Here is a 44,247-nt window from a genome sequence, read left to right as displayed (position 1 = left end):
AATTCACTATGCCACTTCACTGCCCGTCTTTCCACAGGCTATTCTTAGCCCTCGGTTTTCTCCAGTATCAGACAAGACACCTTTCTTAGCCGTTAGCGCCTCAATTGTCTTATTCGTTATAGATTTGATATTCTTCTTATCAGCCATTTATCGGGGTCCCTTATCGCAATATTGTGCGGCGATTGTATTATCTAGTATAGGAAATAAAAAAACTACACTTTTACCTACACTAATGATCGCGCTGTAGTGAAATCCTTTGATACTTAGTGGGACTTGTTGAAGATCCCAAAAATTCATAACCCATTGATTTAAAGTAACTTAATGCAAAAAGAAACCACTAAAAACAAAGACATAAAAGCAGCACATACACCTATGATGCAGCAGTACCTAAAACTAAAAGCAGAAAATCCAGAAATTTTGCTGTTCTACCGCATGGGAGATTTCTACGAGCTTTTCTACGATGATGCTAAAAAAGCCTCTCAACTCCTCGATATTTCGCTAACCAAGCGTGGCTCTTCAAATGGTGAGCCTATTCCTATGGCTGGCGTTCCATACCACGCTGTTGAAGGTTACCTGGCGAAGTTAGTGCAGTTGGGCGAGTCCGTAGCGATTTGTGAGCAGATTGGTAATCCAGCAACTTCAAAGGGCCCGGTAGATCGCGCTGTCGTAAGAATTGTGACACCGGGAACTGTAACCGATGAAGCATTGCTTTCTGAGCGTGTTGATAACCTGATTGCCTCCATTTACCACCACAATGGTAAATTTGGCTACGCAACGCTTGATATTACTTCTGGCCGATTCCAGCTATGTGAGCCGGAAACCGAAGAAGCAATGGCGGCAGAGCTACAAAGAACATCACCACGTGAACTGCTATTCCCTGAAGATTTCGAACCCGTAAATTTGATGGCAAGTCGTAATGGCAATCGCCGTCGTCCAGTATGGGAATTTGAATTAGATACAGCGAAGCAACAACTCAATCAACAATTTGGTACTCGTGACCTAGTTGGCTTTGGCGTTGAAAGCGCAAAACTAGGTTTATGCGCTGCGGGCTGTTTGATTCAATATGTAAAAGACACGCAACGTACTGCTCTTCCACACATCCGTTCACTCACAATGGATAAGCAAGATCACTCGGTGATCCTTGATGCGGCTACTCGCCGTAATTTGGAGATCACCCAAAATCTCAGTGGCGGCACAGACAACACCCTAGCCGAAGTACTCGATCATACTGCGACTGCTATGGGTAGCCGTATGCTTAAGCGTTGGTTACATCAACCCATGCGTAACATTTCGGCTCTTGATCAACGCCTAGATGCGATTGGTGAGATGAAAGATCTAGCTCTGTTTACTGAGTTACAACCAACGCTGAAACAGATCGGTGATATCGAACGTATTCTTGCGCGTCTTGCACTTCGTTCAGCTCGTCCACGTGATATGGCACGACTTCGCCAAGCAATGGAATACTTGCCAGAGCTTGCAGAAACGCTGACGCAACTTAAGCACCCATACCTCACTCAGCTTGCTCAATATGCATCCCCTGTAGATGAAGTATCAGAGCTGCTTGAGCGTGCGATCAAAGAAAACCCACCGGTGGTTATCCGCGACGGCGGTGTGATTGCAGAAGGCTACAACGCCGAGCTAGATGAATGGCGTGACCTTGCTGCAGGTGCAACCGAGTTTTTGGATAAGCTTGAGCAAGAAGAGCGTGAACGTCACGGTATCGACACGCTTAAAGTGGGCTACAACAACGTACACGGTTTCTTCATTCAAGTTAGCCGCGGACAAAGCCACCTTGTGCCGCCACATTATGTTCGCCGCCAAACACTGAAAAATGCAGAACGCTACATTATTCCTGAGCTGAAAGAGCACGAAGACAAAGTTCTTAGCTCTAAATCAAAAGCCCTAGCTATCGAGAAGAAGTTGTGGGAAGAGCTGTTTGATTTGTTACTGCCTTATCTAGAGCGATTACAAAACATCGCTTCTTCAGTGTCTCAACTGGATGTTCTACAAAACTTAGCTGAACGTGCAGACACCCTTGATTACTGTCGTCCAACCATGACAGAGTCTGCTGGTGTACAAATTCAGGCGGGCCGTCACCCTGTTGTTGAACAAGTGATGGACGAACCGTTTATTGCGAACCCTATCGACCTCAATGATCAACGTAAGATGCTGATCATCACAGGTCCAAACATGGGTGGTAAGTCGACCTACATGCGTCAGACCGCACTCATTGCGCTAATGGCTCATATCGGTTGTTATGTTCCAGCAGAAAGCGCGACGATTGGTTCTATCGACCGTATCTTTACGCGTATTGGCGCATCGGATGATTTGGCTTCGGGTCGTTCAACATTCATGGTTGAGATGACAGAAACCGCGAATATTCTGCACAACGCAACACCAAATAGCCTCGTGCTAATGGATGAAATCGGTCGTGGTACCAGTACTTACGATGGTCTATCTCTAGCTTGGGCAAGTGCTGAATGGCTAGCCAATCAAATCAATGCGATGACACTATTTGCAACGCACTACTTTGAGCTAACTGAGCTACCGAACCAAATTCCAACCTTAGCGAACGTACATTTAGATGCGGTTGAACATGGCGACAGTATTGCCTTTATGCACGCGGTTCAAGAAGGTGCAGCAAGTAAATCTTACGGCCTTGCGGTTGCTGGATTAGCTGGTGTACCTAAAGCGGTGATCAAAAACGCACGTGCAAAGCTGACTCAGCTAGAAGCATTGAGTATCGACTCTCCGACATCAAAGCCAAGTGGCGTTGATATCGCGAACCAACTGAGCCTGATACCTGAACCAAGTGAAGTAGAGCAAGCACTCGCAAATGTTGATCCAGATGATCTAACCCCTCGCCAAGCATTAGAAGAACTCTACCGCTTGAAGAAGTTGCTTTAGTCTCTTGTTATTGTCGCTTTGTACTGTCGTTTGAGTAGACAGCATCAAAGACAAAAGCCACAAACAAAAAAACGCTGACTTATAGTCAGCGTTTTTATTTGTCTTCTATTCAAAGAAACATCATCAGTTCATTTAGTCGTTTTCTACGTTGAACAGATTTTCCATGTTCAAACCTTGCTTGATTAGAATCTCACGTAGACGACGAAGGCCTTCAACTTGAATTTGACGAACACGTTCACGAGTCAGGCTGATTTCACGACCTACTTCTTCTAATGTTGACGGTTCATAGCCAAGTAATCCAAAGCGACGCGCAAGCACCTCTTTCTGCTTAGGATTCAGCTCATCAAGCCAGAAAATCAACGAGTTTTTGATATCGCTATCTTGAGTTGAAACCTCAGGATCCGAGTTGTTGATGTCCGGAATAATATCCAGTAGCGCTTTCTCACCATCACCACCAATCGGCGTATCAACGGAGCTCACTCTTTCGTTTAGACGAAGCATCTTACTCACATCACCAACTGGTTTATCTAGCTTAGAAGCGATCTCTTCAGCCGTTGGTTCGTGGTCAAGTTTTTGTGATAGCTCTCGCGCAGTACGCAGGTAGATGTTCAGCTCTTTCACAACATGAATTGGCAAACGGATAGTGCGAGTCTGATTCATTAGCGCACGTTCAATGGTTTGACGAATCCACCATGTCGCGTAAGTTGAGAAGCGGAAGCCACGCTCTGGGTCAAACTTCTCTACGGCGCGAATCAAACCTAAGTTGCCTTCTTCAATAAGATCGAGAAGTGCAAGACCACGGTTGCTATAACGACGAGAAATTTTTACCACCAAACGCAAGTTACTTTCGATCATGCGTTTGCGTGCTGCTTCATCACCGCGTAGAGCTCGACGTGCATAAAGCACTTCTTCTTCAGCGGTTAATAGTGGTGAGAAACCGATTTCGCCTAAGTAGAGTTGAGTAGCATCTAAACTCTTAGATGTAACTTCAGTCTCTTCTTTCGTTTCGGCTTTCTTTTTGACTGTTCGTTTTGCTTTTCCAAGAGCTTCCGGTTCCGTGGTTGCTTGGTTAAGATCGAACTCTTCTTTGGTTACTGCATTGCTTATACTCATAACGCCTCCCCCTGGCGAAATTAGCATGACATTACAACTTCATATGTCGCTAAATGACTGTGTCACTCCATACAATACGTAATTTTGCATACTGTATTTAAGGTAAATATCGTTTTGGATTTACGGATTTACCTTGGTAACGAATCTCAAAGTGCAGCCTAACACTGCTGGCTCCAGAGCTTCCCATTGTTGCAATCTTCTGCCCTGGTTTCACACTTTGCCCTTCAGATACTAATAGTCGATCGTTATGCGCGTATGCACTTAAGTAATTATCATTGTGCTTCACAATCACTAGATTGCCGTAGCCTCGTAGTGCATTACCCGAATAAACAACCGTTCCCCCTGCAGTAGATACTATTGGCTGACCTCGCTGTCCTGCTATGTCTATGCCTTTATTTCCTTGTTCGCCTACAGAGAAATTCTTGATTACTCTCCCTTTAGTTGGCCATAACCATTTGGATACTTTATCACTTGTTGGTTTGGTGGACGGTGTAACATTCTGTTTACCTTTAGACCCAACATACTCCTTTGATTTGGATTGTTCAACCTTCTTTGGTGGATCTTTTTTCACCGGTTTGGCGGAAGTTTGCGCAGGCTTGGAATTAGAGTTTTTACTCTTTGGTGGCGTGGTTTTTGGCTTACTGCTCGCAGACGCTGTCGTGGCCGCGGCTGCAGGAGCAACCACAGCTGCCGCAACGACCGTTGATTTACCATACGCTGGCGCGCTATAGCTAGGACGCCACAACTTAAGCTTCTGTCCGGGATGAATAGTGTAAGGTGCTGCGAGGTTGTTATAACTCACAAGGTCTTTGACGTCTTTATTGGTGACATAAGCAATGAAATAAAGGGTATCGCCTTTTTTGACTTCATAGTAACTGCCACGATAACTACCACGATCGATCGATGAGTAATTTTTGTTTAGGCTAGAAACTGGCGCAGGCGAGTTAGCCGCACACCCAACAAGTGCACAGCTAAGTAACAAAGTACTTCCTTTAAAAACCTTCGAACGCATCGACTCTCTATCCACCTACACCATTAGTCTTGTTATTAAGCTAGCTCACCAGGAACAAGAGGTACAAACCTTACCATTTCAATCACGCTGGATAAGAACTCATCACCATGGCGAACGATTTTCAGCAACTGTTGTTCATCATCACCAACAGGAATCAACAAGCGACCACCATCTTTTAGCTGCTGCAGAAGTGCTTGAGGGATCGACTCCGCTGCTGCTGTTACAATAATGGCATCAAAAGGCGCTTTTGCTGCCCAGCCTTGCCAACCATCACCATGTTTAGTTGATATGTTGTAGAAATCGAGCTGTTTGAGACGACGCTTAGCATCCCATTGCAATGATTTAATTCTTTCAACCGAATACACATGATCAACCAGCTGAGCTAAGACAGCCGTTTGATAGCCAGAACCCGTACCGATTTCTAAAACACGGCTATTTTGCTGTAATTCTAGCAACTCTGTCATCTTAGCGACAATGTACGGCTGAGAAATCGTCTGGCCCTGCCCGATAGGAAGCGCATTATTCTCATAGGCTTGATGATACATCGCCTGTGATAAAAAACTCTCTCTCGGCAGTTGATAAATAGCATCAAGAACCTTTTGATCCTGAATACCATTTTCAATCAGAAAAGTAATTAAGCGCTCTGCTTGAGGATTACTCACTTACTTCTCCCCTAACCATGTTGTCATCGCACCTAGTGACTCATGCGCTGTCAGGTCAACTTGTAACGGTGTTACTGATACAAAGCCATGCTCGATAGCATAAAAATCAGTGCCTTCACCCGCGTCTTGCTCTTTACCCGGAGGACCAAGCCAATAGATATCATGACCGCGTGGGTCTTTTTGCTTAATCATATCTTCAGCATGATGACGAGCACCTAGGCGTGTCACCTGAGTGCCAGACAACTGTTCTAAAGCTAAATCAGGGATATTGACGTTTAACAGGCGATTGGTTGGGATTGGGTTTACTAAGTGTTGTTCGACGATACGACGAGCAATGGCCGCCGCTGTCTTAAAATGTTTTTTACCCACCAGAGAAAACGCCACCGATTGAACGCCTAAAAAATGCCCTTCCATGGCTGCAGCCACTGTGCCTGAATAAAGCACATCATCGCCCAAGTTGGCACCATGATTAATACCCGTTAATACCAGATCAGGCATATCATTCTTTAGCAGTTCATTTAACGCAAAATGCACACAGTCGGTCGGTGTTCCTTGTACCGAATATGTATTTTCGGTAATTTCTTGAACACGTAAAGGCTGTTCTAAAGTTAATGAATTTGAAGCGCCCGAGCGATTACGATCAGGTGCCACAATGATAATTTCAGCAAGATCACGTAATTCATTGGCCAGCTCATGAATACCCTGAGCATGCACACCATCATCGTTGCTGAGTAAAATCTTCATCTTGTATCCTTTCTTTTGTTCCAATGCCAAGTCACTTAATTTCCGATATCAAGTGACTTCGCTCCAAGCAGAATCGTTATTGCTCGTAGCTTCTCTCTACGTGAACTTCTTCAACCAATTCACGAACAATAGCGGTTGCGAAACAACCCGCATCAAGAGAGAACTTAAGAATGACATTGTCTTCGTTCACTTCCCACGTCAAACCCATCGGCTTCAGCGAAGCTTCACGACGATCATGGCGCATACGGTTGCCACAAATAAGAGCCATTAGATCTGGTTCAGCATCAAGGTGTTTCTGCTCTAGAGCTTGAGACTCATCGGTCGTTGGTAACGCATTATCTCCAGCTAAAGCAACGGTAATAAACGCAGAACCGCTCGCGATATCTTGATTTACCGTTTCGATGTTGTCTGCCGTCACAGCTAATTGAGCGCCGTCTTTAACGACGATATCGCCAACCAATGCCGACGCAAACGCATCTTGCTCAATACGCTCAGAAAGGATTAAGTTGTAGATCCAAGAACGAGCGGCAGAGAGATACAAGCTGCGCTTATTTTGATTACGCGTACGAACGTTTTCACGACCCCAACGACGAGCTTCAGATAAGTTGTTACCTTCATTACCAAAGCGCTGAGCACCAAAGTAATTTGGCACACCGACTTGAGCAACTTTTTCTAAACGCTTGACCACATCATCACAGTCCGTTACTTCAGACAAAGTCAGCTCGAATTGGTTGCCAACTAAATCGCCTGGACGTAACTTTTTGTTGTGACGTGCTGTCGCCAAGATCTCAATGCTTGGGTATTGTGCAAGAAAAGCAGAAAAATCAGGTTCACCTTTTGGTAGATGCACGCTCAACCACTGTTCTGTCACAGCATGACGGTCTTTCAAACCAGCCCAGCTCACGTCCTTCGACTTAACACCACACGCTTTAGCCAGCTCGTTTGCTACGAAGCTCGTGTTCTCACCAGTTTTACGAATACGCACCATTAGGTGCTCGCCTTCACCAGTAAACTCAAAACCCAAGTCTTCATTAACGACAAAGTGTTCGGCTTTTGCTTTTAGTTTTGCTTTCGCAGTTGGTTTACCGTTTAGGTAAGCCAATGAAGATAAAATATCTGACATGCTGTTCTTTTCGTGTTGGTGCTTACGCACTTTTAGTAATTAGGACAACCGCTTCACATGCGATGCCCTCTTTGCGGCCTGTAAAACCTAAACGCTCGGTAGTCGTGGCTTTTACATTCACATTGCTAATGCTTGTTTCTAAATCTTGAGCAATGGCTTGGCACATAGAGTCTATATGAGGAGCCATCTTTGGAGCTTGCGCCATGATAGTAATATCCGCATTACCAATCACATAACCTTGCTCTTTTACTCGACGGTAAACATCTTTGAGTAATTCGCGGCTATCTGCGCCTTTCCATTCATCATCCGTATCAGGGAAATGACGACCAATATCACCCGCTGCAATTGAACCCAGTAAAGCATCGCATAATGCGTGCAGGGCAACATCACCGTCGGAGTGCGCGATAAGACCCTGTTCATAAGGGACGCTCACACCACCAATAATTACCGGGCCTTCACCACCAAATTTGTGTACATCAAAGCCATGGCCAATACGAATCATCATTATTCCTTATTCTGACTTAAATAGAACTCAGCCAAAGCCAAATCTTCAGGCTGAGTAATCTTAAAATTATCTGAACGCCCAGCAATCAGTGCTGGTGATAAACCTTTCCACTCAAACGCAGACGCTTCATCGGTAATTGAAACACCTTGTTGCAAGGCCTCACTTAATACCTTCCGTAAAGGCTTAGATCGGAACATCTGAGGAGTAAGCGCATGCCAAAGATCCACGCGATCGACCGTGTGTTCAATTTGTCCTTGCACACCACGTTTCATTGTATCGCGAACAGGCGCAGCTAAAATCGCACCAACATCATGGGTCATAGCACCAGAGATCAGTTTGTCGATATCGCTCAATTGGATACAAGGCCTAGCGGCATCATGCACCATCACCCAGTCACTGAGTTGCTGTTGGGCAATATAGTCCAGAGCAGAAAGTACCGAGTCGGCTCTTTCCGTTCCGCCGGAAACTCTGATCACCTGTGGATTAAGGTTAAGCGGTAATTCAGGGTAGTAAGGGTCATCGTCGCTGACCGCTACCACAATTTTAGACACCTGAGGGTGAGACAACAGTTTCTCAACGGTGTGCTCTAAAATCGTTTTACCGTGAATTTGAAGATATTGCTTGGGACGGTCTGCCTTCATTCGGCTGCCGACGCCCGCAGCGGGGACCACTGCAATAACGCTTTGAAGTTGGTTCGACATTAATGAGATTCCTCACCAATAATACGATAAAACGTTTCGCCTTCTTTCACCATTCCCAGCTCATGACGTGCGCGCTCTTCTATCGCGTCTAAGCCTTGGCGTAGATCGTCGATTTCCGCAAACATCTCAGCATTACGAAGATGAAGCTTTTCATTTACTTGCTGCTGAACTTGGATTTCGTTGTTCACACCGTAGTAATCAGAAATACCATTTTTACCGAGCCACAGTGTGTGTTGTAGCCAGCCAAACACTATGAGCAGTACTAAAGCAAAAATTCTCATAACACCTTTCGCCGGTTGAAAAAGAAGGAACTAGAATAAGGCACATATATACCATAATGAGCTTATTGGTGCGAGATATGTGGTGTCAGGGAATCAATAAGTCGGGGAATTATTGGACAGAATAGTAAGTGGTAACAATGAAGTTCCCTACTCCTTTCTTCGTTAATCTAGGGAATGACGAATTTGAGGTAAAAAAACGCCCTACCGAGGTAGAGCATTTTCAAAAGCTTTAAGTTAATAATCCGCTAGGCTTCAAGTATTGAAAAGAGACCTGACCTTTAACTTCTTTAAGACCGCTTCTGTTGTAAAAAGGGGAGCTTTAGAACCTAGATCTCCTTTCCATCATTTTCTACAGCCAAAAAAAACGCCCTACCGAAGTAGAGCGTTTTCAAAAGCTTTAAGCTAATAATTCAGAGTGAATTATTGACCTTTAACTTCTTTAAGACCGTTGAAAGGAGCTTTAGAACCTAGAGCTTCTTCGATACGGATAAGTTGGTTGTACTTAGCAACACGGTCAGAACGGCTCATAGAACCAGTTTTGATTTGACCTGCAGCTGTACCTACCGCTAGATCAGCGATAGTTGCATCTTCAGTTTCGCCAGAACGGTGAGAGATTACTGCAGTGTAGCCAGCGTCTTTAGCCATCTTGATAGCAGCTAGAGTCTCTGTTAGAGAACCGATTTGGTTGAACTTGATAAGGATTGAGTTAGCTACGCCTTTCTCGATACCTTCAGCAAGAATCTTAGTGTTTGTAACGAAAAGATCGTCACCAACGATTTGAAGCTTGTCGCCTAGAAGTTCAGTTTGGTGCTTGAAGCCATCCCAATCTGACTCGTCAAGACCGTCTTCGATAGAAACGATTGGGAAGTTGTTCGCTAGTTCAGCTAGGTAGTGGTTGAACTCTTCAGAAGTGAAAGTTTTACCTTCGCCCTTCATGTTGTAGATGCCAGCTTCTTTGTCGAAGAACTCAGATGCTGCACAGTCCATAGCAAGAGTAACGTCTTTACCTAATTCGTAACCAGCAGCTGCAACAGCTTCTGCGATAACTTCTAGAGCTTCAGCGTTAGATTTAAGGTTAGGAGCGAAACCACCTTCATCACCAACTGCAGTGCTGTAGCCTTTAGACTTAAGAACTTTAGCTAGGTTGTGGAATACTTCAGCGCCGATACGCAGACCTTCTTTAAGAGTTTTAGCGCCAACTGGTTGGATCATGAACTCTTGGATGTCAACGTTGTTATCAGCGTGCTCGCCACCGTTGATGATGTTCATCATTGGTAGAGGCATAGAGAACTGACCAGCAGTACCGTTTAGCTCAGCAATGTGCTCGTATAGAGGCATGCCTTTAGCAGCAGCAGCAGCTTTTGCGTTAGCTAGAGAAACAGCAAGGATAGCGTTAGCGCCAAACTTAGACTTGTTCTCAGTACCGTCTAGATCAAGCATAACTTGGTCAACGTCAGCTTGTGCTTTAGCGTCTTTACCAACTAGAGCGTCAGCGATTGGGCCGTTTACAGCTTCAATTGCTTTAAGAACACCTTTACCTAGGAAACGTGATTTGTCGCCGTCACGTAGCTCAAGAGCTTCGCGAGAACCAGTAGATGCGCCAGATGGAGCAGCAGCCATACCTACGAAACCGCCTTCTAGGTGTACTTCAGCTTCTACAGTTGGGTTACCACGTGAATCGATGATTTCACGACCTAGAACTTTAACGATCTTAGACATTGAATGTTTCCTTCTCGTTGAATATATAAATGTCAAATTTAAAGGTAGCAGCACAACTTACGCAGCTACCTGTATTCCTTTTTACTTTTCTAATTCGCCGCGCTGGAATTCGCCAGCCGCTTTAACGAAACCTGCAAACAATGGGTGACCATCGCGAGGTGTTGAAGTGAACTCTGGGTGGAACTGAGCAGCAACAAACCATGGGTGGTTCGGGTTCTCAATAACTTCAACCAGTTTCTTGTCCGCAGATAGGCCCGATACTTTTAGGCCCGCTTTTTCGATTTGTGGACGAAGATTGTTGTTCACTTCGTAACGGTGACGGTGACGTTCATGGATCGTCGCGCTACCGTATAATTCGTAAGCTTTCGTCCCTTTCGCTAGGTGACAAAGCTGTGAACCAAGACGCATTGTGCCGCCAAGGTCAGATTTTTCAGTACGCTCTTCAACTTTACCTTCGCCGTCAATCCACTCAGTGATTAGGCCAACAACAGGGTATTTAGTTTCTTTGCAGAATTCAGAAGAATGTGCACCTTCCATTTTCGCAACGTTACGAGCGTACTCAATAAGAGCAACTTGCATACCTAGACAGATACCTAAGTAAGGTACTTTGTTTTCACGAGCGTATTGTGCAGCAAGGATCTTACCTTCAACACCACGATCGCCAAAGCCACCAGGAACTAGGATTGCATCTAGATCTTGTAGAATTTCTGTGCCTTTAGATTCAACATCTTGTGAATCTACATATTTAATTGTGACACTTAGGCGATTTTTCAAGCCTGCGTGTTTCAGCGCTTCATTTACTGATTTGTATGCGTCAGGCAGTTCAATGTACTTACCAACCATACCAATCGTCACTTCACCCGTTGGGTTAGCTTCTTCGTAAATTACTTGTTCCCACTCAGACAGATCAGCTTCTGGTGCATTGATACCGAAACGCGTACATACAAGATCATCAATGCCTTGTGCACGGATTAATTGTGGGATCTTGTAGATTGAATCTACGTCTTTCATAGAGATAACGGCTTTTTCTTGTACATTACAGAAAAGAGCAATTTTCTTACGTTCGTTTGCTGGGATAACACGATCTGAACGACAAACTAGGATGTCAGGCTGGATACCGATAGACAGCAGCTCTTTTACAGAGTGTTGCGTTGGCTTAGTTTTCACTTCGCCCGCAGCTGCTAGGTATGGCACTAGAGTAAGGTGCATGAACATTGCGCGTTCACGGCCTAGTTCTACTGCTAGCTGACGAATCGCTTCCATGAATGGTAGAGATTCGATATCACCTACAGTACCACCAACTTCAACAAGCGCGATATCGTGGCCTTTAGCACCAGAGATTACGCGTTCTTTGATAGAGTTAGTGATGTGAGGGATAACCTGGATTGTTGCACCTAGGTAGTCACCACGACGTTCATTACGTAGAACGTCAGCATAAACACGACCTGCTGTGAAGTTGTTACGCTTAGTCATCTTGGTGCGAATGAATCGCTCATAGTGACCAAGGTCAAGGTCTGTTTCAGCGCCATCTTCCGTAACGAACACTTCACCGTGTTGAGTCGGGCTCATAGTGCCTGGATCAACGTTGATGTAAGGGTCAAGCTTCATCATAGTCACTTTAAGACCACGAGCTTCTAAAATAGCCGCAAGAGATGCTGCTGCAATACCTTTACCTAGAGAGGATACAACCCCGCCAGTAACAAAAATGTAATTTGTCGTCATGTTTAACCTGAAATTGGTTGAATGAGGGAAATGGATTACTTCTGGACGGGATGAAAATATACCAGAAGCCCCTTATCGCCACAACGTGAAATCTATCACACTGCAATTTTTTATTTTTTGCTTCAAATCAATTCATGATAAAAGCTTTGATGATCTTTTCTCCGCCACTTTGACTTCATCCCACATGGAATCAAGCTGTTGTAGAGAAAAGTCGGTCAAAATTTTATCTTGCTGACGAACTTTTTGTTCCACACCTTTAAAGCGGCGTGAGAATTTCAGATTGGCTTTATTGAGAGCCGTTTCTGGATTTTTACCCAAATGTCGCACTAAATTGACCGTCGCAAACAATAAATCACCCAGTTCTTCTTCAACTAAATCTTCGTTTGGCGTTACTTGAAGCGCTTCTTCTAACACCTCATCAACTTCCTCTAAAACCTTATCGGCGACTGGGCCAATAGTGTCCCAATCAAAGCCAAATTTCGCGACTTGCTTTTGAATTTTTGTAGCACGCGAAAGTGCAGGTAGAGAGTTTGGTATTGAGTCTAGAATACTTTCTTGAGTTTTGCCTGCCTGTGCTTTTTCTTTGGCTTTTTCAGCTTCCCAGTTGGCATTAATTTCTTCATCACTGGCAAACTCTGTATCAGAAAACACGTGTGGATGACGACGCGTCAGCTTCTCATTAATACCGTCGACCACATCAGAGAACTCAAACAAGCCCTGCTCTTTCGCCAATTGGCTGTAGAAGATCACCTGAAACAACAGGTCGCCTAACTCTTCTTGTAGATTCGGCCAATCTTTATTATGAATCGCATCGACCACCTCATACGTCTCTTCGATAGTATGCGGCACAATTGTTTCAAAATTTTGTTTCAAATCCCAAGGACAGCCACCTTCTGGATCGCGCAGCTTAGTCATGATCTGTTCAAGTTGTTCAATCGGGTGATTCATCTTTTCTTCCTATTCACTGTCTTTGATTTTTAAATTTAAAGCTTTTGCGAAAACTAAAAAAGGTGAGCAGCCAAAACCACTCACCTTTGTATTTTTCTTGTTATACCAACGCGTCATTCAATGCATTGTTCGGTTTTTACTAAGTAATTGGTTCTTCTAACAAGGCAGCAAACTTACGAGACTTCTGAGCATAGCTTGCCTATGTGATGAAGCGAGTATAGTGCAGTTAACACGGTTAGAAAGCCAAGTACGACGTAAAAACTAGCCTAGTCTTTTGACGCTCATTACATCTTTGATTTGCTCGACTCGGCTGGTCACTCGGCTCAGAATCTCAATGTTGGTCACTTCCAAATCGAAATCCATCACCGACAGCTGACGTTTATAGTCGATACGGCTCTTCATTGTCGTCACACTGACTTTTTCGTTCAAGAACAAGGATGTGATATCTTTCAACAAGCCGGTACGCTCTAGCGCCTCTACACGCAGCGTTAAGATATACGAGCCTACAAAACCATCGCCCCACACAGTATCGATGATACGTTCGGGAGCATGCAGGTTAAGCTCACTCAACTGTTCGCAATCGCTGCGGTGTACTGAAATACCACGCCCTTGAGTAATGTACCCTTTGATCACATCGCCAGGGATAGGCTGGCAACAACGAGCCAAGTGGGTCATTAGGTTATCAACACCTTCAACAACAACGGCATCCTTTTTCGGACGACTTTGATGCGCTGGCTTATTGTCAGATTCAAGCAACTTCTCGAGCGCTTTCTTATCTTCTTCTTCCGCCGTTGGCTTGTTGACTAAAGCATTGATGTGATTAACGACTTGGTTGATACGTAAATCGCCACTACCAATACCCGCATACAATTCATCGGGAGTGTTGACGTTGAATCGTTTCAGCGCGTATTGCTCTGCATCTTTTAGTGTTGCGCCGACTCTGCCTAGCTCGACTTCTAAGATATCTCGTCCAGCTTCAAGGTTTTTCTCTCGACTCTGAGCACGGAACCAAGCGTTAATTTTGGCACGAGCTCGACTTGAATGAACAAAGCCTGTGGTCGGATTTAGCCAATCACGTGATGGATTCGGTTCTTTTTGAGTGATGATTTCAACTTGATCACCCATCGCCAACTTATGAGTAAACGGAACGATTCGACCCGCTACTTTGGCACCAATACAACGGTGTCCAACCATCGAGTGGATGTGGTAGGCAAAATCCAACGGTGTTGCACCCATTGGTAAATCGACCACATCACCGCGTGGTGTAAAGGCATAGACACGGTCATCAAAGACTTGGCTACGTACTTCATCCAGCATTTCGCCAGAATCCGACATCTCTTCTTGCCAGTCGATAAGCTTACGCAACCAAGTGATTTTCTCATCGTAGCCACTGCGTACGCCGCTAGATGCACCTTCTTTGTATTTCCAGTGCGCAGCAACGCCCAATTCAGAGTCTTCATGCATCTGCTTGGTTCGAATCTGAATTTCAATGGTCTTGCCTTCAGGGCCAAGAACTACGGTATGAATCGACTGATAACCATTTGGCTTAGGATTCGCCACGTAGTCATCAAATTCACTGGGTAGGTGTTTATATTTGGTGTGAACCACACCTAATCCGGCATAACAGTCTTGTAGTTGGTCTGCGATAATACGCACCGCTCGCACGTCAAAAAGCTCATCAAACTCTAAGCCTTTTTTCTGCATTTTGCGCCAGATACTGTAGATGTGTTTTGGTCGACCGCTGACTTCAGCATTGATGCTTGAACGGTTCATTTCTGACGTGAGATCGTCAACAAAGTCGGTGATGTATTGTTCGCGCACGATACGGCGCTCAGACAGCTGTTTAGCAATCTGCTTATAGGTATCGGGTTGTTGGTAGCGGAAAGCGTAATCTTCAATTTCCCACTTTAGCTGACCAATACCGAGACGGTTTGCTAGAGGCGCATAGATGTTGGCACACTCTTTTGCTGCCGCACGGCGCACAGCATCAGGGGCCTTTTTCACTTCTATGAGGTTACAAATTCGCTCTGCTAGTTTGATGACTACGCAGCGGAAATCATCCACCATTGCCAATAGCATTCGTCGAACATTATCGACTTGACCCGAGGCAGCACTGCCTTCAAGGGTCACATTTAGCTGGCCCAAAGCCGCCATTTCTTCCACGCCATCAATCAGCTTTACGGTTTCCTTGCCGTAACTTTCTTCAAACGCTTCACGCTCAAAAACACCGCTTGATACGACTGGGAAGAGTTGTGCCGCTACTAAAGTAGCGCGATCCATCGACAAGGTGACCAAGATTTCGATCATCTCGCGACCACGCCAAAGCAAAAGTTCACCTTGCTCGTGATCTTTTAATAGCTCTTCACAGTGACGATAAACTTTGGTCAGTTTATTCGAGGTTTTTGCGTCTTGATTCAGTGACGCAATCCAATTATCTAGCTCAAACTGTTCGCTTGGGTTTAAATGTGCGCTTCGTACCGCAACCATCATGCCTTCCTAGTTATTATGTTTTATACCCAATTCAATATGACTAACTGGTTCCACGTTAGTTCGACTCATATTGATATCGGTGCAGGCAGTCCCGCACCTTTGTAATACATTTTTAAGCCTTATTTAAGGACTTCTAAGCCTTGATAAAGAGAGCCATCGATTCGAGATGACTGGTATGAGGGAACATGTCCAACATGCCTAGCTTAGCCAATTGGTAGCCTTGTTTTTCTAAGCTCTCTGAATCTCTAGCTAGAGTAGCAGGATTACACGAAACATAAACCACACGCTTCGCTCCTAACCCTGAAATTTGATCAACGATCCCACTCGCTCCTGAACGTGCTGGATCAAGTAAGATTTTATCAAATCTTTCTTTTGCCCAAGGTTGTGAAGACAGTTCTTCTTCAAGGTTCGCTTGGTAGAATTCTGTATTACTTAATTGATTCAGAGTTGCGTTAGACGTTGCCTGCTGAACCATTTCATCGACTCCTTCAACACCCACAACAAACGCAGATTGCTGTGCGATGGGGAGGCTGAAGTTTCCTAAGCCACAAAACAGGTCGAGCACTCGCTCATCGGCTTGAGGCTCCAACCATTCAATCGCTTGAGTTACCATCTGTTGATTGACCTTTTGATTCACTTGAATGAAGTGGTTTGGCTCAAAAGGTAACGTTACGCCAGTTTCGTTATAGCTTGGCGTATCACCCACCAAACGAATCAACTTGTCTGTTTCTGGCATAGAATACAGCGTAGCGCCTTCTGCCTGAGCTAGCTCAATCAAAGATTGCTCATCTTTTTCAACCAAAGGCTTAAGGTGGCGTAGCACCATGACTGGACCAGTATCCCCGATCACTAATTCAACGTGTCCTAAAGAAGTAAGGTTGCTGAAAGTATTCAGTAAACTCTTCAGCTTTGGCAGCAAAGTATTAAGGCGAGGGTCAAGCACCGCACAATCGGTAATATTTTCAATCTGCTTGCTTTGTTTTTTACGGAAACCAAATTGAAGCTTCTGTGTCTTTTTATCGACAAATAGGCTGATGCGCGCACGGCGGCGATAACCTGTTTCATCACCAATAATCGGTTCAACAACGTCTGTTTTATCCGTTTGATATTGGCTCATCAGATGGCTCAAAGACTGCGCTTTATGCTCTACTTGAGAAGAGTAGCCTAGATGCTGAAGATGGCAGCCACCACACTGATTAAAATGTTTACAGAAAGGCTTCAAACGCAGTTCGCTTGGCTCCAGTAATTTAATCAGTTTTGCTCGTGCAAATTTACTCTTACTCTCGACGAGTTGAATTACAACCTGCTCACCCGGCAATGCACCATCAATGAAAACGGGCTTATTTTTCTGATAAGCAATCCCTGCCCCATTGTGATCCATTCGTTCAACCAAAACCGATTGGTGCTTGGTCTCGAATTGAGTTCTCTTTTTTGGTTGAAAAAAACGTGCCATTGCTTGTGCCTAATGTATCTTTTAATAAGTAATTTGTATCCAGGACTCACTATTATGTCTTGGAATCATTGTCGAACGTCACGGCTTTGATTAAGCTTACCGTTCACTTAACCGCCATTGTGCGCGTTATTTTCCCATATCCAGACCTCGATGTAATTAAAGAACATGACCAGATATGGCTTAAGAGCCCGTGTAATTACCTTAACTCTAGCTCCAACCCTAATTATTGGGCTGCTATTGAGTGCATTTTTCTCATTTAACCGCTATCAAGACCTTGAAGGTCAGGTGGTTAACACTGGTACTAGCATTATAGAACCGCTTGCGATTGCGAGCGCATCTGGCATGCAACTCGAAAGCCGAGAGTCTGTTCGCCAGCTCATCAGCTATGCACATCGAAAAAACTCTAACCTTGTGCGCAGTATCGCGGTGTTTGATGAACGCCACGAGCTGTTCGTAACCTCAAACTTCCACCCCGACTTTGAAAGCCTCACTTATCCCAAAGATAAGCCGATACCGCATTTGAGCTCGTCGAACCTGCTCGATAACACGCTGATTCTCAGGACGCCCATCATCGCTGAAGGGCAATACATCAACTCAGCCAACGGGCAGTCACAAGCGAACCAAGCGATCGGCTATATCGCGATTGAGCTCGACTTATCTTCATTGCGATTACAGCAGTATCAAGAGGTGTTCTCTGCTTTCTTGGTGTTGATTCTGGGACTTGGTTTATCGGGCGTGTTTGCGTTCCGCTTAATGCACGATGTAACTCAACCGATCACGCACATGAAAAACATGGTTGACCGGATTCGACGTGGCCACCTCGATGTACGTATCGAAGGCAAGATGCATGGTGAGCTAGATTCACTGAAAAATGGTATCAACGCGATGGCGGTATCGCTGTCAGAATATCACGTCGAGATGCAACACAGCATCGACCAAGCTACTTCTGACTTGCGCGAAACCCTAGAACAATTAGAGATTCAAAACGTTGAGTTAGACATTGCGAAAAAACGCGCTCAAGAAGCAGCACGTGTTAAGTCTGAGTTCTTGGCTAACATGTCTCACGAATTGAGAACGCCGCTCAACGGTGTGATTGGCTTTACTCGTCAGATGCTTAAAACCCACCTATCGACCAGCCAAACAGATTACTTGCAGACCATTGAACGCTCAGCCAATAACCTACTCAGCATCATCAACGATATTCTCGATTTCTCGAAGTTGGAAGCTGGTAAATTAGCACTCGAGAACATCCCGTTTGAATTCCAAGCCAGCCTTGAAGAGGTTGTGAACCTTCAAGCGACCAATGCTCATGAGAAAGGCCTAGAGCTAACACTTAAGATTGATCCGAAAGTGCCACCAGGCGTAGTTGGCGACCCGCTGCGTATTCAACAGATCCTAACTAACCTTGTCGGTAACTCAATCAAATTTACCGAGCGTGGCAATATCGATATCAGTGTTGAACTTCGTTCTCAGACCGAAGACAACATCGAGCTTCAATTCATGGTTCGAGACACCGGCATTGGTATCTCGGAACGTCAACAAGCTCAGCTATTCCAAGCCTTCAGCCAAGCGGATGCGAGTATCTCTCGTCGTTATGGTGGTACTGGCCTTGGTCTCGTTATCACACAGAAATTGGTAAGCCAGATGGGCGGTGAGATCAGCCTCACCAGTCGCCTGCACCAAGGTTCAACCTTCTGGTTTACTTTAAGGTTATCAACGACCGATATGCCAATGACCGAGCTTATCGAAACTCAATGTCTACAAGACAAACAGTTGTTGTTGATCGAGCCAAACATGCAAGCAGCCTCGATTACTCAGCAGATCTTGACCCAAGAAGGGCTGGTCGTCACTTACCGTTCGGTGATGCCTGACGAAAGCACCTCTTATGACTACGTATTGCTAAACCTTGCCGCGAACCAAGAGTACCAACTTGATACCGTCAGTGGCTGGGCAATTGGTGCGAAGAAGATTGCCCAAAACGTAATTATTGGCACCCCAAGTACCGAACTTGCATTAGGTGAGCAATTGATGAAAGAGGTCGATGTTCAATGCATTACCAAGCCTCTCTCTCGTAAGAAGCTGCTGCAAACTCTGATCTCTAATCAAGCGCCTACCTTAATTGCCCCTGCGATTGAAACGCACTCAGAAGAGAAACTGCCGTTGACGGTACTGGCGGTAGACGATAACCCAGCCAACCTTAAGTTGATTACTGCGTTATTGAAAGAGCGAGTGGAAACCGTGATCAGCTGTACTAACGGTCAGCAGGCGATCGACAAAGCGACCACCACACCGTTTGATATCATCTTCATGGATATCCAAATGCCACAAATGGATGGCGTGACTGCTTGTCAGCACATTAAGAAACTCGCTAACAACGCCAACACCCCGATTATCGCAGTAACCGCTCACGCCATGACAGGTGAGCGAGACCGATTGCTAGCAGCGGGTATGGATGACTACCTGACCAAGCCTATCGAAGAGCATGTATTACAGCAGGTTCTACTCCACTGGAGTCCGGCTTCAGAGGTTGAACATATCGATAAGATAGACCCAGAACATCCTGCCGTCGCAGTTGAGATCGATAGTAGTCAGCCGCAAGAAACTGAAGCGAACGTGCACAAAAACATCATCATTGATTGGCAGGCCGCAATGAAGCAGGCCGCTAACAAAGAGGACCTCGCACGCGATATGCTGCGGATGTTAGTGGACTTTATTCCTGAGGTTTATGAAGCAGCAGAGAAAGCGATAGAAGACAATGACTTCCCTGTTGAAGAACTGATACATATCATCCACAAGATGCACGGCAGCAGCTCATACAGCGGCGTACCAAGGCTAAAATCGGTATGTGCGACGATAGAAAAAGAGTTGCGTTCAGGTACTTCCATTGAGGCGATTGAGCCAGAGCTATTTGAATTACAGGATGAATTAGACAAAGTTCAGGCAACAGCGATCCATTACTTGCAGCCGATTAGTAGTTAAAAGTTGGCAGTTGGCAGTTGGCAGTTGGCAGAAAACTGTAACGTGTTCAGATAATAAAAAAGCAGAGCCATGAGCTCTGCTTTTTTTAACTGGAATATTTGGTCAGTGTTAATCGATTCGTTCAGTACCTAAACACGTTCGTAATTAGACATGCTCGTAGTCTAAACACACGGCTCAATTCAAAGCTTACGACTCAAGTAATACCGTCGCCACCGCGTAATGGCGTTCATCGGAAATCGTCAGATGAATCGACTTTGTTCCATTCGCCAATGCGATTTCCTGAGCTTTTTTATGCAAGTTCAAAACTGGCTTGCCATGCTCATCGTTCGATATTTCAAAATCGTGAAAGGTCACACCAAGCGCGATACCGGTGCCGAGCGCTTTCGATGCCGCTTCTTTAGCCGCAAAACGCTTCGCAAGGTAACGCCCTTTTTGCTTAAGCTGCTGGAATACTTCAAATTCAGAATCCGTCAAAATACGTTTAGCGAAAGCCTCACCACTTCGTGACAGTGCTTTTTCTACACGTTCTATTTCTGCGATATCTGTACCTAATCCAACAACAGCCATGTTTACCTTACTATCAAACTTCGATTTATTGATTCTATTGGTTTTTGATTAACCACTTACCACTTACCACTTACCACTTACCACTTAAAAAGCTAGGCGTTGTTACGTGCTGTTTCCATGATTGCTTTCATGTCTGCAACGGCTTTGTTCAAACCATCAAACACTGCGCGTCCCATGATCGAGTGACCGATGTTCAACTCGTAGATCTCAGGAAGTGCCGCAATCGGTGCTACGTTGTGGTAAGTCAGGCCATGGCCCGCATTCACAGTGATACCCAAATCATCTGCGTAGCTTGCGCCTGCAGCAATCTTTTTAAGCTCGTCTTGCTGATCTTCTTCTGTTTTCGCATCAGCGTAATGACCAGTATGAAGCTCAATAAACGGCGCACCACATGCTTTTGCTGCATCGATTTGCTCACGATCTGCATCGATAAATAGAGAGACCTTAATACCCGCAGCCGACAGTTTTTCGGTCGCCGCTTTGATCTTCTCTAGTTGACCGACAACATCCAAGCCACCTTCAGTCGTTAGCTCTTCACGCTTTTCTGGAACCAAGCAAACGAACTCAGGATTGGTATCGAGTGCGATTTGAACCATTTCGTCCGTCACGGCCATCTCAAGATTCATGCGAGTTTGAATTGTCTCAGCAAGAATGCGTACATCACGGTCAACGATATGACGGCGATCTTCGCGTAGGTGAATTGTGATGCCGTCAGCACCAGCACGTTCAGCAATCTCAGCTGCGTGTACTGGGTCTGGATATTTAGTACCACGTGCATTACGTAGTGTTGCAATATGGTCGATATTAACGCCTAAAAGGATTGAGCTCATTTTCCAATACTCCGTGCTCTAGAGAGGGCTATTGTTGGCATAAATAGCTCTCTGCTTTTTAATGGTTTGCCGCCAAGATACGGCTTTAAGGCTATGCGTGTAAAGCGTTTTGCCGCTTTTAACTGCTCTTTAGTGATAAACCTACGTTCACTGATTGCGATAAGTTCATCGCCCATAAAAGTTAGGTTATCTCGACGCACCGATGCGATAAAACCTTTCTGCTCTCGATAACGATAAGTCATGCTCGGATCAATCGGCTCACCGGTACCCGCACAGTGTAAAAAGTCGACGCCATACCCCATAGCGGAAAGTAGAGCCAATTCAAAACGACGTAGCGCTGGCTCAGGATTCTCATTATGAGCGAGTTCTGTTAAGGCATGAAGATAGTCGTGAAAAAATGCGGGCATGGCCACTTCGGCCATCAACACTCGCCCAACTAATTCATTAACGTACATCGCTGAATACAGATTAATACCGGCAAGAGGAAGCCCCAAGCTGATGGGTTCAGCTTGGCGCAACGTTTTCATTGAACCATTGCCAGACCACTTAAGCAGCAGAGGCGTAAAAGGTTGCAATGCACCTTTCAAATTAGAACGCTTACTCCGCGCACCTTTAGACATCAACGTCACCCGACCGTACTCTTCACTGAAGACGTCCAGAATCAGGCTCGACTCACTGTATGGTCGACGGTGCAACACAAAGCATCGCTGTAACCCTTCGCTCAATAACTTACCCTTCTTACAGATACAAAAAGAGAGAGTTCGCACTCTCTCTTGTATTTATATTCAATTCAACTTTCTTAATATCAGAAAGTGACGTTCAATATATTATAGATCGTCGATGTAGCCTAACGAGCGAAGTGCACGCTCATCGTCAGCCCAACCAGACTTAACTTTAACCCAAGTCTCTAGGTAAACCTTACGACCGAATAGTTCTTCCATATCGATACGAGCTTCACGACCAATCGTTTTGATCTTCTCGCCCGCTTTACCAATTACCATCTTCTTCTGACCAGTACGTTCAACAAGAATCAAAGCATTGATGTGGAAACCATCGTTATCTGGGTTGTAATCAAAACGCTCGATTTCAACCGTTACTGAGTAAGGTAGCTCTTCGCCTGTGAATCGCATCAGTTTTTCACGAATGATTTCAGAGGCCATAAAGCGCTGTGAACGATCCGTTACGTACTCTTCAGGGAAGTGGTGCGTCGCTTTTGGTAAAGAGTTACGAACGTGCTTACGCAGTACATCGATATTCTTACCTTGCTTCGCCGAGATTGGCACAACATCAAGGAAGTCCATCTTCTTAGACACTTCCATCATGTGTTGCATCACGTCGGTACGGTCTTGAACGTTGTCTACTTTGTTAATACAAAGGACTACTGGGAAATCTGTTTTTCTCAGCTTGTTCAGTACCATTTCATCGTCGTCAGTCCAGTGAGTACCGTCAACAAGGAAAAATACTAGGTTCACATCGCTCAGTGAGCTGTTCGCCGCACGGTTCATCAAACGGTTGATTGCACGCTTTTCTTCGATGTGAAGTCCAGGAGTATCAACGTAGATCGCTTGGTAATCACCTTCAGTTTCTACGCCCATAATACGGTGGCGTGTCGTCTGAGGTTTACGTGATGTGATCGAGATTTTCTGACCCAAAATATGGTTCAGAAGCGTCGATTTACCTACGTTTGGTCGACCCACGATAGCGATGAAGCCACAGTGTTGGTTTTCCGGTAGGCCCGTTTTCTTGCTATCAGATGAAAAGAATGCATCGATATCGAAATCTTGATTGTTATCAGACATTGCTTAGTTGCTCTAATGCTGTTTCAGCAGCCGCTTGTTCTGCCTTGCGGCGGCTAGTGCCTTTACCGATAACAGGTTTATCCACACCTGCCACTTCACACTCAACCGTAAACTCTTGGTTGTGTGCTTCACCTTTAATATTAGTCACTGTGTAGACAGGTAGGGGATTTCTTCGACCTTGTAAAAACTCTTGTAAGCGAGTTTTCGGATCTTTTTGAGATACACCAGGCTGAATAGACTCTAGGCGAGATTGGTACCAGCTTAAAATAATGCGGCGAACAACCTCGGTATCACTATCTAAATAGACAGCACCGATGATCGCTTCTACTGCATCCGCTAGAATAGAATCACGACGGAAACCGCCACTCTTCAACTCACCTGGACCTAATTTTAAGTAATCTCCTAGTTCGAATTCACGACCTAGTTCTGCCAATGTATGACCACGTACTAATGTTGCGCGCATGCGGCTCATATCACCTTCGTTTACCTTAGGGAAACGGTGGTAAAGATCATCAGCGATAACAAAACTTAAAATTGAATCGCCCAGAAACTCAAGACGTTCGTTGTGTTTACCTGCGGCGCTGCGGTGAGTCAGCGCCAGATGGATAAGATCGGCATCATTAAACTGATAGCCAATCTTTCTCTCTAGTTTATCAATTGGAGAATTCATGCTCTCTCGATGTGTTATGTGATCGATTAGTGAATCCCACCGATGCGATTAAAACGCACACCAGTAGGAATCCATGTTGGAAGTACACTGTCTGAACCGCGTTCGAATTCGAAGCTGATCCAAATAGCAACGGCCTTACCAACAAGGTTTGCTTCAGGGACAAAGCCCCAGTAACGGCTATCAGCACTGTTGTCACGGTTATCACCCATCACAAAGTATTGGCCTTCTGGAACGATCCACTCGTTAACACCATTGCGAGGTTGATATGCTTGCACACGATCACGACGTAATGGGTTAACTAAAATTTGGTGCTCCACATCACCCAGCTGTTCATTCAGCTGAATCAGAGGCACACCATCTTGAATAAATTGGCTTTCTTCAACGTGACTTAGTTTCACTGGTTCACAGCTACTTGTGCCCTTCGCTTGAATGCAGACCTCTTTGCGGCTGCTGTAGCGAATTGTGTCGCCAGGCATACCAACAACACGTTTGATGTAGTCGATATTTGGCTGAGGTGGGTACTTAAATACGATTGAATCACCACGCTCTGGCTTGCCCGTTTCGACCAATTGAGTGCGCCATACCGGGTCTTTTAGACCGTACGCGTACTTCTCTACTAAGATGAAATCACCAACCAAAAGAGTTGGCATCATCGAACCAGATGGGATTTGAAACGGTTCATAAATAAATGAACGCAAAACCAAAACAAATGCAATTACAGGGAAAATGGACACACTGTTCTCAACCCACCAAGGCTGAGCCGTAACTTTTGCGCTGGTTGCAGCGTCTAGGCCATTCGATTGTGCTTCAACGTCAGCCAGTTTTTGTTGGCGTTTCTTCGCCCACACAAACTTTTCCAACGCCCATACAATGCCGGTCACTAGAGTTACGATCACTAAAATAAGCGAAAATGTATTAGCCATTGATATCCCTTAAATTTCATTTCTTTAAAAATAACGAAAGTGAAAGAATAGCGAGCTACTCTTCCACTTTCAATTATTCGTTTAATGCTGGATAAAGTTAGTCTTTACCAACATGAAGAATCGCTAAGAATGCTTCTTGAGGCAGTTCAACGTTACCGATCTGCTTCATACGCTTCTTACCTTCTTTTTGTTTCTTAAGAAGTTTCTTCTTACGACTGATATCACCACCGTAACATTTTGCGATTACGTTCTTACGCAGTTGTTTCACTGTAGAACGAGCAATGATGTGGTTACCAATCGCTGCTTGAATCGCGATATCAAACATTTGACGAGGGATGAATTCTTTCATCTTCTCAACCAATAGACGACCACGAGACTGTGCAATGTCTTTGTGCGTAATGATAGCCAGTGCGTCAACCGTTTCGCCATTGAGCAATACGTCTACACGAACCATGTTCGACATTTCAAAACGTTGGAAGTTGTAATCCAGTGACGCATAGCCACGAGATGTTGATTTCAAACGGTCGAAGAAGTCTAGAACCACTTCTGCCATTGGCAGGTCGTAAGTCACAGCAACTTGCTTACCGTGGTAAACCATATCAACTTGAACACCACGTTTTTCTACACATAAGGTAATTACGTTACCTAGGTAGTCAGACGGTACAAGGATATTACAACGAGCGATAGGCTCACGAATCTCTTCTACATCATTAGTCGCAGGCAGTTTAGCTGGGCTATCAACGTAAAGAATGCTGCCATCCGTTTTTACAACTTCGTACACTACGGTTGGTGCCGTTGTGATTAGGTCTAGGTCGTATTCACGCTCTAAACGCTCTTGGATGATCTCCATGTGAAGCATTCCTAAGAAGCCACAACGGAAACCAAAGCCAAGTGCTGCTGAACTTTCTGGTTCGTAGAACAGTGATGCATCGTTCAGGCTTAATTTGCCTAGTGCGTCACGGAAGTTTTCGTAGTCATCAGACGATACTGGGAATAGACCTGCATATACCTGAGGCTTCACTTTTTGGAAACCAGGTAGACGTTCTGTGCTGCCGCCTTTTGCAAGCGTCAACGTATCACCAACAGGTGCGCCAAGGATGTCTTTAATACCACAAACAACCCAACCAACTTCGCCAGTATTTAGCTCAGTTGTGTCGATTTGCTTAGGTGTAAAGATACCTAGACGGTCAACACCCCAAACTTGGTCTGTCGACATTACTTTAATCTTGTCGTTCTTCTTCAGCTTACCGTTCTTGATACGAACCAAAGAAACAACACCTAAGTAGTTATCGAACCAAGAGTCAATGATCAGCGCTTGTAGTGGTGCTTCTGGATCACCTTCCGGTGGTGGGATAGCTGTTACGATGTTTTCAAGAACGTCGTCAACACCGATACCGGTTTTTGCAGAACAACGAGTCGCTTCCATCGCATCGATACCAACGATCTCTTCGATTTCTTCAGCAACACGCTCAGGTTCAGCCGCAGGTAAGTCAATCTTGTTCAAGATTGGCACTACTTCCAGTTCCATTTCGATCGCGGTGTAACAGTTTGCTAGAGTTTGTGCTTCAACACCTTGACCAGCATCCACAACCAATAGCGCGCCTTCACAAGCAGCTAGAGAACGAGATACTTCGTAAGAGAAATCTACGTGTCCTGGAGTGTCGATAAAGTTAAGCTGGTAAGTTTCACCATCTTTCGCTTTGTAATCTAAAGTCACACTCTGCGCTTTAATTGTAATACCACGCTCGCGTTCTATATCCATAGAATCGAGGACTTGAGCTGCCATCTCACGTTCACTTAACCCTCCACAAACTTGGATTAAGCGGTCAGAAAGGGTCGACTTACCGTGGTCGATGTGGGCGATAATCGAAAAATTACGAATGTGCTTCATAGGCTTGGTGTGACTAAACTCTTTGAATAGGGATAATAAGAAAGCCGCGACGCGTCCAATCTACAGTCAGCACTGGTGGCGGCATTTCAATCAAGTTGGCAGATTCTACCCAATTTAAGGGCAAGAAGCATCATAAATTAGACTAGAGGCTCGCCTAGGATTCGAATCAAGACGACTTCTTGCTTGGATTTGTCTTCCATAGGTTTGGCTAAGCGCTTCGCTAAGGCAATACCACCAGCAGTAAACAGCGTAGCACTTAAGATAACAATGCCCTCGCCCCCTTGGAGTAAGGGTTGTAACAAGAGTTGTCCAAAACCAGCACCAATCATCAACATGAAAAGTGGAATGAGGTAAACAACCGCCGCCGACTGAAGTAGGCTTTTTTCTGGAAAGCCAATTTCTACGATTTGTCCTGCTTTAACTAAACTTTTGGTTTTCAGCTGCCAAAACAAAGATTTATTGCCGACAGCTTTAGTGACAATACCGGTTCCACAGCTTTTTTGAGAAGAACAGCTATTGCAACTGGTTTGTTGTTCGCAGCTCAGATGAACAAAAAATTGCTTACCTTTTTGTTCGACTGAGCTGACGGTAGCAAGCGCGGTCATCATTGCGCTGCAACCGGATTAGCAAACTTGATCGATTGAGCAATACGCTTAGCGGTGGCTGGCGGAATGTCACCCACCACAGAGATCTCGCGGTCTCCATTCACCAAACTGTGTAACGTTCTGCGACCTTGACGCACCAACTGACCTTTCAATGAATGCTCATCTTTATCGGCAACGTACACCGAGAAACTGAACAAGCCATCACTGAACAGTTGGCTCTCAACCATTTTATTGGTTGCCGCCATTGGATAACGACTGAGTTCTTTTGACTTAAAGCCTTCCGGAATCCAAGACACTTCCCAGTTCGTTTCACTCACTAAGCCTTCAGGTAATGACAATACTTTAGGTAGTTGAGCGCTATTCAAGCCCCCCATCGCCTCAGCAATTTTGTCATTCACCACGTAAGAAATAGTGCGGTACTGTTCTAAGACTTCACCGTCACGATCAAGAAGATCGGCACGTAAAGGAAGATTAGTTTTTTCGTCAACCCATACGACATAAGAGTAGCGAAGCCCATCTTTCGGAACCACTCGCAACACTTGTGTGGTACTTCCAGCTTCACGAGCTCGTCCAACTTTCACGAAATCGTAGTAGTCGTTGAGCGCGTCAATATCTCGGTTAATCATAGGAATGACAGGTGCAACCATACTGCCAGACTGGATAGTGAATGGTTCTGTACCCGGTTCTATATAGCTAACTTCGTCGCCACGTCGAATGACTTCGCGAACAGGACCGCTTAAGTAAACAAGGTGTGCGAGTTGTTGCTCGTCGTTAACTGCATGACGATAAAGCAGAGGTTCAATACTGCTCTTCTTTATCAAAATATAGGAGAGTTCGTAATTTAGATGCTGACTGGCCTCGTTCATTTGATGCAATAACGCCTTTGCAGTAATTTCCTCTGCAAAGGCCGTTGGAGACATCAAGCTGAACAGTGTCAGTGCACTGACCAGGATTTTCTTCATTCAATGTCCGATTCTAGATGTGCATCTTGCATTGGCGATGCATCACTGTTTAATCTTAGCTGTAACTCATAATCTTCTAACAGTGCATGAACGCGTTTGCGCTGCTCTTGCAAGTTAGCTTCAGATGCTGGTTTCTCAACAGAGTCACGCGTTAAGCTTACTGGTTCAGCAGAACCCGCAAACGGAATCGTCTGGAGTACAGGCAGCTGTTCTGGTGCTGCTGGGTCACTGCCACCATATTGTTGAACACCTAACACAACAGCTAGAGAAACACAGGCTGCAACGGCAACTTGTCCAAACTGTTGTAACCAAGCAGGAAGCTGGCGCTTCGCTTGTTGAGGTTTCGGTTGTTCTTCAATTGGAGCAACAACAGGTTCTACATTCACTTGGTGCAAGTTCGACATTGAACCGTGTGCTGGCTCGCTTTCAAGCGCAGCGGCAACACTGTTAGCAATGTTCCAACCTTGACTTTCTGGCGCATCCCCACGCATTACATCACCAATTAAATGGTAATTCTGCCAGGTATCCATGCTTTCTTGATCAGACTCCAACTCTGCAATCAGAGCTTTGTCGATCATTTCTCCATCCATGAGTGTCGAAAGCTTTTCTTTATCAGCCATTATTTTCACCATAATTATTACAAGTTCTAGCGTTGCAAAAGAGGTTTAATTTTCTTTTCCACTGCTTCACGAGCTCGGAAAATACGCGAACGTACGGTTCCTACAGGGCAATCCATTACTTCTGCAATCTCTTCGTAGCTCAAACCTTCGAGCTCACGCAGCGTCATTGCAGTTTTTAAGTCTTCTGGTAACGCTTCAATCGCACCAAAAACGACCTGTTTCAATTCTTTGGACAGCGTTAAGTTCTCAGGGTTCGATATTTCTTTTAACGCGCTGCCTGTTTCGTAATATTCTGCATCTTCTGCATCAACATCTGTTGCTGGCGGCCTGCGGCTCTGAGCAACAATATGATTTTTAGCGGTGTTCACGGCAATTCGGTACAACCATGTATAGAAAGCACTTTCGCCACGAAAATTAGGTATCGCGCGGTAAGCTTTAATAAAAGCTTCTTGTGCTACATCAGGTACATCACCAGAATTATTCACGTATCGAGAGATAAGGTTACAAACTTTATTTTGGTACTTAACCACTAGTAAGTTAAATGCCTGCTTATCTCCACTCTGCACTCGCTCAATCAACACTTGATCGGTTAGCTGCTCGTTCATTCGAGCGGGTACTCCTATTGTTATAACCCTTACCTTCGCAGATATGGGTACTAATTATGCGAAATGTAGTATTGACACCACCGTCTACAAGAGCACTATTGTGACTAAGCCAAATACTGAAAGTTCCAACTTTCTTAAAATTATTTGCCATTATTGTTTCACAATGTGATGTAATAAAAATAGCTATCCCTATTAATTTGGGGAAACTTGAGCAAAAGCAATGGTATTGAGCAATTAAATATTTCTAGATAGCTGTCTATATCTTGATTTTGCATAGCGTTTTAGGATGGCACTGCGGGGATTATAACAGTCTTACCCCAACTCCTAAAACAAGACAGAGTCAATTGAGAGTGGACAACTCTACTATAGCCCGGGATTTAATAAGTTTTATGAACGCAAACCGTGAACATCAGTGTGATGTATTAGTGGTAGGAAGTGGTGCGGCAGGCTTGTCATTAGCCTTACGTGTAGCAGAACATGCAAAAGTAATTGTATTAAGCAAAGGACCACGTAGCGAAGGATCGACGTATTACGCACAAGGTGGTATTGCCGCGGTATTCGATGAATCAGACAGTATTGAGTCTCACGTAGAAGATACTCAAATTGCTGGTGCTGGGCTATGTGAAGAAGATACAGTTCAATTCATTGCTGAAAATGCAAAAGAGTGTGTGCAATGGCTAATTGATGGCGGTGTTCCATTTGATAAAGATGAGAACAGCACCGAAGGTCAACCTAAATATCACCTAACCCGTGAAGGTGGGCACAGCCACCGTCGAATTTTGCACGCTGCCGATGCAACTGGCATGGCGATGCAAACCTCACTACAAGACAACGTCAATAACCACCCCAACATCGAGATCTTTGAGCGCCATAATGCGCTTGATTTGATCACTGAAGATAAAGTTGGTGGTTCAAAAGACAAGGTTATCGGTGCCTACATCTGGAACCGTAACCAAGAACACGTAGAAACCGTGCGTGCTAAGTTTGTAGTACTAGCAACTGGCGGCGCTTCCAAGGTTTACCAATACACTTCAAACCCTGATGTCTCTTCAGGTGATGGTATTGCTATCGCTTGGCGTGCTGGTTGTCGTGTCGCAAACCTCGAATTCAACCAATTCCACCCAACGTGTCTATTCCACCCAGAAGCGCGTAACTTCCTTCTGACAGAAGCATTGCGTGGTGAAGGTGCTTACTTACGTCGCCCTGATGGTTCAAGATTCATGAAGGACTTCGACGAGCGTGGTGAACTAGCTCCTCGTGATGTGGTTGCTCGTGCGATTGACTTCGAAATGAAGCGTTTAGGCGCAGACTGCATGTATGTCGACATCAGCCACAAGCCTGAAGAATTCATCACCGCGCATTTCCCAATGATCCACACTCGTTTGATGGATTTGGGTATCGACATGACCAAAGAGCCGATCCCTATCGTACCGGCTGCCCACTACACTTGTGGTGGCGTTATGGTGAATAAGCAAGGTCAAACCGACTTAACTAACTTATATGCGATTGGCGAAGTGAGCTACACCGGCTTACACGGTGCAAACCGCATGGCTTCAAACTCACTGCTTGAGTGTGTGGTATACGCATGGGCAGCAGCAAAAGATATCGTTGAGAACATCGACCAATCTCAATTGTGCGCTGAACTACCTGCATGGGACGAAAGCCAAGTCACTAACAGTGATGAAGAGGTGATCATTCAGCATAACTGGCACGAACTGCGCCTGTTTATGTGGGATTACATGGGTATCGTTCGTACTGATAAGCGTCTAGAACGTGCAATGCGCCGTATTCAGATGCTGCAGCAAGAAACTCATGAGTACTACAGCTACTTTAAGGTTTCGAACAACCTGCTTGAACTGCGTAACTTATTGCAAGTGGCTGAACTGATGGTGCGTTGTGCGATGCAACGTAAAGAGAGCCGAGGTCTGCACTATACGTTGGATTACCCAGAGCTTGCGGAAGACAGCGGTCCAACCATTCTCACACCAGAGAGAAACCAATCATAACCATTGGTTAAAAGTTGTTAGCGACTTAGTGCGTTAACCAAAAGCAATCAAACGAAAGGGAGCCAAGTGCTCTCTTTTCTTTTATCTACGCTTTCTTTTATTTGATGCTCTAGTTTATCTCGCGGGCTCGTTGTAGGTTTGCGAGAAAATGTCGATACTCACGCTCATCACAACTATCTCGCCATAACAGGACTGAATGTCCACATTCAAAACTCAGCTTAACGAAAAATTGCGCCCAAACCTTATCGACGGTCTTGAGAACATAACGTTGGTCATTCAATCTAACTTCCCCATCAAGCTTGTAATCGAAATAACCTTGAGCCGCATTCACCACAACCGTATCGGTTTTGAATAAAGAGATCATGATATATAAACAGTAGAGACTGGCAACAAGAGGGATGGAGGAGAATACGATGAAAAACAAAAGGCACCCAAAAATAGTGCCTTTTGCAAATAATGCGGAATATGAAGGGTTAAGCTGAAGCCTAACGAACCTTGCTGAGGTTATGCGCGACAATTTTATCAACCATTGATGCATGACCTAGGTTTTCACTGCGCCCGTGTCCCATCACCCAAGTAAACAAATCTGGGTCATCACACTCTAATAGAGAAACAAACTCGCGCTGTTCCTGCTCTTGCAATGAATCAAAACACTCTTCAAAAAATGGCATGATGACTACATCAAGTTCTAACATGCCGCGACGGCAACCCCATTTAATTCGTGCTTTCTGCTCTGCAGTGTACATTGGCTATCCTCACCTATAATTTTTCTTTCTCGGAGTGTAACAAGTCATACGCTCTGCAACTACTATGTGAGTCACAGTCCCTATCTAAGCTCACAAAAAAACCTAGGCTGACAAAGAAACAGAACCGGATTAACATAGAGCCAAATAAAATTCTTAGGAAAGATAAAATGGATTGGAAAAACACATTTCAGCCGCTCGCTCATACGCAAAATGAATCGCTTCCAGAACTGATGATGACACACGTGTCTGATTGGAGCGCAATTACCATGATAGGCGATGACAAAAAGTCGTACCTACAAGGTCAAGTTACGTGCGATGTCGTCACTCTTCCTAATGATGAATCTACATTAGGTGCGCATTGTGATGCGAAAGGAAAGGTATGGAGTATCTTTCGTTTGTTCCACCACAACGGTGGCTACGCACTCATGCAGCCTAAATCGGCAATTGAAGTCGAGTTAGTTGAAATCAAGAAATACGCCGTATTCTCTAAGGTTGATATCGAGCAAACGTCTGACGTAGTTATCGGTGTCATGGGCGAGTCAGCAGATCAATACATTGACTCCATTTCAGAAAGCCAAGGTAAAGTACGTGTTATCTCTGGTGGCACAGCGGTTCAAGTCTCTGATAACCGTTGGGCTCTACTTGTTACGCAAGAAGCAGCCGAAGCCTTGGTATCAAGTAGCACAGCAGAAAAAGTATCGGAAGCGCTTTGGCAGTATTATGAAATTCTTGATGCTCAACCGAACCTATCGAAAGCAGAGCAAAACGAACACATTCCTCAAGCACTTAACCTGCAAGCAATTGGCGGTATCAGCTTTTCAAAAGGCTGCTACACAGGTCAAGAAACGGTTGCTCGCGCTAAGTACCGTGGCATGAACAAGCGTGAGATGCGCATTGTTTCTGGAACGACTTCAGATGTACTGTCTCTTGAGAATACGATTGAACTAGAACGCAGCGTGGGTGAAAACTGGCGTGGTGCAGGCCGACTATTAAATGTGTATCAGTTTGCTGATAACCACGCGATTGGTTTGATGGTGTTACCAAACAACCTTGATGACGACGTTCAGCTTCGATTGACTGCGCAGCCTGATCAAGTGTGGAACATTCTGCCACTGCCTTACAGCCTTGACGAAGAGTAACCACGTGGAAACACTGATTACACAATGGTTAGATCAACAGCAGGTGGACTATCGCCTGCTGATGCAAAGCAAACCAACCACCAGCATCGAAGAGACAGCGCAAGAACGAGGCATCGATGCCTCTCAAATGGTCAAGTGCATCCTGCTCAAGGATATGGGAAACCAGTATGCGTTAGCTTGTATTGCAGGTGATCGCTCTGTCGACCCTAAGAAAGTACGCTCGGTACTGAATTGCCGTCGAATGACCTGCGTATCACTGAAAGATGTTGAAGCCATCACTGGCTTTAAAGCTGGATGTGTTGGGCCGCTTGCTCTAAAGAGACACATGCCGATCATTTTTGATCCTTCTCTGCAAAATAACGCCTTCGTGACGATCAGCTCTGGCGATCGAATGGCTGGCGTCGCGCTGGATCTCGATGATCTTATGGCTTTGTGTGCCCCTATCGTCGCAGAGATCTGTCGATGATCGACTCTAAGGCGTAATTGATCGCAAACCTCACTTAAAGTTTTCATTAAATACATATTTTGTGTGAAGTTCGTCATAAGAAAAACACATTAATAGTAAATATTTAATCAAATTAAAAGCATAAGTAGTCACAAGGTTAAATCTGCGTTATTGTTAATTTACTGACTAGCCTTTAGGTAAATCAGTACAAGTGAATCCACTGAGTAACATCAGTATCCACTTTTGTGTAATGCATCTGTGACTATTCGCCCGTTTTAGACGGGCTTTTTTTATGTCTAAAATTTACAATTTGATTACACAAATAAAAAAATCCCGCCTATTCTTATACTTGTAACATCTCTACTGCTTAATACCGAACAGGAAAGTTCACGGCAGTTTCCCTACTCACTATTATTTTGAGGAGAAGCTCACGTAAAAATAGATATTTACTACAGGAAGTGCTTAGAACAGCACAAATATCTAATAAACGTCAACTCTGCTGCATATTAATCCACGCTTATCACAATTATTATCACGGATTTTTTCTATAATATGCAGGCTAGGTAAATATAAGGATAATTAAGAATGAGACTGTTTAAGCGCTATACACCGGGTATGATTGCTAAACATGTAAGTCGACTTTTCAAAGGACGAATCTACATTTACGGCGTCGGCAAATTTGAGTTTGATAATGGCAAGCTCGTACTACCGGAGCGAGCAGAGAAACGTCATTTTCAAACCGTGAAAGAGATCAACAGTGAAATCATGAAGCTGCGTTGTGCATACGCCTGATCTGATTATCTAAAGAATTCTAAATAAAAAGGGTTGGCATATTAATGCCAACCCTTTTTTAGTGCTTACGACTCTGAAAGCCGGTTCTGCCGCGAGTCATTCATTATGAGTATCAACAACTTAACGATTAAATCACTATCGGTGAGTCACGGGACGTTTTGCTAAATCAGGGAGGTTTCCTGATAGGCCAAGTGCTCTTTTCATGATTTCATCTTTCGCGCCAGGCAGTTGACCCGCAAGCTTCATGCCGATACCACGAATCAGCTTCTTAGCTGGATTATCGCCTTCAAACAGATCTTTAAAGCCCTGCATAGACGCAATCATCTTAGCCGCCTCAGCCTTTCTCCAGCGCTCGTAGCCACGAAGGTTACGCTTAGTACCAATGTCCTCGCCAGCAGCCCACAGCGTTAGCAGCTCTTGCGCTAAGCTTGCAGCATCTAATAGCCCTAGGTTGACACCTTGCCCCGCTAACGGGTGAATCGTATGAGCAGCATCACCAACTAAAGCTACACGCTCTACCGCGAAATCGCGTGCGTATCGCATGCGCAGCGGGAAGGCAAAACGCTCACCAACTACTTCGCACAATCCAAGCTTGGCATCAAATTCAGCCGTTAGCTGTTTATTGAAATCAGCATCCGACATGGATACAAGCTTCTCGGCACGATTTGGTTCCGTAGACCAAACGATAGAGCTCATATTCGTTGGTTGCATTGGCAAGAACGCCAACGGCCCTTGCGGTGTGAATATTTGACGAGCAACACTGTAGTGAGGCTCTGTTGTTTTAATGTTCGCGACAATCGCACTGTGGCCGTAATCCCAATGTGTTAGTGGGATATCTTGTTGTTTGCGAACCCAAGAGTTTGCACCGTCAGCGCCAACAACTAACTTAGCGGTCAGCGCTTGGCCATTGTCTAACGTTAACCATGCTTCACTTTCACCAATCGCCATCGTTTTGCACGTAGCTGGCATGTATAGGCTAACATTATCTTGTTTCTTAACCTGCTCAAGCAATGCCAATTGAATCACGCGGTTCTCAACAATATGGCCTAGGTTAGGCTGAGCTAAACGCGTCGAGTCAAACTCGATACGAGCAAAGCTGTCTTGTTCCCACACTTCCATCGCTTGATAGGGCGCAGCACGTCTTTGTTCGATGCCTTGCCATGCGCCTAGATTACGCAGAATAACCTCACTCGAACGGCTCAGGGCCGACACTCGAACATCAGGTAATTCACTAAGCCCTTCACTGGGGGCTTTGCCTTCAATCACCGCAACTCTTAAGTCACTGTCTTTCAATGCGGCCGCAAGCGCTAGGCCAACCATGCCACCGCCCACAATGGCGATATCAACACTTTGCATCATTATTTTTTACCTTATCTATCTACTAGGCCAAGCGTATGACGCAAAAGTGGACCTTTAAGAGATGGGAGGTTATCGATTACGGCTAACCCAAGATTTCGCCCAATACGAGCGGTCAGAAAATCATTTGAGAACAGATGAACGAGGCTTGAAGTCAACGTAATCGTAGTGTCTCTGTCTTGTTCTCTACGCTTTCTAAAGTTAACAAGACCAGTGTAACGCCCAACATCATCCAGTTGGTTACATAACTCTTCAGCCAAAGAAGCGACATCACGAATGCCGAGGTTAAAACCTTGGCCCGCAATGGGGTGAAGCGTTTGAGCAGCATTGCCTACGATCGCAAAACGATGAGAAATATTCTGCTGGCGATGACGAAGGATTAATGGGTAACTCGCACGCTTGCCGACTTTTTCTAATCGGCCCAATCGCCAGCCAAAATCTTTCTGCAGTTGTTCAAGAAATTCATCGTCACTTAAAGCGGTGACTTTCTGTGCTTGCCCTGGTGATAAACACCAAACCAGAGATAAACGATTGTCACTCATCGGTAACAGAGCAACTGGCCCATGATGGGTAAAACGCTCAAAGGCTCGACCTTGATGAGGTTCACTAGCGACAATATTGGCAATCACCGCAACTTGTTCAAAGTCATGTTCACTCAATGGGATATTCAGTTGCTGACAGCAGGTTGAGATAGCACCGTCAGCGGCAACCAATAACTTAGTGGTTACTGTTTGCCCGCTTGTTAGCTCAATCGTCGTTAACGATTCATCACGCTCAACGGTTCTAACAGACTCAGGGCAAAGCATCGTAATTGCAGCTTCTGATTCTAATTTCTGCTGGTAGATCCGACCAACATCCGCCAACTCAACTACATAGCCAAGCGCATCAACAGCAAGTTCTTCACTATAGATATCCGTCATCCCAGCATGGCCTCGATCTGATACATGAATATCTTTGATCGCGGTGGCGACTGGAGCGATAGATTGCCACAACTGCAAAGAGTCAAGGATCTGCACTGTGCCATAGGACAAAGCGATAGAACGAGAATCGAACCCAGGGTGAGCTTGATGATCAACCTGATAAGGCTCCACTACCGCAATAGACAGAGAGCCTTGACTTAAGTGGTTCAGAGCAAGGGCTAAGGTTGCCCCCGCCATTGCACCACCAGCAATTACAACATCATACTGAGCCATCATAACCTCAAGCGAGCAAACGAATTAGTGAATGGTTGGAGCGGTATCTTCAGATGGACGAGCACCAAACTCAGCATGAATCGTTAATGCACACGCTTTAACATGCTCGATAACGTGTTCTAGAAGCTGTGCTTGTTCTTCTAAGTCGTCTTCTTCATCAATACCCAGCTTCGCCATCTCTTCCAGATCAGCCAAAGCTTCTTTAGTGCCATCAGACGCTTTGTTTAACGGAGCGCCCACTAAACCCAAACCAGAAATAAAGTGGTTAATCCAATCAGAAACACCATCAGCAAGATCAAACAAACTTGCACTTGCGTCTTCATCAGGCAGTAACATAGATAATTCCATGCCAGAACCGGTAATTTCGCTGGTCGTCACCTTTAATGTCGCTTCAGCTAACGTTAAGACGCGATCAGGCCAACCCATGCCTTCATTGGTGTAATCAAAGATCAGTGGTTGCCAGCTTTTATCTGTAAGGTTTAAGCCTCCACTTAACATACCCGTTAACAAACCATGCATTTCAGCAGGTGTTACGGCTAGGCTTGCCGATTGAAGTTCAGTCGCAACCGTTAGGTAGTCAGGTAAAGTAGTTTCGCTCATCAGTAGCTCGCTCAGTTATTCTTTATATCGATAGTATAATCGTACCACTTCACCCCAATTCTGGTAAGCATCGATCCCCAGCAATTGAAGGATGACTGACTACCAAGTGTTCAATTTGCTGAATTACTGTGTGCTCAAGCTCTCATTTACAAACAGTCACTCTGAAAAGCTTGAATCTTAATAGCGGTTTACCTATAGTTTCTCCCTCAGAGGAGATTGCTTCCTCAGCGGTGTTTGCTCTTTTTCTTTTTAAAAAATGAGAAAGTGCAACAGCCTTAAAAATAGCGCGTTAAAGAGTTCATCCATCATGAGTAATCAAGCGGTAGACGTTGAAATATTAGGAAAACTGACTCGAGTTAATTGTCCTCCAGGGCAAGAAGAGTCATTAATTGCAGCGGCGGCCGATCTTGATAATCGATTGAAAGAGATGGCTGAACGTACTAAGGTAACCAATGAAGTGAAGCTGCTAACGATCGCAGCTCTGAATATTTGTTATGAGCTACAAACTAAGAAGTTTGAAGCAAACGACGAACAAGACGCACTGACCGAGCGAATGGAACAGCTCACGACATCACTTTCCGATGTCCTCAGTAAAGTTAAGCACGGACAGCAATAGCGTACACAAAATTTACCCTGGAGTGTTTGTCAGAGGATTCACGTCCCCGAGCCGATAAGCAATCCCTAAGGGTTAGTACTTGAGTGCTATTGAGCATGCTCGGTCCGCCGAGAAGCCTACGGTAATCATTGCTGATCCGCCTTGAACTCGCTGGTTCAAGGGCCATCTATTCTCAACGGCACTTTGGGGTATCCCTTCTTATGAAGACGCTCACACGCAGCGAATTTCGCAAACAGATCCGCACCAAGCGCAATGCCTTAACGGGCGAACAACAAACTCAATCCGGTTTAGATTTAGTCCAGCAGTGCGCTCAGCTTGCTGAAATTCAGTCAGCTCAGCATATTGCACTTTATATCTCTATTGATGGTGAACTCGATACCCAGCCTTTAATTGAGTGGTTATGGGCGCAAGGTAAGCAAACTTATTTACCGGTATTACACCCCTTCTCTGCCGGACACCTGTTATTTCTTCACTATTCTCCAGATACACCGACCGTCCTCAATAAGTACGGAATCGTTGAATCTCAGCTGAATCAACTGCTCGTTAAACCCTGCCAACAACTTGATCTTATTCTCACACCATTGGTGGGCTTTGACTCTCAAGGGCATCGCTTAGGGATGGGTGGCGGGTATTACGATCGCACTTTGGCTCGATGGTTTGATACTGGTAACGGTGCAACCCCAATTGGTTTGGCCCACGATTGCCAACATGTCGATACCTTACCGACTGAAGAATGGGACATTCCGTTACCTAAAATCGTGACTCCGAGTAAAACTTGGCAATGGGAAAACAACCATTAAAGCGCTATAATCGCGCCCGCAAACGTTAACCTCGATATACAAACGTTAACTTCAATACGCGAACGATTAATTCAAAGCGCACGACCTTATTCAGGAGAATGGCATGACTCAAGATGAAATGAAAAAAGCAGCTGGCTGGGCAGCACTTCAATATGTTGAAGAAGGCAGCATTGTAGGTGTAGGTACTGGCTCTACAGTAAATCACTTCATCGACGCACTTGGCACAATGAAAGATAAAATCAAAGGTGCGGTTTCAAGCTCTGTCGCTTCTACTGAAAAACTAGAAGCACTAGAAATCAAAGTTTTTGAGTGCAACGACGTTTTCAAGCTAGACGTTTATGTTGATGGTGCTGACGAAATTAACGGTTCACGTGACATGATCAAAGGCGGCGGCGCTGCTCTTACTCGTGAAAAAATCGTCGCGGCAATCTCAGACAAGTTTATTTGTATCGTAGATGGCACGAAAGCGGTTGATGTTTTAGGTAAATTCCCTCTTCCTGTTGAAGTTATTCCAATGGCGCGCTCATACGTAGCTCGCGAGCTAGTAAAACTTGGTGGTGACCCAGTTTACCGCGATGGTTGCACAACGGATAACGGCAACATGATCCTAGACGTGTACGGCATGGCGATCGAAAATCCAAAACAACTAGAAGATATTATCAATGGTATCGCTGGTGTGGTGACGGTTGGTCTGTTCGCTCACCGTGGTGCTGATGTGGTTATCACAGGCACGCCTGAAGGTGCAAAAATCGAAGAATAAATAATAGAAGATTGAGTTTTTCTGTTACTTCATTACATACGGTGCCCAAGGGCGCCGTTTTTTTTGCTTTATACCTGTAAAATTATGTCTTATTCCGTAATTTTCTTACCCAAAACATTTTTTTTTTGTTACTTTATTGTTCAGAAGACGCACAGGGAAAACGTTTGTCTCCTGACAAAGTGGTGAATTTGTTCCCCTTTCAGCCATTTTGTAGCACGTGCGCCGCATTTGCCCAACCTTTCCATTTTAAGGACGAGAACAATGGCCAAAGTTTCACTGGAAAAAGAAAAAATAAAAATTCTACTTCTAGAAGGTCTTCACCCTTCTTCTGTAGAAGTACTGCAAGCCGCTGGTTACACAAACATTGAGTACCACAAAGGCTCGCTACCTGAAGATGAACTTCTTGAAGCAGTTAAAGATGCTCATTTCATTGGTATCCGTTCTCGCACAAACATCTCCCAAGAAGTTATTGATGCGGCTGAAAAGCTGGTTGCAGTTGGTTGTTTCTGTATTGGTACTAACCAAGTAAACCTTCAAGCGGCAGCAAAACGTGGTATCCCTGTGTTCAACGCACCGTTCTCAAACACTCGAAGTGTTGCTGAGCTGGTTCTTGGTCAGGTTCTATTGCTACTGCGTGGTATTCCAGAAAAGAATGCTCTTGCTCACCGTGGCATCTGGAAAAAGAGTGCAGACAACTCTTACGAAGCTCGTGGCAAGCGTTTAGGTATTATTGGCTACGGTCACATTGGTACTCAACTGGGTATTATTGCTGAAAACCTTGGTATGCGTGTTTACTTCTACGATATCGAAAACAAGCTGTCTTTGGGTAACGCAACTCAAGTCCATACCATGACTGATCTTCTGAACAAGTGTGATGTCATTTCTCTGCATGTTCCAGAAACCAATGAAACCAAGAACATGATGGGCAAAGAAGAATTCGACCGCATGAAACCAGGTTCTATCTTCATCAATGCCGCACGTGGCACTGTTGTTGATATCCCAGCTCTGTGTGGTGCTCTAGATTCTGGTCACCTTGCTGGCGCAGCGATCGATGTTTTCCCAACAGAGCCAAAAACTAATGCTGACCCATTTGAGTCACCATTGATGCAGTTCGACAACGTGATTCTTACCCCTCACGTTGGTGGTTCAACACAAGAAGCACAAGAGAACATCGGTGTAGAAGTTGCAGGTAAGCTTGCTAAGTACTCTGATAATGGCTCTACGCTATCAAGTGTTAACTTCCCTGAGGTTTCACTGCCATTGCATACAGGCACTTCTCGTTTGCTACATATCCACGAGAACCGTCCAGGTATTCTGACTCAGATCAACACCATCTTCGCAGAAGAAGGGATCAACATTGCAGGTCAGTATCTACAAACTGCCGCTGATATGGGTTATGTGGTTATTGATGTGGAAGCCGATCGTTCACAAGAAGCTCTGCTTAAATTGAAAGAGATCGAAGGCACTATCCGTGCTCGTCTTCTTCACTAATCATTGAATTAGACCATAAGTAAAAACAGAAAAGGCTCTCGCAATGAGAGCCTTTTTAGTATTTGGCCTATGGTAGGTAATAAGATCATAATGATCCAAAACCTTCTTAAGGTGCGTTCACTACTCTTCTAATTGGTAGATCACGTTGACACGATCACGAATGGTGATCGTTGAATCTTCATAAGAGTTCGATTCTGTTCTTGCATCCATCGCCATTGAACGCATTAGCACGGGCTGTGAAGACTGTGCGTTGTAGTCCACGCGCCACACATCACCTAGATCACGCTCAAAACCACTCGCCAATGACTTGGCTTTCGATCTCGCATCCTTGATTGCTTCTAAACGAGCCTGATCTTGATACTTAGCTTGATCACGAACTTGCAGTTGAATGTTATCGATCTGATTAATACCCTGACCAATAGCAATATCCATGTAGTCATTTAGGTTCGCTAAATCATTAACTTGAACCGTCACATTACGTGAAGCACGGTAGCCAACCAGTTCAGGCTTACCATCTTTCGGGTAATGGTATTGAGGAGATAAATACAGGTTAGAGCTGTGTACGCTAGCCTCATCAACACCGGCTTGATGCAGTTTATTGAGAAAGCCTGTCACGACTTTATCAACGGTATTTTTAGCCTGTTCAGCGGTCATCGTCGATTCTACGACTCTAACCGAAAATGTTGCCATATCAGGTGTCGCAACTACTTCACCATAGCCCGTCGTTGAAATGTGCGGGAAAGAGGGAGAGTTTGCCAATGACGGAAAGCTCACAGCACTCAACGCTGCAGTAAGAGTAAGAGACGTTGCTAAGATTTTTGGTACAAACTTCATTAGGAAAACCCATGCTGAACAAATGTTCTTTTATCATAGAGTAATTTGCCGCATAGCCAATCCTGATACCTAACTTCTAACAGAACTTTGACGATGAAAAAACCAACAACTTACTGAGGTAAGTGGTTGTGAGCATAACTTAATATGGCTTGAGAGATCTCTTTCAACACCCCGCTTTCAAGCTGCCAGTGGTGCCAGTAGATACGATAAGACAGCAAGAAACCCGGCGTAACATCAATCAATGTCCCAGATTCCAACTCTTCAATAATCTGCAGTCGAGGGATCAAACAATAGGCGACCCCAGATAAGGCGAGTCGAACAAAAGCTTCTGAACTTCCTACCGTATGATTGATAACACTATCTCTCGGAACATTAAAATGATCATGCAAAAATTTCTTATGCAGATCATCGTATTGATCGTACGAAACCGCAGGCGCTTTTGTTAATGTCGAATAGTTCACTCCATCAGAGAAGTAGCGTTGATGGAAGCTAGGACTCGCCACACACACGTAGTCCATACGACCGAGATAGTCAGCACTGCACCCAGGAATAGGCTGTGATTCAAGACTGATCGCCCCTGCTACTTCTCCACTCTTAATTTTTTCGATCGTTCTAGACTCACCATGAATCGCAAGGTTCAATTCAACTTGACGTGAATTCATCACATCAGATAACGCAGGCAACAGCCATGTCGCCAAACTATCCGCATTGGTCGCTATGGATAGGGAAAGAGGTTGAGTACCCTCTTCATTCATCAATTCAGGGACAAGCTCGTGCTCTAACAAACGAACACGACGATACAAACCCAACAGTTTTTTCCCTGCCGGTGTTGGCCTTGGCGGACTTTCTCTCACCAAAGCAGGCTGAGCTAACCACTTTTCTAGCTGTTTGATACGTTGAGACACCGCAGACTGGGAGATGTAGAGCTGCTCAGCCGCCCTTTCAAAGCTACGTTGTTTCACCACGGCATCCAGTGCTTCTATCCATTTGTAATCCAATCCACGCATCAACTTGCTTCCTTTTCAACCTAATTATCAGCAACATTAGCAACTCTAATAATAGATTAAAATCATTAATTATACTTATTTAAAAGGTCAGAGTATCTTCGCCATATAGCACGTAAATATCGTTAATTAAGTGGAGGTTAAAATGAATTTTTGGGTTTTATTACAAGGTTTTGGTCTAGGGGCAAGCATGATTATCCCTATTGGCGCTCAGAATGCGTACGTCTTAAATCAAGGGATAAAACGCAATCACCACCTAACCACAGCAACGATTTGTAGTCTGCTCGATACCTTATTCATCTCACTGGGTATTTTTGGTGGCGGAGCGATCTTGTCACAGAATGAATTACTGCTCACCTCTGTGACATTGGGTGGTATCGCCTTTCTTACGGTTTATGGCTTGCTATCCCTGCGCAGTGCGTTCAGAACACGTACCAGTGATGAATCAAAGGGTGAGATATTAGCTCGCGGTAAGCGCACCGTTATTTTAGGTGCATTAGCGGTAACCGTATTAAACCCACACCTCTATTTGGATACCGTGGTGATTCTAGGATCCATTGGCGGGCAGTTTGAAGGTAACGACAGAATTGCTTTTGCTATGGGCACGATCTTGGCTGAAGTGGCATAGTGAATT

42 protein-coding genes, 1 other RNA gene and 1 pseudogene are annotated in these 44,247 nt (G+C 44.9%); 12 read left to right on the top strand and 32 right to left on the bottom strand.

Annotated elements, in window-relative coordinates; genetic code table 11:
- Positions 1-6: 6 nt before the first annotated feature.
- Positions 7-147 carry a hypothetical protein gene (locus tag BCT49_RS14355; RefSeq protein ID WP_198595867.1) on the bottom strand — a complete coding sequence of 47 codons (141 nt, stop codon included), beginning with the start codon at positions 145-147 and terminating at the stop codon, positions 7-9.
- 174 nt (positions 148-321) lie between these two features.
- Between BCT49_RS14355 and mutS the strand changes: the two genes are divergently transcribed.
- Positions 322-2,907 carry a DNA mismatch repair protein MutS gene (gene mutS, locus BCT49_RS14350; RefSeq protein ID WP_372166352.1) on the top strand — a complete coding sequence of 862 codons (2,586 nt, stop codon included), beginning with the start codon at positions 322-324 and terminating at the stop codon, positions 2,905-2,907.
- 132 nt (positions 2,908-3,039) lie between these two features.
- On the opposite strand, the gene rpoS is transcribed toward mutS, so the two are convergent.
- From rpoS to rlmD, 13 genes are all read right to left on the bottom strand, one after another.
- Positions 3,040-4,020: an RNA polymerase sigma factor RpoS gene (rpoS, locus tag BCT49_RS14345; RefSeq protein ID WP_029223238.1), complete on the bottom strand. Its 981-nt coding sequence runs from the start codon at positions 4,018-4,020 to the stop codon at positions 3,040-3,042.
- Between the two features lie 97 nt (positions 4,021-4,117).
- Complete coding sequence (gene nlpD / locus BCT49_RS14340; protein WP_102436066.1) at positions 4,118-5,032, bottom strand: murein hydrolase activator NlpD; 915 nt, start codon at positions 5,030-5,032, stop codon at positions 4,118-4,120.
- A 35-nt stretch (positions 5,033-5,067) separates the two neighbouring features.
- The gene (locus tag BCT49_RS14335; protein WP_102436064.1) at positions 5,068-5,694 is read right to left on the bottom strand and encodes a protein-L-isoaspartate(D-aspartate) O-methyltransferase; all 627 of its coding nucleotides are present in this window, start codon (positions 5,692-5,694) and stop codon (positions 5,068-5,070) included.
- Positions 5,695-6,438 carry a 5'/3'-nucleotidase SurE gene (gene surE, locus BCT49_RS14330; protein WP_102436062.1) on the bottom strand — a complete coding sequence of 248 codons (744 nt, stop codon included), beginning with the start codon at positions 6,436-6,438 and terminating at the stop codon, positions 5,695-5,697.
- 76 nt (positions 6,439-6,514) lie between these two features.
- Positions 6,515-7,561, bottom strand: coding sequence for a tRNA pseudouridine(13) synthase TruD (truD, locus tag BCT49_RS14325; RefSeq protein WP_102436060.1), 1,047 nt, complete (start codon positions 7,559-7,561; stop codon positions 6,515-6,517).
- Between the two features lie 22 nt (positions 7,562-7,583).
- A complete protein-coding gene (gene ispF / locus BCT49_RS14320) occupies positions 7,584-8,063 on the bottom strand; it encodes a 2-C-methyl-D-erythritol 2,4-cyclodiphosphate synthase (protein WP_004735397.1) in 480 nt (159 codons plus the stop codon).
- Positions 8,064-8,065: 2 nt separating this feature from the next.
- Entirely contained in the window at positions 8,066-8,767 is a 702-nt protein-coding gene (gene ispD, locus BCT49_RS14315; protein WP_102436058.1) for a 2-C-methyl-D-erythritol 4-phosphate cytidylyltransferase, read from the bottom strand.
- Entirely contained in the window at positions 8,767-9,048 is a 282-nt protein-coding gene (gene ftsB, locus BCT49_RS14310; RefSeq protein ID WP_004735394.1) for a cell division protein FtsB, read from the bottom strand. Before ftsB ends, ispD begins: the two co-directional genes overlap by 1 nt.
- A gap of 420 nt (positions 9,049-9,468) precedes the next feature.
- Complete coding sequence (gene eno / locus BCT49_RS14305; protein WP_004735393.1) at positions 9,469-10,767, bottom strand: phosphopyruvate hydratase; 1,299 nt, start codon at positions 10,765-10,767, stop codon at positions 9,469-9,471.
- Positions 10,768-10,848: 81 nt separating this feature from the next.
- Positions 10,849-12,489, bottom strand: coding sequence for a CTP synthase (locus BCT49_RS14300; RefSeq protein ID WP_017108150.1), 1,641 nt, complete (start codon positions 12,487-12,489; stop codon positions 10,849-10,851).
- A 132-nt stretch (positions 12,490-12,621) separates the two neighbouring features.
- A complete protein-coding gene (gene mazG, locus BCT49_RS14295; protein WP_065102955.1) occupies positions 12,622-13,437 on the bottom strand; it encodes a nucleoside triphosphate pyrophosphohydrolase in 816 nt (271 codons plus the stop codon).
- A 261-nt stretch (positions 13,438-13,698) separates the two neighbouring features.
- The gene (gene relA / locus BCT49_RS14290; protein WP_029223233.1) at positions 13,699-15,924 is read right to left on the bottom strand and encodes a GTP diphosphokinase; all 2,226 of its coding nucleotides are present in this window, start codon (positions 15,922-15,924) and stop codon (positions 13,699-13,701) included.
- 136 nt (positions 15,925-16,060) lie between these two features.
- Positions 16,061-17,380 carry a 23S rRNA (uracil(1939)-C(5))-methyltransferase RlmD gene (gene rlmD, locus BCT49_RS14285; protein ID WP_102436056.1) on the bottom strand — a complete coding sequence of 440 codons (1,320 nt, stop codon included), beginning with the start codon at positions 17,378-17,380 and terminating at the stop codon, positions 16,061-16,063.
- Positions 17,381-17,545: 165 nt separating this feature from the next.
- Between rlmD and barA the strand changes: the two genes are divergently transcribed.
- On the top strand, positions 17,546-20,359 hold the full coding sequence (barA, locus tag BCT49_RS14275) for a two-component sensor histidine kinase BarA (RefSeq protein WP_102436054.1): 2,814 nt from the start codon (positions 17,546-17,548) through the stop codon (positions 20,357-20,359).
- Positions 20,360-20,545: 186 nt separating this feature from the next.
- Here barA and acpS read toward each other — a convergent pair whose 3' ends face one another.
- From acpS to rpoE, 11 genes are all read right to left on the bottom strand, one after another.
- Positions 20,546-20,926 carry a holo-ACP synthase gene (gene acpS, locus BCT49_RS14270; RefSeq protein WP_102436052.1) on the bottom strand — a complete coding sequence of 127 codons (381 nt, stop codon included), beginning with the start codon at positions 20,924-20,926 and terminating at the stop codon, positions 20,546-20,548.
- Between the two features lie 92 nt (positions 20,927-21,018).
- Positions 21,019-21,756, bottom strand: coding sequence for a pyridoxine 5'-phosphate synthase (gene pdxJ, locus BCT49_RS14265; RefSeq protein WP_017108145.1), 738 nt, complete (start codon positions 21,754-21,756; stop codon positions 21,019-21,021).
- Positions 21,753-22,481, bottom strand: a complete 729-nt coding sequence (recO, locus tag BCT49_RS14260) for a DNA repair protein RecO (protein ID WP_017108686.1) — start codon at positions 22,479-22,481, stop codon at positions 21,753-21,755. The genes pdxJ and recO overlap by 4 nt, the downstream gene beginning before the upstream one ends.
- Positions 22,482-22,583: 102 nt before the next feature.
- The gene (gene era, locus BCT49_RS14255; RefSeq protein ID WP_004735384.1) at positions 22,584-23,555 is read right to left on the bottom strand and encodes a GTPase Era; all 972 of its coding nucleotides are present in this window, start codon (positions 23,553-23,555) and stop codon (positions 22,584-22,586) included.
- On the bottom strand, positions 23,548-24,225 hold the full coding sequence (gene rnc, locus BCT49_RS14250; RefSeq protein ID WP_004735383.1) for a ribonuclease III: 678 nt from the start codon (positions 24,223-24,225) through the stop codon (positions 23,548-23,550). The genes era and rnc overlap by 8 nt, the downstream gene beginning before the upstream one ends.
- Before the next feature lie 26 nt (positions 24,226-24,251).
- Positions 24,252-25,148 carry a signal peptidase I gene (gene lepB / locus BCT49_RS14245; RefSeq protein WP_102353386.1) on the bottom strand — a complete coding sequence of 299 codons (897 nt, stop codon included), beginning with the start codon at positions 25,146-25,148 and terminating at the stop codon, positions 24,252-24,254.
- Between the two features lie 97 nt (positions 25,149-25,245).
- A complete protein-coding gene (gene lepA, locus BCT49_RS14240) occupies positions 25,246-27,039 on the bottom strand; it encodes a translation elongation factor 4 (protein WP_102361365.1) in 1,794 nt (597 codons plus the stop codon).
- 137 nt (positions 27,040-27,176) lie between these two features.
- Complete coding sequence (locus BCT49_RS14235) at positions 27,177-27,647, bottom strand: SoxR reducing system RseC family protein (RefSeq protein WP_102436050.1); 471 nt, start codon at positions 27,645-27,647, stop codon at positions 27,177-27,179.
- Complete coding sequence (gene rseB, locus BCT49_RS14230; RefSeq protein ID WP_102436048.1) at positions 27,644-28,606, bottom strand: sigma-E factor regulatory protein RseB; 963 nt, start codon at positions 28,604-28,606, stop codon at positions 27,644-27,646. The genes BCT49_RS14235 and rseB overlap by 4 nt, the downstream gene beginning before the upstream one ends.
- Positions 28,603-29,226 carry a sigma-E factor negative regulatory protein gene (locus tag BCT49_RS14225; RefSeq protein WP_029223232.1) on the bottom strand — a complete coding sequence of 208 codons (624 nt, stop codon included), beginning with the start codon at positions 29,224-29,226 and terminating at the stop codon, positions 28,603-28,605. Before BCT49_RS14225 ends, rseB begins: the two co-directional genes overlap by 4 nt.
- A 26-nt stretch (positions 29,227-29,252) precedes the next feature.
- Positions 29,253-29,831, bottom strand: coding sequence for an RNA polymerase sigma factor RpoE (rpoE, locus tag BCT49_RS14220; protein WP_008223963.1), 579 nt, complete (start codon positions 29,829-29,831; stop codon positions 29,253-29,255).
- 389 nt (positions 29,832-30,220) lie between these two features.
- On the opposite strand from rpoE, the gene nadB reads away from it, so the two are divergent.
- The gene (gene nadB / locus BCT49_RS14215) at positions 30,221-31,837 is read left to right on the top strand and encodes an L-aspartate oxidase (protein ID WP_017108682.1); all 1,617 of its coding nucleotides are present in this window, start codon (positions 30,221-30,223) and stop codon (positions 31,835-31,837) included.
- 109 nt (positions 31,838-31,946) lie between these two features.
- Here the strand turns inward: nadB and BCT49_RS26350 are convergent, their stop codons facing one another.
- Positions 31,947-32,375, bottom strand: a complete 429-nt coding sequence (locus BCT49_RS26350; protein WP_339375383.1) for a protein YgfX — start codon at positions 32,373-32,375, stop codon at positions 31,947-31,949.
- Entirely contained in the window at positions 32,323-32,583 is a 261-nt protein-coding gene (locus BCT49_RS14205; RefSeq protein ID WP_004735374.1) for a succinate dehydrogenase assembly factor 2, read from the bottom strand. Before BCT49_RS14205 ends, BCT49_RS26350 begins: the two co-directional genes overlap by 53 nt.
- 167 nt (positions 32,584-32,750) lie before the next feature.
- Here BCT49_RS14205 and ygfZ point away from each other — a divergent pair, with 167 nt between their 5' ends.
- The 3 genes from ygfZ (at position 32,751) to BCT49_RS14190 (ending at position 34,959) form a co-directional block, all read left to right on the top strand.
- Complete coding sequence (gene ygfZ / locus BCT49_RS14200) at positions 32,751-33,722, top strand: tRNA-modifying protein YgfZ (RefSeq protein ID WP_102436044.1); 972 nt, start codon at positions 32,751-32,753, stop codon at positions 33,720-33,722.
- 4 nt (positions 33,723-33,726) lie between these two features.
- Positions 33,727-34,188, top strand: coding sequence for an aminoacyl-tRNA deacylase (locus tag BCT49_RS14195; RefSeq protein WP_017108135.1), 462 nt, complete (start codon positions 33,727-33,729; stop codon positions 34,186-34,188).
- 564 nt (positions 34,189-34,752) lie between these two features.
- Complete coding sequence (locus tag BCT49_RS14190; RefSeq protein ID WP_017108134.1) at positions 34,753-34,959, top strand: DUF1107 domain-containing protein; 207 nt, start codon at positions 34,753-34,755, stop codon at positions 34,957-34,959.
- A gap of 135 nt (positions 34,960-35,094) precedes the next feature.
- Here BCT49_RS14190 and BCT49_RS14185 read toward each other — a convergent pair whose 3' ends face one another.
- The 3 genes from BCT49_RS14185 to BCT49_RS14175 are packed head-to-tail and all read right to left on the bottom strand — an operon-like array spanning position 35,095 to position 38,108.
- On the bottom strand, positions 35,095-36,318 hold the full coding sequence (locus BCT49_RS14185; RefSeq protein ID WP_102436042.1) for an FAD-dependent 2-octaprenylphenol hydroxylase: 1,224 nt from the start codon (positions 36,316-36,318) through the stop codon (positions 35,095-35,097).
- An 11-nt stretch (positions 36,319-36,329) separates the two neighbouring features.
- On the bottom strand, positions 36,330-37,508 hold the full coding sequence (ubiH, locus tag BCT49_RS14180) for a 2-octaprenyl-6-methoxyphenyl hydroxylase (RefSeq protein WP_102436040.1): 1,179 nt from the start codon (positions 37,506-37,508) through the stop codon (positions 36,330-36,332).
- Positions 37,509-37,532: 24 nt separating this feature from the next.
- A complete protein-coding gene (locus BCT49_RS14175) occupies positions 37,533-38,108 on the bottom strand; it encodes a YecA family protein (protein WP_102436038.1) in 576 nt (191 codons plus the stop codon).
- Between the two features lie 307 nt (positions 38,109-38,415).
- Here BCT49_RS14175 and zapA point away from each other — a divergent pair, with 307 nt between their 5' ends.
- The 5 genes from zapA to serA all read left to right on the top strand — a co-directional run bounded on the left by zapA (position 38,416) and on the right by serA (position 41,775).
- The gene (gene zapA, locus BCT49_RS14170; RefSeq protein ID WP_102436036.1) at positions 38,416-38,724 is read left to right on the top strand and encodes a cell division protein ZapA; all 309 of its coding nucleotides are present in this window, start codon (positions 38,416-38,418) and stop codon (positions 38,722-38,724) included.
- Between the two features lie 11 nt (positions 38,725-38,735).
- Positions 38,736-38,918: non-coding RNA, 6S RNA (gene ssrS / locus BCT49_RS14165), on the top strand.
- 6 nt (positions 38,919-38,924) lie between these two features.
- A complete protein-coding gene (locus tag BCT49_RS14160) occupies positions 38,925-39,524 on the top strand; it encodes a 5-formyltetrahydrofolate cyclo-ligase (protein ID WP_102436034.1) in 600 nt (199 codons plus the stop codon).
- 103 nt (positions 39,525-39,627) lie between these two features.
- Complete coding sequence (rpiA, locus tag BCT49_RS14155) at positions 39,628-40,284, top strand: ribose-5-phosphate isomerase RpiA (protein ID WP_102436032.1); 657 nt, start codon at positions 39,628-39,630, stop codon at positions 40,282-40,284.
- Between the two features lie 261 nt (positions 40,285-40,545).
- A complete protein-coding gene (gene serA / locus BCT49_RS14150; RefSeq protein ID WP_017108127.1) occupies positions 40,546-41,775 on the top strand; it encodes a phosphoglycerate dehydrogenase in 1,230 nt (409 codons plus the stop codon).
- A 120-nt stretch (positions 41,776-41,895) separates the two neighbouring features.
- Here the strand turns inward: serA and BCT49_RS14145 are convergent, their stop codons facing one another.
- Both BCT49_RS14145 and BCT49_RS14140 read right to left on the bottom strand, forming a co-directional pair.
- Complete coding sequence (locus BCT49_RS14145; protein ID WP_102436030.1) at positions 41,896-42,609, bottom strand: oxidative stress defense protein; 714 nt, start codon at positions 42,607-42,609, stop codon at positions 41,896-41,898.
- Between the two features lie 110 nt (positions 42,610-42,719).
- Entirely contained in the window at positions 42,720-43,616 is an 897-nt protein-coding gene (locus tag BCT49_RS14140; RefSeq protein WP_029223489.1) for a LysR family transcriptional regulator ArgP, read from the bottom strand.
- Positions 43,617-43,758: 142 nt separating this feature from the next.
- Between BCT49_RS14140 and BCT49_RS14135 the strand changes: the two are divergent.
- Positions 43,759-44,229: pseudogene (locus BCT49_RS14135) on the top strand (LysE/ArgO family amino acid transporter); the annotation flags it as partial.
- Positions 44,230-44,247: the final 18 nt, after the last annotated feature.

This window comes from Vibrio lentus (genome assembly GCF_002875945.1).
Lineage (GTDB): Bacteria > Pseudomonadota > Gammaproteobacteria > Enterobacterales > Vibrionaceae > Vibrio > Vibrio apostichopi.
The sequence above is the reverse complement of the archived record's forward strand: the minus strand, read 5'-3'. Positions and strand labels throughout refer to the sequence as shown.

Coding starts and splice junctions, on each gene's coding strand:
- truD (WP_102436060.1), bottom strand. CDS start 7,561: ATGTCAGATATTTTATCTTCATTGGCTTACCTAAACGGTAAACCAACT.
- acpS (WP_102436052.1), bottom strand. CDS start 20,926: ATGGCTGTTGTTGGATTAGGTACAGATATCGCAGAAATAGAACGTGTA.
- lepA (WP_102361365.1), bottom strand. CDS start 27,039: ATGAAGCACATTCGTAATTTTTCGATTATCGCCCACATCGACCACGGT.
- BCT49_RS14205 (WP_004735374.1), bottom strand. CDS start 32,583: ATGTACACTGCAGAGCAGAAAGCACGAATTAAATGGGGTTGCCGTCGC.
- relA (WP_029223233.1), bottom strand. CDS start 15,924: ATGGTTGCGGTACGAAGCGCACATTTAAACCCAAGCGAACAGTTTGAG.
- BCT49_RS14235 (WP_102436050.1), bottom strand. CDS start 27,647: ATGATGACCGCGCTTGCTACCGTCAGCTCAGTCGAACAAAAAGGTAAG.
- mutS (WP_372166352.1), top strand. CDS start 322: ATGCAAAAAGAAACCACTAAAAACAAAGACATAAAAGCAGCACATACA.
- BCT49_RS14175 (WP_102436038.1), bottom strand. CDS start 38,108: ATGAGCGAAACTACTTTACCTGACTACCTAACGGTTGCGACTGAACTT.
- barA (WP_102436054.1), top strand. CDS start 17,546: ATGACCAGATATGGCTTAAGAGCCCGTGTAATTACCTTAACTCTAGCT.
- nadB (WP_017108682.1), top strand. CDS start 30,221: ATGAACGCAAACCGTGAACATCAGTGTGATGTATTAGTGGTAGGAAGT.
- zapA (WP_102436036.1), top strand. CDS start 38,416: ATGAGTAATCAAGCGGTAGACGTTGAAATATTAGGAAAACTGACTCGA.
- BCT49_RS14225 (WP_029223232.1), bottom strand. CDS start 29,226: ATGGCTGATAAAGAAAAGCTTTCGACACTCATGGATGGAGAAATGATC.
- rpoE (WP_008223963.1), bottom strand. CDS start 29,831: ATGAACGAGCAGCTAACCGATCAAGTGTTGATTGAGCGAGTGCAGAGT.
- BCT49_RS14160 (WP_102436034.1), top strand. CDS start 38,925: ATGAAGACGCTCACACGCAGCGAATTTCGCAAACAGATCCGCACCAAG.
- BCT49_RS14145 (WP_102436030.1), bottom strand. CDS start 42,609: ATGAAGTTTGTACCAAAAATCTTAGCAACGTCTCTTACTCTTACTGCA.
- ubiH (WP_102436040.1), bottom strand. CDS start 37,508: ATGGCTCAGTATGATGTTGTAATTGCTGGTGGTGCAATGGCGGGGGCA.
- BCT49_RS14355 (WP_198595867.1), bottom strand. CDS start 147: ATGGCTGATAAGAAGAATATCAAATCTATAACGAATAAGACAATTGAG.
- rlmD (WP_102436056.1), bottom strand. CDS start 17,380: ATGGCACGTTTTTTTCAACCAAAAAAGAGAACTCAATTCGAGACCAAG.
- BCT49_RS26350 (WP_339375383.1), bottom strand. CDS start 32,375: ATGCATCAATGGTTGATAAAATTGTCGCGCATAACCTCAGCAAGGTTC.
- surE (WP_102436062.1), bottom strand. CDS start 6,438: ATGAAGATTTTACTCAGCAACGATGATGGTGTGCATGCTCAGGGTATT.
- serA (WP_017108127.1), top strand. CDS start 40,546: ATGGCCAAAGTTTCACTGGAAAAAGAAAAAATAAAAATTCTACTTCTA.
- BCT49_RS14185 (WP_102436042.1), bottom strand. CDS start 36,318: ATGATGCAAAGTGTTGATATCGCCATTGTGGGCGGTGGCATGGTTGGC.
- ispF (WP_004735397.1), bottom strand. CDS start 8,063: ATGATTCGTATTGGCCATGGCTTTGATGTACACAAATTTGGTGGTGAA.
- pdxJ (WP_017108145.1), bottom strand. CDS start 21,756: ATGAGCTCAATCCTTTTAGGCGTTAATATCGACCATATTGCAACACTA.
- lepB (WP_102353386.1), bottom strand. CDS start 25,148: ATGGCTAATACATTTTCGCTTATTTTAGTGATCGTAACTCTAGTGACC.
- ftsB (WP_004735394.1), bottom strand. CDS start 9,048: ATGAGAATTTTTGCTTTAGTACTGCTCATAGTGTTTGGCTGGCTACAA.
- eno (WP_004735393.1), bottom strand. CDS start 10,767: ATGTCTAAGATCGTTAAAGTTCTAGGTCGTGAAATCATCGATTCACGT.
- rseB (WP_102436048.1), bottom strand. CDS start 28,606: ATGAAGAAAATCCTGGTCAGTGCACTGACACTGTTCAGCTTGATGTCT.
- ygfZ (WP_102436044.1), top strand. CDS start 32,751: ATGGATTGGAAAAACACATTTCAGCCGCTCGCTCATACGCAAAATGAA.
- ispD (WP_102436058.1), bottom strand. CDS start 8,767: ATGTCGAACCAACTTCAAAGCGTTATTGCAGTGGTCCCCGCTGCGGGC.
- rnc (WP_004735383.1), bottom strand. CDS start 24,225: ATGAATTCTCCAATTGATAAACTAGAGAGAAAGATTGGCTATCAGTTT.
- rpoS (WP_029223238.1), bottom strand. CDS start 4,020: ATGAGTATAAGCAATGCAGTAACCAAAGAAGAGTTCGATCTTAACCAA.
- BCT49_RS14190 (WP_017108134.1), top strand. CDS start 34,753: ATGAGACTGTTTAAGCGCTATACACCGGGTATGATTGCTAAACATGTA.
- era (WP_004735384.1), bottom strand. CDS start 23,555: ATGTCTGATAACAATCAAGATTTCGATATCGATGCATTCTTTTCATCT.
- mazG (WP_065102955.1), bottom strand. CDS start 13,437: ATGAATCACCCGATTGAACAACTTGAACAGATCATGACTAAGCTGCGC.
- rpiA (WP_102436032.1), top strand. CDS start 39,628: ATGACTCAAGATGAAATGAAAAAAGCAGCTGGCTGGGCAGCACTTCAA.
- BCT49_RS14300 (WP_017108150.1), bottom strand. CDS start 12,489: ATGACGACAAATTACATTTTTGTTACTGGCGGGGTTGTATCCTCTCTA.
- BCT49_RS14140 (WP_029223489.1), bottom strand. CDS start 43,616: ATGCGTGGATTGGATTACAAATGGATAGAAGCACTGGATGCCGTGGTG.
- nlpD (WP_102436066.1), bottom strand. CDS start 5,032: ATGCGTTCGAAGGTTTTTAAAGGAAGTACTTTGTTACTTAGCTGTGCA.